The sequence below is a fragment of the Klebsiella sp. WP4-W18-ESBL-05 genome (genome assembly GCF_014169075.1).
Taxonomy (GTDB): domain Bacteria; phylum Pseudomonadota; class Gammaproteobacteria; order Enterobacterales; family Enterobacteriaceae; genus Kluyvera; species Kluyvera ascorbata_B.
On the sequence record NZ_AP022057.1, the window covers coordinates 2,851,204 to 2,908,874 of the forward strand.

54 protein-coding genes, 3 tRNA genes and 2 pseudogenes (2 of these 59 only partly in view) are annotated in these 57,671 nt (G+C 55.1%); 12 read left to right on the forward strand and 47 right to left on the reverse strand.

Annotated features, from left to right (window positions below):
• The 12 genes from flhE to tar form a co-directional block, all read right to left on the reverse strand.
• Window positions 1–90, reverse strand: partial view of a flagellar protein FlhE gene (gene flhE, locus H7R58_RS13800; RefSeq protein WP_106927811.1) — the beginning only. Its footprint begins 306 nt before the window's first position; only the first 90 of its 396 coding nucleotides appear in the window; the start codon lies at window positions 88–90; its stop codon lies off the left edge, out of view.
• On the reverse strand, window positions 90–2,171 hold the full coding sequence (gene flhA / locus H7R58_RS13805) for a flagellar biosynthesis protein FlhA (RefSeq protein WP_106927813.1): 2,082 nt from the start codon (window positions 2,169–2,171) through the stop codon (window positions 90–92). Before flhA ends, flhE begins: the two co-directional genes overlap by 1 nt.
• A complete protein-coding gene (gene flhB / locus H7R58_RS13810) occupies window positions 2,164–3,318 on the reverse strand; it encodes a flagellar biosynthesis protein FlhB (protein ID WP_106927815.1) in 1,155 nt (384 codons plus the stop codon). Before flhB ends, flhA begins: the two co-directional genes overlap by 8 nt.
• 215 nt (window positions 3,319–3,533) lie before the next feature.
• Window positions 3,534–6,185 (reverse strand): alpha-L-rhamnosidase, encoded by a 2,652-nt coding sequence (locus H7R58_RS13815; protein WP_182934399.1) that lies wholly within the window; start codon window positions 6,183–6,185, stop codon window positions 3,534–3,536.
• A gap of 25 nt (window positions 6,186–6,210) precedes the next feature.
• Complete coding sequence (locus H7R58_RS13820; RefSeq protein ID WP_182930411.1) at window positions 6,211–7,512, reverse strand: MFS transporter; 1,302 nt, start codon at window positions 7,510–7,512, stop codon at window positions 6,211–6,213.
• 102 nt (window positions 7,513–7,614) lie between these two features.
• The gene (locus tag H7R58_RS13825) at window positions 7,615–8,403 is read right to left on the reverse strand and encodes a helix-turn-helix domain-containing protein (protein ID WP_227674196.1); all 789 of its coding nucleotides are present in this window, start codon (window positions 8,401–8,403) and stop codon (window positions 7,615–7,617) included.
• Window positions 8,404–8,714: 311 nt separating this feature from the next.
• Window positions 8,715–9,359, reverse strand: a complete 645-nt coding sequence (gene cheZ / locus H7R58_RS13830) for a protein phosphatase CheZ (RefSeq protein WP_106927817.1) — start codon at window positions 9,357–9,359, stop codon at window positions 8,715–8,717.
• A gap of 10 nt (window positions 9,360–9,369) precedes the next feature.
• A complete protein-coding gene (cheY, locus tag H7R58_RS13835; protein WP_064544650.1) occupies window positions 9,370–9,759 on the reverse strand; it encodes a chemotaxis response regulator CheY in 390 nt (129 codons plus the stop codon).
• 17 nt (window positions 9,760–9,776) lie between these two features.
• Complete coding sequence (locus H7R58_RS13840) at window positions 9,777–10,826, reverse strand: protein-glutamate methylesterase/protein-glutamine glutaminase (protein ID WP_106927819.1); 1,050 nt, start codon at window positions 10,824–10,826, stop codon at window positions 9,777–9,779.
• On the reverse strand, window positions 10,823–11,689 hold the full coding sequence (gene cheR, locus H7R58_RS13845; protein ID WP_182930409.1) for a protein-glutamate O-methyltransferase CheR: 867 nt from the start codon (window positions 11,687–11,689) through the stop codon (window positions 10,823–10,825). Before cheR ends, H7R58_RS13840 begins: the two co-directional genes overlap by 4 nt.
• 23 nt (window positions 11,690–11,712) lie before the next feature.
• Complete coding sequence (locus H7R58_RS13850) at window positions 11,713–13,317, reverse strand: methyl-accepting chemotaxis protein (protein ID WP_182934400.1); 1,605 nt, start codon at window positions 13,315–13,317, stop codon at window positions 11,713–11,715.
• A 38-nt stretch (window positions 13,318–13,355) separates the two neighbouring features.
• A complete protein-coding gene (tar, locus tag H7R58_RS13855) occupies window positions 13,356–15,008 on the reverse strand; it encodes a methyl-accepting chemotaxis protein II (RefSeq protein WP_182930407.1) in 1,653 nt (550 codons plus the stop codon).
• Window positions 15,009–15,281: 273 nt separating this feature from the next.
• Between tar and H7R58_RS13860 the strand changes: the two genes are divergently transcribed.
• Complete coding sequence (locus tag H7R58_RS13860; RefSeq protein ID WP_106927827.1) at window positions 15,282–16,544, forward strand: dicarboxylate/amino acid:cation symporter; 1,263 nt, start codon at window positions 15,282–15,284, stop codon at window positions 16,542–16,544.
• Window positions 16,545–16,632: 88 nt separating this feature from the next.
• Here the strand turns inward: H7R58_RS13860 and cheW are convergent, their stop codons facing one another.
• The 8 genes and pseudogenes from cheW to H7R58_RS13900 all read right to left on the reverse strand — a co-directional run.
• Window positions 16,633–17,136 carry a chemotaxis protein CheW gene (cheW, locus tag H7R58_RS13865; RefSeq protein WP_106927829.1) on the reverse strand — a complete coding sequence of 168 codons (504 nt, stop codon included), beginning with the start codon at window positions 17,134–17,136 and terminating at the stop codon, window positions 16,633–16,635.
• A gap of 23 nt (window positions 17,137–17,159) precedes the next feature.
• Window positions 17,160–19,187 carry a chemotaxis protein CheA gene (gene cheA, locus H7R58_RS13870; protein WP_106927831.1) on the reverse strand — a complete coding sequence of 676 codons (2,028 nt, stop codon included), beginning with the start codon at window positions 19,185–19,187 and terminating at the stop codon, window positions 17,160–17,162.
• A 4-nt stretch (window positions 19,188–19,191) separates the two neighbouring features.
• On the reverse strand, window positions 19,192–20,118 hold the full coding sequence (gene motB / locus H7R58_RS13875; protein WP_106927833.1) for a flagellar motor protein MotB: 927 nt from the start codon (window positions 20,116–20,118) through the stop codon (window positions 19,192–19,194).
• The gene (motA, locus tag H7R58_RS13880) at window positions 20,115–21,008 is read right to left on the reverse strand and encodes a flagellar motor stator protein MotA (protein WP_064544632.1); all 894 of its coding nucleotides are present in this window, start codon (window positions 21,006–21,008) and stop codon (window positions 20,115–20,117) included. Before motA ends, motB begins: the two co-directional genes overlap by 4 nt.
• Before the next feature lie 122 nt (window positions 21,009–21,130).
• Window positions 21,131–21,715 (reverse strand): flagellar transcriptional regulator FlhC, encoded by a 585-nt coding sequence (gene flhC / locus H7R58_RS13885; RefSeq protein ID WP_106927835.1) that lies wholly within the window; start codon window positions 21,713–21,715, stop codon window positions 21,131–21,133.
• Window positions 21,712–22,062, reverse strand: a complete 351-nt coding sequence (gene flhD / locus H7R58_RS13890; RefSeq protein WP_197974856.1) for a flagellar transcriptional regulator FlhD — start codon at window positions 22,060–22,062, stop codon at window positions 21,712–21,714. The genes flhC and flhD overlap by 4 nt, the downstream gene beginning before the upstream one ends.
• A gap of 308 nt (window positions 22,063–22,370) precedes the next feature.
• A complete protein-coding gene (locus H7R58_RS13895; RefSeq protein ID WP_000156884.1) occupies window positions 22,371–23,393 on the reverse strand; it encodes an IS110-like element IS5708 family transposase in 1,023 nt (340 codons plus the stop codon).
• Window positions 23,394–23,473: 80 nt separating this feature from the next.
• Window positions 23,474–23,593, reverse strand: a pseudogene (locus H7R58_RS13900) (flagellar transcriptional regulator FlhD); the annotation flags it as partial.
• A 790-nt stretch (window positions 23,594–24,383) separates the two neighbouring features.
• On the opposite strand from H7R58_RS13900, the gene uspC reads away from it, so the two are divergent.
• Entirely contained in the window at window positions 24,384–24,803 is a 420-nt protein-coding gene (gene uspC / locus H7R58_RS13905; protein WP_106927839.1) for a universal stress protein UspC, read from the forward strand.
• A 94-nt stretch (window positions 24,804–24,897) separates the two neighbouring features.
• Here uspC and araH read toward each other — a convergent pair whose 3' ends face one another.
• The 4 genes from araH to H7R58_RS13925 all read right to left on the reverse strand — a co-directional run bounded on the left by araH (window position 24,898) and on the right by H7R58_RS13925 (window position 29,312).
• Window positions 24,898–25,878 carry an L-arabinose ABC transporter permease AraH gene (gene araH, locus H7R58_RS13910; protein WP_182930406.1) on the reverse strand — a complete coding sequence of 327 codons (981 nt, stop codon included), beginning with the start codon at window positions 25,876–25,878 and terminating at the stop codon, window positions 24,898–24,900.
• Window positions 25,879–25,892: 14 nt separating this feature from the next.
• Entirely contained in the window at window positions 25,893–27,407 is a 1,515-nt protein-coding gene (gene araG / locus H7R58_RS13915) for an L-arabinose ABC transporter ATP-binding protein AraG (RefSeq protein ID WP_106927843.1), read from the reverse strand.
• A gap of 63 nt (window positions 27,408–27,470) precedes the next feature.
• Window positions 27,471–28,451, reverse strand: coding sequence for an arabinose ABC transporter substrate-binding protein (locus tag H7R58_RS13920; protein WP_106927845.1), 981 nt, complete (start codon window positions 28,449–28,451; stop codon window positions 27,471–27,473).
• Between the two features lie 303 nt (window positions 28,452–28,754).
• Entirely contained in the window at window positions 28,755–29,312 is a 558-nt protein-coding gene (locus tag H7R58_RS13925; protein ID WP_106927847.1) for a DJ-1/PfpI family protein, read from the reverse strand.
• 632 nt (window positions 29,313–29,944) lie between these two features.
• On the opposite strand from H7R58_RS13925, the gene H7R58_RS13930 reads away from it, so the two are divergent.
• Window positions 29,945–30,451, forward strand: a complete 507-nt coding sequence (locus tag H7R58_RS13930; protein ID WP_106927849.1) for a non-heme ferritin-like protein — start codon at window positions 29,945–29,947, stop codon at window positions 30,449–30,451.
• Window positions 30,452–30,525: 74 nt separating this feature from the next.
• Here the strand turns inward: H7R58_RS13930 and H7R58_RS13935 are convergent, their stop codons facing one another.
• Window positions 30,526–30,777, reverse strand: coding sequence for a DUF2766 family protein (locus tag H7R58_RS13935; RefSeq protein WP_064544613.1), 252 nt, complete (start codon window positions 30,775–30,777; stop codon window positions 30,526–30,528).
• Window positions 30,778–30,857: 80 nt separating this feature from the next.
• A complete protein-coding gene (gene azuC, locus H7R58_RS13940) occupies window positions 30,858–30,947 on the reverse strand; it encodes a stress response protein AzuC (RefSeq protein WP_015963980.1) in 90 nt (29 codons plus the stop codon).
• 210 nt (window positions 30,948–31,157) lie between these two features.
• Between azuC and H7R58_RS13945 the strand changes: the two genes are divergently transcribed.
• Window positions 31,158–32,585, forward strand: coding sequence for an MFS transporter (locus tag H7R58_RS13945; protein ID WP_106927851.1), 1,428 nt, complete (start codon window positions 31,158–31,160; stop codon window positions 32,583–32,585).
• Between the two features lie 54 nt (window positions 32,586–32,639).
• Here H7R58_RS13945 and H7R58_RS13950 read toward each other — a convergent pair whose 3' ends face one another.
• Window positions 32,640–33,278, reverse strand: a complete 639-nt coding sequence (locus H7R58_RS13950) for an RpiB/LacA/LacB family sugar-phosphate isomerase (RefSeq protein ID WP_106927853.1) — start codon at window positions 33,276–33,278, stop codon at window positions 32,640–32,642.
• A gap of 289 nt (window positions 33,279–33,567) precedes the next feature.
• Here H7R58_RS13950 and H7R58_RS13955 point away from each other — a divergent pair, with 289 nt between their 5' ends.
• The 3 genes from H7R58_RS13955 (at window position 33,568) to ftnA (ending at window position 36,864) form a co-directional block, all read left to right on the forward strand.
• Complete coding sequence (locus H7R58_RS13955; protein WP_182930404.1) at window positions 33,568–35,757, forward strand: HD domain-containing phosphohydrolase; 2,190 nt, start codon at window positions 33,568–33,570, stop codon at window positions 35,755–35,757.
• Window positions 35,758–35,842: 85 nt separating this feature from the next.
• Window positions 35,843–36,178: a YecR family lipoprotein gene (gene yecR / locus H7R58_RS13960; RefSeq protein ID WP_106927915.1), complete on the forward strand. Its 336-nt coding sequence runs from the start codon at window positions 35,843–35,845 to the stop codon at window positions 36,176–36,178.
• A gap of 188 nt (window positions 36,179–36,366) precedes the next feature.
• The gene (ftnA, locus tag H7R58_RS13965; RefSeq protein ID WP_106927857.1) at window positions 36,367–36,864 is read left to right on the forward strand and encodes a non-heme ferritin; all 498 of its coding nucleotides are present in this window, start codon (window positions 36,367–36,369) and stop codon (window positions 36,862–36,864) included.
• A 34-nt stretch (window positions 36,865–36,898) separates the two neighbouring features.
• On the opposite strand, the gene H7R58_RS13970 is transcribed toward ftnA, so the two are convergent.
• Window positions 36,899–37,138: a YecH family metal-binding protein gene (locus H7R58_RS13970; RefSeq protein ID WP_106927917.1), complete on the reverse strand. Its 240-nt coding sequence runs from the start codon at window positions 37,136–37,138 to the stop codon at window positions 36,899–36,901.
• A gap of 194 nt (window positions 37,139–37,332) precedes the next feature.
• Between H7R58_RS13970 and tyrP the strand changes: the two genes are divergently transcribed.
• Window positions 37,333–38,544 (forward strand): tyrosine transporter TyrP, encoded by a 1,212-nt coding sequence (gene tyrP / locus H7R58_RS13975; protein ID WP_182930403.1) that lies wholly within the window; start codon window positions 37,333–37,335, stop codon window positions 38,542–38,544.
• A gap of 53 nt (window positions 38,545–38,597) precedes the next feature.
• Here the strand turns inward: tyrP and H7R58_RS13980 are convergent, their stop codons facing one another.
• From H7R58_RS13980 to H7R58_RS14010, 7 genes are all read right to left on the reverse strand, one after another.
• Complete coding sequence (locus H7R58_RS13980; protein WP_106927861.1) at window positions 38,598–39,266, reverse strand: YecA/YgfB family protein; 669 nt, start codon at window positions 39,264–39,266, stop codon at window positions 38,598–38,600.
• A gap of 85 nt (window positions 39,267–39,351) precedes the next feature.
• A complete protein-coding gene (locus H7R58_RS13985; protein ID WP_106927863.1) occupies window positions 39,352–40,068 on the reverse strand; it encodes an ABC transporter ATP-binding protein in 717 nt (238 codons plus the stop codon).
• Window positions 40,065–40,943: an ABC transporter ATP-binding protein gene (locus H7R58_RS13990; protein WP_106927865.1), complete on the reverse strand. Its 879-nt coding sequence runs from the start codon at window positions 40,941–40,943 to the stop codon at window positions 40,065–40,067. Before H7R58_RS13990 ends, H7R58_RS13985 begins: the two co-directional genes overlap by 4 nt.
• Complete coding sequence (livM, locus tag H7R58_RS13995; RefSeq protein ID WP_106927867.1) at window positions 40,940–42,229, reverse strand: high-affinity branched-chain amino acid ABC transporter permease LivM; 1,290 nt, start codon at window positions 42,227–42,229, stop codon at window positions 40,940–40,942. Before livM ends, H7R58_RS13990 begins: the two co-directional genes overlap by 4 nt.
• Before the next feature lie 9 nt (window positions 42,230–42,238).
• Complete coding sequence (locus tag H7R58_RS14000; RefSeq protein WP_106927869.1) at window positions 42,239–43,153, reverse strand: ABC transporter permease subunit; 915 nt, start codon at window positions 43,151–43,153, stop codon at window positions 42,239–42,241.
• A gap of 79 nt (window positions 43,154–43,232) precedes the next feature.
• A complete protein-coding gene (locus tag H7R58_RS14005) occupies window positions 43,233–44,351 on the reverse strand; it encodes a branched-chain amino acid ABC transporter substrate-binding protein (RefSeq protein ID WP_182930402.1) in 1,119 nt (372 codons plus the stop codon).
• A 388-nt stretch (window positions 44,352–44,739) separates the two neighbouring features.
• Window positions 44,740–45,444: a GNAT family N-acetyltransferase gene (locus tag H7R58_RS14010; RefSeq protein ID WP_182934401.1), complete on the reverse strand. Its 705-nt coding sequence runs from the start codon at window positions 45,442–45,444 to the stop codon at window positions 44,740–44,742.
• 293 nt (window positions 45,445–45,737) lie between these two features.
• Here H7R58_RS14010 and H7R58_RS14015 point away from each other — a divergent pair, with 293 nt between their 5' ends.
• Window positions 45,738–46,958: an ISL3-like element ISKox3 family transposase gene (locus H7R58_RS14015; protein ID WP_000343760.1), complete on the forward strand. Its 1,221-nt coding sequence runs from the start codon at window positions 45,738–45,740 to the stop codon at window positions 46,956–46,958.
• Between the two features lie 54 nt (window positions 46,959–47,012).
• Entirely contained in the window at window positions 47,013–47,888 is an 876-nt protein-coding gene (gene cho / locus H7R58_RS14020) for an excinuclease Cho (protein ID WP_182930401.1), read from the forward strand.
• Between the two features lie 114 nt (window positions 47,889–48,002).
• On the opposite strand, the pseudogene H7R58_RS14025 reads toward cho, so the two are convergent.
• Window positions 48,003–48,196 (reverse strand): annotated as a pseudogene (locus tag H7R58_RS14025) (IS110 family transposase); the annotation flags it as partial.
• Window positions 48,197–48,454: 258 nt separating this feature from the next.
• Here H7R58_RS14025 and H7R58_RS14030 point away from each other — a divergent pair.
• The gene (locus H7R58_RS14030) at window positions 48,455–49,234 is read left to right on the forward strand and encodes a hypothetical protein (RefSeq protein WP_182930400.1); all 780 of its coding nucleotides are present in this window, start codon (window positions 48,455–48,457) and stop codon (window positions 49,232–49,234) included.
• 338 nt (window positions 49,235–49,572) lie between these two features.
• On the opposite strand, the gene H7R58_RS14035 is transcribed toward H7R58_RS14030, so the two are convergent.
• From H7R58_RS14035 to uvrY, 6 genes are all read right to left on the reverse strand, one after another.
• Window positions 49,573–49,659: transfer RNA gene (locus tag H7R58_RS14035), tRNA-Leu, on the reverse strand.
• Window positions 49,660–49,671: 12 nt separating this feature from the next.
• Window positions 49,672–49,745 (reverse strand) — tRNA-Cys (locus H7R58_RS14040).
• A 40-nt stretch (window positions 49,746–49,785) separates the two neighbouring features.
• Window positions 49,786–49,861: transfer RNA gene (locus H7R58_RS14045), tRNA-Gly, on the reverse strand.
• Window positions 49,862–50,012: 151 nt separating this feature from the next.
• Window positions 50,013–50,561: a CDP-diacylglycerol--glycerol-3-phosphate 3-phosphatidyltransferase gene (pgsA, locus tag H7R58_RS14050; protein ID WP_182930399.1), complete on the reverse strand. Its 549-nt coding sequence runs from the start codon at window positions 50,559–50,561 to the stop codon at window positions 50,013–50,015.
• 55 nt (window positions 50,562–50,616) lie between these two features.
• Window positions 50,617–52,449, reverse strand: coding sequence for an excinuclease ABC subunit UvrC (gene uvrC, locus H7R58_RS14055; protein ID WP_106927881.1), 1,833 nt, complete (start codon window positions 52,447–52,449; stop codon window positions 50,617–50,619).
• The gene (gene uvrY, locus H7R58_RS14060; RefSeq protein WP_064544562.1) at window positions 52,446–53,102 is read right to left on the reverse strand and encodes a UvrY/SirA/GacA family response regulator transcription factor; all 657 of its coding nucleotides are present in this window, start codon (window positions 53,100–53,102) and stop codon (window positions 52,446–52,448) included. Before uvrY ends, uvrC begins: the two co-directional genes overlap by 4 nt.
• A gap of 457 nt (window positions 53,103–53,559) precedes the next feature.
• On the opposite strand from uvrY, the gene H7R58_RS14065 reads away from it, so the two are divergent.
• A complete protein-coding gene (locus tag H7R58_RS14065; protein ID WP_035894108.1) occupies window positions 53,560–53,784 on the forward strand; it encodes a DUF2594 family protein in 225 nt (74 codons plus the stop codon).
• A gap of 72 nt (window positions 53,785–53,856) precedes the next feature.
• Here the strand turns inward: H7R58_RS14065 and sdiA are convergent, their stop codons facing one another.
• The 5 genes from sdiA to tcyJ form a co-directional block, all read right to left on the reverse strand.
• The gene (gene sdiA, locus H7R58_RS14070; protein WP_106927883.1) at window positions 53,857–54,579 is read right to left on the reverse strand and encodes a transcriptional regulator SdiA; all 723 of its coding nucleotides are present in this window, start codon (window positions 54,577–54,579) and stop codon (window positions 53,857–53,859) included.
• A gap of 318 nt (window positions 54,580–54,897) precedes the next feature.
• Entirely contained in the window at window positions 54,898–55,650 is a 753-nt protein-coding gene (tcyN, locus tag H7R58_RS14075) for an L-cystine ABC transporter ATP-binding protein TcyN (protein WP_182930398.1), read from the reverse strand.
• Window positions 55,647–56,315, reverse strand: a complete 669-nt coding sequence (gene tcyL, locus H7R58_RS14080) for a cystine ABC transporter permease (RefSeq protein ID WP_106927887.1) — start codon at window positions 56,313–56,315, stop codon at window positions 55,647–55,649. The genes tcyN and tcyL overlap by 4 nt, the downstream gene beginning before the upstream one ends.
• Before the next feature lie 13 nt (window positions 56,316–56,328).
• Entirely contained in the window at window positions 56,329–57,315 is a 987-nt protein-coding gene (gene dcyD / locus H7R58_RS14085; protein ID WP_182930397.1) for a D-cysteine desulfhydrase, read from the reverse strand.
• An 81-nt stretch (window positions 57,316–57,396) separates the two neighbouring features.
• A protein-coding gene (gene tcyJ, locus H7R58_RS14090; protein ID WP_106927918.1) for a cystine ABC transporter substrate-binding protein crosses the window boundary here: on the reverse strand, window positions 57,397–57,671 show its 3' end. It continues 526 nt past the right edge of the window; the window shows 275 of its 801 coding nt (coding positions 527–801); the start codon falls outside the window, past its right edge; its stop codon occupies window positions 57,397–57,399.

Here is a 57,671-nt window from a genome sequence, read left to right on the forward strand (position 1 = left end):
GATGCCAATATTGCTGTCCTGCCAGGCCCCCTCGCCCGCCGCCTGCGCCAGGCCAGGCAGAACGAACAGCAACGCAAACCACCGACGCATTATTTACCTCCAATGGTCGCCGTCATGCGAATGTTGCGGTTATCGGACAGCTCCATGTTTGACAGCACCACCAGCTGTGGCAGACTGCGACGCAGGAAGCGCGACAGCAGAGGACGCAGCGCGTGGTTCACCAGCAGCACCGGCGGCGCGCCGAGCATTTCCTGACGCGCCAGAGCCTCCTGCGCCTGCGCCAGCAGACGGTCAGCCAGGCCCGGTTCCAGGCCTCCGCCGCCCTGTAGGGCTTGCAGCAGCAGTCGCTCCAGCGGCGTATCCAGCCCGATAACCTGCACCTCGTCGTTACCCGGGAACCAGCGTTGGGTGATCGCCCGGCCGAGGGCCACGCGCACCACCGACGTCAGCTCGCCCGCATCGGTCTGGATCGGCGCATGTTCAGCCAGCGTTTCCAGAATGGTACGCATATCGCGAATCGGTACTTTTTCATCCAGCAGATTTTGCAGCACTTTATGCAAGGTGGTCAGCGTCACCACCCCCGGCACCAGATCTTCAGTCAGCTTCGGCATCTCCTGGGTTACGCGCTCCAGCAGTTGCTGCGCTTCCTGACGACCAAACAGTTCCGAAGCGTGCAGGCTAATCAGATGATTCAGGTGCGTCGCCACCACGGTACTGGCTTCCACCACCGTGAAGCCCTGAATCTGCGCCTGCTCTTTCAGCGCGCTTTCAATCCAGATAGCCGCCAGGCCAAACGCCGGATCGGTGGTGACTTCGCCGGGCAGTGAACCCGCTGCGGTACCGGGGTTGATCGCCAGCCAACGGCCAGGGTAGGCCTCGCCGCTGCCAATCTCGACCCCTTTGAGTAAAATACGGTACAGCGCCGGCGACAGGTCCATATTGTCGCGAATATGCACCACTGGCGGCAGGAAGCCCATTTCTTGCGCAAATTTCTTCCGAATACTGCGGATGCGCCCGAGCAGTTCACCATCCTGCTGGAAATCAACCATCGGAATCAGCCGGTAGCCCACTTCCATGCCCAGCGTATCTTCCAGCTGCACATCGCTCCAGGTGGCCTCTACCGCCTGCGACGTATTTTCCGGCGCTTTCACCGGCTGCGGCTGATCCGGAGCCTTTATCTCACGCCCACGGATCCACCACGCCAGCCCCAGCAGCGCGGCGGTAAACAGCAGGAACACCAGGTTCGGCATACCCGGGACCAGGCCCAGCAGGCCGAGCACCCCGGCGCTCAACAGCATGACGCGCGGGTTGCTAAACAGCTGGCCGACCATCTGTTCGCCAACGTCCTGCTCGGTACTTACGCGGGTCACAATGACGCCCGCCGCGGTCGAGATCACCAGCGCCGGAATCTGCGCCACCAGGCCGTCACCAATGGTCAGCAGGGTGTAAGATTCCGCCGCTTTGCCCAGATCCAGACCGTGCTGTAACACCCCTACCAGCAGTCCGCCGATGACGTTGATCACCATAATCAGAATCCCGGCGATGGCATCGCCGCGCACAAACTTACTGGCACCGTCCATCGAACCGTAGAAGTCCGCTTCCTGGGTCACCTCTGAACGGCGCTTTTTCGCTTCCTCTTCGCCGATGATCCCGGCGTTGAGATCGGCGTCGATCGCCATCTGCTTACCCGGCATCCCGTCCAGCACAAAGCGCGCACCCACTTCGGCAATACGCCCGGCACCTTTGGTGATAACCATAAAGTTGATGATAACGAGGATGATAAACACCACGATGCCGATAGCGAAGTTACCGCCGACGAGGAAGTGGCCAAACGCTTCAACCACCTTCCCCGCCGCCGCCGCGCCGGTGTGTCCGTCCATCAAAATAATACGCGTCGAGGCCACGTTCAGCGCCAGACGCAGCAGCGTGGTAAACAGCAGAATGGTCGGGAAGGCGGCAAACTCCAGCGTGCGCTGGGTGAACATGGCCACCAGCAGCACCATAATGGACAGCGCAATGTTAAAGGTAAACAGCAGGTCGAGGACGAACGCCGGCAGCGGCAGTACCATCATCGACAAAATCAGCAGGATCAGCACCGGCCCGGCAAGCACCTGCCACTGGGTGGATTTCAGGTTGCTGGGGAGGCGCAGCATTGCGACAAGATTAGCCATCAGAGTCCTTCTCGTTCAAAAAATCCAGTGCCTCAGGCACCGCTATGTTATCCGGTTTTTTCGGCGCGGCGCCGCCCGCCAGTCGCCAGCGCTTAAGCTGCCAGACCCACGCCAGCACCTCTGCCACCGCGGCGTACAGCTGGCCGGGGATCTGCTGACCGATATCGGCATGGCGATACAGCGCGCGCGCCAGCGGCGGCGCTTCCAGCATCGGAATGCGGTTCTCCTCGCCAATTTCACGAATGCGCAGCGCCACAAGCCCCGCGCCTTTCGCCACGACTTTCGGCGCGCTCATTTTGTTTTCGTCGTACTGCAGGGCGACGGAATAGTGTGTCGGGTTATTGACGATCACGTCAGCCTTCGGTACGTCGGCCATCATCCGACGGCGTGCCGCCGCACGCTGCATCTGGCGAATACGCCCTTTAACGTGCGGGTCGCCTTCACTCTGCTTAAATTCATCGCGAATATCCTGCCGCGACATACGCAGCTTTTTCAGATGGCTGTGGATCTGCCAGAAAACGTCGAAGCCGACCATCGGGATGATGCCCATCGCCACCAGTAGCGCGCACAGGCCTACCATATTCAGGGCGTTACCTATTGCCGACAGCGGTGATTCGCTGACCAGACGCATCATCTGCGGCCAGTGCATCCACAGGAAAAAGCCCGCCACGGTCCCCATCAGCACCGCTTTCATAATCGCCTTACTCAGCTCCGCCGCCGTCTGCGCCGAAAACATGCGCTTAATGCCGGGCAGCGGGTTGAGCTTATCGAGCTTGAAGGCCAGCGATTTGGTGCTGAACACCAGGCCGCCGAGCATCATTGGCGCAACCAGCGCCACCGTTACCACCCCGACAATCAGCGGAAGCAGCGCCAGCATGGCTTCTTTGAGCAGCAGGATAATCTGGCCGAGGATCAGGTTGGGGTCATTGACGATGCTGTGATCAAAGCGCAGCCCGCCCGAAAGCAGGTTCGCCAGCCGTCGAGCCAGCGACTCGCCGCCCAGCCAGAGCACACAAACGCCCACCAGCAGCATCAGCAGCGACGTCAGCTCGCGGGAACGCGGGATCTGCCCCTCCTCACGCGCCTTTTCAAGCCGTTGGGGTGTGGGGTCTTCTGTTTTGTCGTCGTCGTCGCTTTCTTCTGCCACGGCATCACTCTCGAAAATACGGTCGCGAGTATTATCTCGATGCGGCGCATTGCCAATAGGACGAATAGCGGAATGAAAGTGAAGGAATTCGGGCGTTTATTGATGGGTATCCGCGTATATTGCCGGATAGCGGCGTAAACGCCTTATCCGGCCTACAGATATGTGTGTTTTGTGGCGTCTGCCGTTCACAGGCCGCGCACATGACCAGAACTTGATTAGCGCTGGAAAACGACCCGATAATGACCGGAACCCACCTCCGCCGCGTAGCCGCCGTCCATCGGCGTAAAGTCGATGTCGTCGGTTTCCAGCAGCGTCCTTGCGCGATCGAGAATCAGCGTCGAGCGGGTATTGGGCGGGATGTCCACCTCAAGCGCGATCGTCTGCCCGGACTGCTGCCAGCGCACGCCAATCTCACCGTATACCGATGCATAGCGCGCTTTCAGCCACGCCAGACCGCCGCCGGGGATAGGCCGCAGAACCGAGTGCTTAAAGCCCGGCGCGTGCTCTTCGGTATTTATTCCCGCCGCCGCCCGGTACAGCCACTCACCGATGGCTCCGTAGGCGTAGTGGTTAAACGAGTTCATATCCGGACTCCACATCGTGCCGTCCGGCTTCACGCCGTCCCAGTGTTCCCAAATCGTGGTCGCGCCGGCCTTCACCTGATACAACCAGGACGGGAAATCCTCCTTCAGCAGCAGCTGCCATGCGGCATCAGCCTGACCGTTCTCACTCAGCGCGTGACAAAAATACGGCGTGCCGACAAACCCCGTCACCAGGTGGCCATCCTGCTCGGCCAGCAGCTCCAGCAGCGTCTGCACCGTCCGCTCGCGATGCGCCTGCGGCACCAGCTGGAAATAGAGCGCCAGAATATGCGCAGTTTGCGTGCGCGCGGCGAGTCTGCCGTTGGCCGTGAAGAACTCGCGATGGAAGCAGTCAACAATCGCCGCATGAAGCGCGAGGTACTCGACGGCATCATCCTCAAAGCCCAGTACCTTCGCCGATTTCGACAGCAGCTGCGTAGACAGCGCATAGTAGGCCATGCAGGTCAGCTCATTCGGCGTGGCGCCAAAGTAGCTGCCCTCTTTGGCATCCAGGGCCACCCAGTCGCCAAACTGCAGCTTCCACGACCAGATATTGTCAACCGCGTTGGCGCGCATAAACTCTACCCACGCTTTCATACTGCCGTACTGGCGCGCCAGGGTCTGCGTATCGCCGTACATCAGGTACAGCGTCCACGGATTGATGACCGCCGCATCGGCCCATGCCGCCGCCGAATGGGTACGGCCGTGCGACAGGAAACGGTCGTTATCGCACTTGCCGGTCAGAATATCCGGGATCACGTGCGGCACGCCGCCTTCCGGGGTTTGATCGTGCTGCAAATCGGTTAGCCATTTGGCGAAGAAGGTATCCGTTTGCATCAGGTAGCTGGCGGTACGACAAAAGATCTGCGCATCACCGGTCCAGCCCAGGCGTTCGTCGCGCTGCGGGCAGTCGGTCGGGATATCCACAAAGTTTCCCTTCAGCCCCCAGAGAATATTGTGGTGCAGCTGGTTAAGATCGGCATTTGAGGTTTCCATGCTGCCGGTTGGCGTCATCGCTGAATGCAGCACTACGGCGGAAAAATCTGCCAGCGTCGGCGTGCCAGGCCAGCATTCAATCTGCACATAGCGGAAGCCCTGGAAGGTAAAGTGCGGATGGTAGCGCTCTTCTTCATCGCCGCGCAGCGTATAGTCGATGCGCTGTTTTGCGGTGCGCAGATTCGCCAGGTAGACATTGCCCTCCGCGTCCAGCACTTCAAAGTGGCGCAGCTTAACGCTGTCCCCTGCTGCGCCGCGAACGCGAAACGCTACCCAGCCGCTGAGGTTCTGGCCAAAATCAATGACCGTCTCTCCCTTTGGCGTGGTGAATAACGCGCGCGGCGCCAGTCGTGCAATTTCCTGCACCGGACAGGCGGTTTGCGGCTGAAGAACGTCTTTTGACACGCTCAGTAACGTTACCGCTCGCCAGCCCGACGCGGCAAAACCCGGCTCGCTCCAGCCCTGCTGCGCCAGGCGGGCGTCGTACGTTTCACCATCGTAGATTTCAGAGAACAAAATCGCCGAGTCGCTTGCCTGCCAGCATGCGTTGCTGACAATCACCCGCTGGCTGCCGTCGCGCAGCGTGACCACCAGTTGGCAAATAAACCCGGTTTGTTCGCCGTAGTAGTTGCGGTAGCGGTTAAAGCTCATGTCGCCTTTGTACCAGCCTGCGCCGACCATCGCGCCAATAACGTTCTCACCACCGCACAGCCGGTCGCTGACGTCCCAGGTCTGATACAGCAGGTGATGGTGATAGCTCGTCCAGCCGGGGGCCAGCTCGTCGCACCCCACTTTTTCGCCGTTAATCCACAGCTGATAAAGCCCTAGCGCGCTGGCGTGAACCACCGCCGAGACAATCTCCTCACTCGGCGGCAGCGCGAAAACATGGCGCAGCAGCGTCCCCCTGGAATTGTCTTTGTCCTGCGGCGTTTCGGCAGAGATAAATTCGCCCTGCCAGCGTGCGGCCGGCAGCCCGCTCACCCACGATGCCAGCGGGCTCCAGCCGCTTTCTTCACCGTGGTTATCGCTGATACGCACGCGGGCAAAATAGCGGGTTGAGTCGGCCCATTCGCGCGCCGGCAGCGTAATATTGTTTGAACGCGCGTCCTGCATCACCCCGCTGTCATACAGCAGCGCGCTAAAATCCTCGTCCTCCGCCAGCTGGAGCCGCCAGCTATGCTGCGCCACATCACGACGATCGCTGGCAATAACCCAGCCGAAAACCGGCGACGTTTCACAGCCTGACAGCGTCTTTTCGTAGTTAAGCGTGATTTTTTCTACTGCTAACATAATGATTCCCTCAATAGCTGAATGATCAGGCCTTGGCCCGTTGCGTATCGTTGACGTCGTGGCGCGCATCCGGCGTCGCCACCATTGCCGTTTCGGCGTTAAATTCATTGCGCTGCTTGCCGTGGAAGCAGAGCCAGCCAATGACCATCCCCACCACCACAATGGCCGTCAACAGGCAATAAAGGACGGTTGGCCCGGCGCTGAGCAGCACCGGCGTGACGAAAGCCAGCAGCCCACAGGTCAATCGGGCGACGCCGACGATCACCCCCTGAGCGGTAGCGCGCAGCATGGTCGGGAACGACTCCTGGGCCCACACTTTCATAATGCCTTCGAAGGCAAAACCGGTGCCGATATTGGTAAACAGCAGGCAGCAGAACCACGACAGGGGTGAGAAATTGAGCAATACCGGCACAAAATAGCCGCCGGACATCATTACCGCGCCGAAGATAAAGAACGGAATGCGTTTGTCGGTATCGACGATACGCATAAACAGCAGACCGGAAGCGACGCTGACCGGCAGGATCAGCAGCCCCCACAGCGAATTCGTGCTGACCGAAATACCCACCACGTTCACCGCAACAAAGGTGCCAAACTGCCCGCCGGTGTTGGCGGCCAGGTTGGTAAAGGTGTAAAACGCGCACAGCGAGATGAACGGCCACAGGTACTTTGCCTCCAGCAGGTCCCGCCAGCCGTTTTTCTGCGCCCGTACGGTCGCCACTCCCCGTCGCAGCTCATCGCGCGCCGCCAGCCACAGCGGCGATTCCGGAATAGACCAGCGCAGCACCAGCAGCACCAGTGCCACCAGGCCCACGTGGAGATACATGATCTGTGCGCCGACACGGCCCCAATCGCCGACGATGGCAGAGATCCCCATCGTGGCGCCGATGCCCACCAGCCACAGCAGATTCGACAGGCCAATAATTTTGCCGCGGTTCTCGTCGCTGGCCGCCTCGGAGATGGTGGCCAGCGAGACGGGCAAATCGGCGCCGGTCGCCAGCCCCACCAGCAGCGTGCCGACGGCCAGAACGGCAAAGCTAGCGCCGAAGGCCAGCGCCAGCGTGCCCAGCAAAATCATCGCCATTGTGATGATAAAGACGTTGCGCCGCCCGATACGATCGCCCAGGCGGCCGCCGCCGAAAGCGCCGGCGGCAATGCTGAGGGTTAACAGGCCGGAGAGCATTCCAATTTCCAGCGCGGTAATCCCCAGCGTCTTTTGATAAATAACCAGCGCGGTACCGTTCGAGACAATTGCCGCCGAATCAATATATGATGCCATCCCTGACACCACCCCAATATACCAGGGGTTGGGCATTTTATTTTTTGACATAACGTTTCCTTTAATTCATCGATAATGAAGGGAGAAATAAACCCTCGCGGCGCGTGCTGCGATAAAATCCCTGTGGTTCATTTTCGTTATTAGCCAGAAAAATCAGATCGTCGTCAGCACCCGTGAGTGCAGCTCTCGCTCGTGCGTTGGCGAGTAATTAAAATAATGTTTGTAGGCTTCGGTTAATCTTATGGCATTCATAAAACCGCAGCGTGCAGCTATTTCGCTAATGGTTTTATCGGTGGTCCGCAGCAGTTCCTGCGCTTTTAGCACCCGGTACAGCGTCTGGAATTTTACCGGGGTGTAGCCGGTAATTCGTTTAATAAAACGGAACATCGTCCGCCGCGCCACGCCGTTATCGTCGCTCAATGCATACCAGTCAAGCTGACGCAGACCGCTGGTTTTGAGCGCTTTAATCAGGTTAGCGCGGCCTCGCTCTTCGGCGCTTTGCGCCTCTTGCTGCTGATGGCACAGGCATAACGTATTAATGATGTTGAGAAACGCGGCCTCGCATAGCGCAAAATAGAGGGGGTCGTAGTCGCTTTCATTGCGCGCGACAATCTCCTGACTCCAGCGCTCAACGTCCCCCAGGGCCGCAGGGGATAGCGCCATCTCGCGCGGCTGCTGTAGCTGCGTTTTGATCCTCGCGAGCAGCGTATCGATATGCTGTAGATAATGAAAATGGCCGTCACGGCGAATCAGGATATTAATAACAGCAAGATGGTTAGTGGAAACATAACTGTGGGTGTCGTTAGTGGTAACAAGAAAAAAGTCACCCTGGCAAATAAATTTCACTTCGTCATTAATAATATGAAAACCGCTGCCATTACGGACAATAACCAGTTCGTCAAAATCATGCCCGTGCACGCCTTCCATAAGCTGGTTATTCATCGTAAAAAGACAAAAGGCATGGTGCTCAGAATGAAAAAATTCGCTATCTCGTAATATTCTCACATGGCCTCCGGTTTATTAAGACAATAGCGCCCGAGCCTTAATAATGAGGCAAGTAAATAAATATTGTCTTAGGCTGCATTGCAAACTATTTAAGCGCAATAATTATGACAAGTCTATATATCAGGGTGGCACTCAGGCGTAAGCCGCCGTGATGGCGGTTTCATTTTCAGAAATGTGCGGGGGTATAACAGGAGCGGCGTCTGCCGGGCCTACGGCGATATGCTTATCGGTAGGCCCGGACAGCGCGATTAGAAGCCCAGGCTATCGAGCAGATCGTCCACCTGATCCTGGCTGGCAACGACGCCGGCTTTTGAGGTGTCAACCTGCGGCCCGTTGAGCAGACTGTCGTTTTCGCGTTTTGGCCGCGCGCCCTGCTCCGGAATGTTCTCCAGCAGCACCATCAACAGCTGGCGCTCAATTTCCTGGATAACGTCCATCATGCGCTTGATAACCTGACCGGTCAGATCCTGGAAATCCTGCGCCATCATGATTTCGAGCAGCTGGGCGTTCGTAAAGCTGGTATGCTCCGGCACCTCGCCAAGATACTGGCGGGTATCACTCACCAGTTCACGCGCGTCGGACAATTCAATCGGATTTTCAAACCACGCGTCCCAGCGCTTGGTCAAGGCTTTGGCGCCTTTTTCCATTTCATCCTGATGCGGCTGCGAGGCTTCGACGCTGTTCAGCGCGCGCTCCGCAGCCTGCGCGGTCATCTGCACAACATAGTCCAGACGGTCACGCGCGTCGGGTATCGCTTCGGCCGCTTCCGCAATCGCCTGATCCAACCCCAGCTCGCGCAGGCTATCGCGCAGCATGCGGGTCAGATTGCCGATGCGGCTGATAATATCCGCGGCGGAGTGGTCATCGCCGGGCTTGATGGAAGAATGCATCATGTTCGTCACCTCACATGCCCAGTTTCTCGAAGATCTTGTTCAGCTTCTCTTCCAGCGTCGCCGCAGTGAACGGCTTCACCACGTATCCGCTGGCCCCGGCCTGCGCGGCGGCAATGATGTTCTCTTTCTTCGCTTCTGCCGTGACCATCAGCACCGGCATTGCCGCCATCCCACCGTCGGCGCGGATCGTTTTCAGCAGCTCCAGGCCATCCATGTTCGGCATGTTCCAGTCAGAGATGACAAAACCAAAGCCGCCCGCCTGCAGTTTATTCAGCGCATCCACGCCGTCTTCTGCCTCTTCAACGTTGTTAAATCCCAGTTCCTTTAACAGGTTGCGCACGATACGACGCATGGTGGAAAAGTCATCCACAACCAAAAACTTAAGCTCTTTATCCGCCATAAAATAATACTCCTGATTCAAATACGTATTGCCTGTCCGGCACTGATTTTCGCCAGCATCTGCTGGCTTACCTGGCTAAGATCGACCACTTCGCTGACGCCACCGGTATTGATGGCCTCGCGCGGCATGCCGAACACCACACAACTGGCTTCATTCTGCGCGATGGTCCAGGCTCCGGCCTGGTACATCGCATGCATCCCGGCCGCACCGTCGTTGCCCATGCCGGTGAGGATCACCCCTACGGCGTTGCGCCCCGCGTGCTTCGCGACCGAATGAAACAGCACATCAACCGACGGGCGATGGCGATTAACCGGCGGCCCGTCGTGAATTTTGATTTGATAGTTCGCCCCGCTGCGCGCCAGCTCCATATGCTTATCGCCCGGCGCAATATAGGCATGACCCGGCAGGACGCGCTCGCCGTCTTCCGCCTCTTTAACCGTGATTTGGCACAGCTTATTGAGGCGCTCGGCAAATGAACGGGTAAAGCCCGGCGGCATATGCTGCGTGATCAGCAGCGCCGGGCTGGAGAGCGGCAGCGGCTGGAGTACATGACGAATAGCTTCAGTACCGCCGGTTGACGCACCGATCGCAATCAGCTTTTCGGAGCTCAGCAGCGGGCCAGACTTGATCGCCACCGGCGCGGCCAGCGGTTTGTGGGCGCTAATGCGCGCACGCGAGGCGGCGCGCACCTTCTCAGCAATGGTTTCGCTGTAGGCCAGCATCCCCTCACGAATGCCCAGCTGCGGTTTGGTGACAAAGTCCACCGCCCCCAGCTCAAGCGCGCGCAGCGTTACCTCCGAGCCTTTACCGGTCAACGAAGACACCATGACCACCGGCATCGGCCGCAGGCGCATCAGCTTCTCGAGAAAGTCCAGGCCGTCCATGCGCGGCATTTCGACGTCCAGCGTCAGCACATCCGGATTGAATTTTTTAATCAGATCGCGCGCCACCAGCGGATCCGGCGCGGTAGCGACCATTTCCATATCGTCGTGGCTGTTAATGATTTCCGTCATGATCTGGCGCATCAGCGCCGAGTCATCAACGGATAACACCCTGATTTTACTCATGCTCTTCCCTTACTTAGCGCATAGACCGTCTGTCCACGCAGGCTGAACTCACGGGAGAGATGGCTAAAGTTCTCTGAATGACCGGCAAACAATAATCCGTCCGGTTTCAGCAGTGACACAAAACGCTTGAGGATCTCCTGCTGCGTAGTTTTATCAAAATAGATCATCACATTACGGCAGAAGATCGCATCGAACGGACCGGGAACGTTATAGTGGGTATTGAGCAAGTTCAGCGTGCTGAAATCCACGTAGTTCGCCAGCTCGTTACGCACCCGGACCAGTCCGGAGTGCGGCCCGGTCCCGCGCATGAAATAACGCTGCAGCTGCTGCTGAGAGAGCGTTTTCAGCTCGTCCATGCGATAAATGCCGCTCTGCGCTTTTTCCAGCACTTCGGTATCGATATCGCTGGCATACACTTTCCAGCGGCCCGGCGCGGTACCCAGGGTATCGGCCAGGGTAATGGCGATGGAGTACGGCTCTTCCCCGGTCGACGCCGCAGCGCTCCACACCCGGTACTCCCCCTGCCGACGCGCGGCATGTTCGGCGAGCGTCGGGAAGTGGTGCGCCTCGCGGAAGAACGCCGTCAGGTTGGTGGTCAGCGAGTTAATAAACGCCTGCCATTCCGCGCTGTCGCCGTTGGCCTCCAGTTGCCCCAGGTAATGACCAAAATCATCCAGGTTCAGCGTCCGCAGACGCCGCACCAGACGGTTGTAAACCATGTCACGCTTGTGATCGGCCAGCACGATCCCGGCGCGCTGGTAGATCAGTTGACATATCCGACGAAACTGCGCGTCGGTGAGCGTCAGGCGCTGCGTCAGCTGGCTCAGTAATTGCGATTGCCCATTTGGCAGAGATACAGTCATAGCGCCTTCTTACATCACATCATTCAGGAAACAGCGGGTATCGCGGCCGGCGTAACGTTTTCACGCGCCACCGCCGCCTTCACTTCTTCAAGTTCAAATACGGAAACCACGGTCGTTAAGCGATCGGCCTGCCCGGCCAGCTGTTCGGTGGCCGCGGCCCCCTCTTCCACCAGCGCGGCGTTTTGCTGCGTCACCTGATCCATCTGGCTGACCGCCTGCGCCACCTGTTCAATGCCGCGGCGTTGTTCATCCGAGGCGGAAGCAATTTCGCCCATGATGTCGTTCACTCGGGTCACCGACTGCACGATCTCACTCATCGTACTGGCCGAGGTTTCCACCAGCGTGGAACCTTCCTGTACGCGGGCAACCGACTCTTCGATCAGCACTTTAATTTCTTTCGCCGCCTGGGCGCTGCGGCTGGCGAGGTTGCGCACCTCCCCGGCTACCACGGCAAAACCGCGACCCTGCTCACCGGCACGCGCAGCCTCCACGGCGGCGTTCAGCGCCAGAATATTGGTCTGGAAGGCAATACCGTCAATAACGCTAATAATGTCGCTGATTTTCTTCGAGCTGGTGGCAATGTTATGCATCGTCTGCGCCACATGATTTGCCTGTTCTCCGCCGCGCTTGGCGGTATCTGCCGCGCCGTGCGCGAGGTGAGACGCCTGGCGGGCGTTGTCGGCGTTCTGGCTTACCGTTGCGGTCAGCTGTTCCATGCTGGCCGCCGTTTCCGCCAGCGAGGCCGCCTGCTGTTCAGTCCGCGCAGACAGATCGTTGTTGCCTGCGGCAATTTCCGAGATCCCGGTGTGCATGGCGTAGCTGCCCTGACGCACTTCCCTGACGGTGTCACGCAGCGAGTGCTGCATGGCCTTCAGCCCGGCAAAGATGGCGCTGATTTCGTTCTTGCCGTAGACCGCAATCGGACGCGCCAGGTTGCCTTTCGCAATGCTTTCAAAGTGGTGGCTGATAATCGCCAGCGGTCGCACCACCATATGGCGAACCCACCACAGCGCACCCACGGTAATGAGTACGGAAATGACGACCATCGCCATAAACATCATCGTCGAGCGCGTGTAATCGCTCTGACTTTCACGTTCGGCGGCAGCAACGTAGCCGTCAATGTTCTTACGCCAGTTCTGGTACTCACCGTCAAACTGATCCTGGGTTTTTTGCACCGGTGCGGCGACAAACTCCGCCAGCTGGTTGTTCTCAAGCCAGGCGACCTGATGCGCCAGCATCTCGTGCCAGTTGGTAAACGCCGTTGCGGTTGCCGCCTGCAGCGTTTTGTCGTGCTCACTCATCAACGGCAGCGCCATAAACCCCTTAAACAGCGCATCGCCCTGCGAGAGATTCTGTTTGACGTCGTCGATCATGCTGCGCACTTCACCAGGCGGATAGCTCAGCGCCGTCAGGGTGCCCGCTTTGTTCAGCATGGTGCTGGCCTGCAGCATCGCAGCGCGCGATTCCGTCAGTGTGTTCAGCTGCTGGCTGCTTTGTTCAACCTGATAAATGTTGTTTTGTCCGTCGCGAAAGGCCCAGAAAGAGAGTCCGTTACTGCCAATCTGCAAAATGCCGCAGATAATTAAAATCAGAAACAACGTGGTAGAGATTCGAATACGATAAAGCATCACCACACTCCTAAAGGCGGCCTGGACCGCGGATAAAATTAAAAGGTTTCCCAGTTGCTTTCGGCGACCGACGCCTGGCGTTTGTTAGCGACCAACGCGCGCGCCGCCGGTGCCGACGCTGGCGCGCTGCTGTGCGCGGCAGCGTTTAAACGAAAGGCGGCGACGGCCTGATTCAGGCGCTCAGCCTGCTCTTCCAGCGCCGCGGCGGCCGAGGCGGACTCTTCCACCAACGAGGCGTTTTGCTGCGTGACGCTGTCCATCTCGGCAACCGCGATCGCCACCTGGTCGATACCGCGGCTCTGCTCGTCAGAGGCCGAGGCGATTTCGCCCATGATGTCGGTCACGCGCGTCACCGCATTAACGATATCAGTCATCGTTTCCCCAGCGGTTTCCACCTGCGCGGAGCCGGTTTCGACGCGGGAGACCGAGTCTTCAATCAGCGCTTTGATCTCTTTTGCCGCCTGTGCGCTGCGGCTGGCGAGGTTACGTACCTCACCGGCCACCACCGCAAAACCGCGTCCCTGTTCGCCCGCACGCGCCGCTTCGACGGCAGCGTTCAGCGCCAGAATGTTGGTCTGGAAAGCAATGCCGTCAATGACGCCGGTAATGTCGGAAATTTTTTGCGAGCTGGCGGCAATCTCGTGCATGGTGTTGACCACGCCGTTGACGACGCTGCCGCCGTGCAGAGCGGTCTCGGAAGCGCTCTGTGCCAGATGGGATGCCTGACGGGCATTTTCGGCGTTCTGTTTCACCGTAGCCGTCAGCTGTTCCATGCTGGCCGCCGTTTCTTCCAGCGCAGCCGACTGTTGCTCGGTGCGAGAAGACAGGTCGTTATTGCCCGCCGCAATTTCGCTGGTGCCGTGATAGATAGCCACCGCCCCTTCACGCACATGGGTCACCGTATCAATCAGCGAGCTCTGCATATGCGTCACGGTGTCAGCCAGTTCGGTAATTTCGTTGCGCCCGCGCAGGCTCAGACGCGGCGTCAGATCCCCGGCGGCAATCTGCCGGATGTGCCCCATTACCGCAGCCAGCGGCTTAAGTAAAATGGCGCGAATACCAAACCAGGCGCCGACCACCACAATCACCAGCACCACGGCCAGAATCGCCAGCTGCCAGCGAGCTATCTGGTAGTCGCTGCTGCTGGTGGTAAAGGCGCGCTGGTAGAGCGCTTCGCTTTGCGAAGCGTACTGGTTCATCGCTTCGCCCATCGCGTTCTGCATCCCCTGCGTCGGCTGGGCAAAATAGGCGTCCATATTGCCGGCCTCCAGGAAGCCCACCAGCTCCTGTAACGCAGCAAAATAACGTTGATATGCGGCGCTCACCTGGGCGCTGGCATCGTGCATTTCTGCCTGCGCCGGCAGCGCGCTGAAGCGGGCAAAATGGCTGTCCGCCTGCGCAAGCGTGGTGCGCGCATTCTTCAGCAGTTCAGTTTTGGCGCTGCTCTGCTGATTAGTGGCGTCCATCATCATCCGCGCCGAGGACCGGCTCAGGTTGATGCGGGTTTGCAGCAGCAGATCCCACGCTTTGGTGAGTTCAGCCTGTTGCGTACGAAGAGTGTTAGATTGCGCAAAGCTTTGTTGGTTTTGCTGGAGCGAGGAGAACAGAAATCCTCCGGAGACCAACTGCAAAAGTGCGAAGACGACCAGCACCAACATCAGCAGCGTGACAACGCGGATACGGTTTAACATACAACACCTTCTCTATGACTTGTTATTCGGTGTTATCGGCATCCCAAATAGAAACTTTATGCGCGCGCGGGGTAAAAATCGTCCGCCCTCACGGGCACGAAAGCGCAGCGCCGGCGAGTCACTGAATCACAACGCTTTTTATAAAATATAAAAAAAAGTTGTAAATCCCCCCGCTTTCATACAATTTATGTAGTGAATGAATTGATGACATTACATAACTAAAAAATCATTTTTCATCGCAGGGCATATTCGTAATCTGACGGGGTATTTTTTGTGGCAAACGCAAACAAACTCACGGTTTTTATCGTGATTTTTATGCTGGCGGGGATTCTCACCGGCGCAATGATCCATTCTTATGCATCAACTCAGACTATCGAAGTCTGGTCCAGCAACATCACTCTCCTGACTGACATTTTCCTCCGACTCATTAAAATGGTGATTGCACCGCTGGTGTTCAGCACCCTGACGGTCGGCATCATGAAGCTTGGCGAAACGTCTACCATTGGCCGCGTCGGCGGTAAGGCCATGGTCTGGTTTATCAGCTCATCGGTGCTGTCGATTCTGGTGGGGCTGTTTATCGTCACCCTACAGCATCCGGGCGCGGGCCTGAATCTGGCGATACCGAAAGATACGGTCGACACCGGTCTGGCCGTCAGCGGTATGAGCCTGAAAGGCTTCTTGTCGCATACCATCCCGACCAGCATCGTCGGCGCGATGGCCGATAACGAGATTTTGCAGATCGTGGTGTTCTCGATGTTCTTCGGCATCGGCGGCGCGTCGCTCGGTCAGAAGTTCAACGCACCGTTGGTTGCCGCGCTGGACGTGGTCTCCCACATTATGCTGAAGGTGACCGGTTACGTGATGTACGTTGCGCCGCTGGCCATTTTTGCCGCCATCTCGTCGGTCATTGCAACCGAAGGGCTGGGCATTTTGCTTAACTATGCCTCGTTTATCGGCGGCTACTATGTGGCTATCGTGCTGACCTGCTGCGTACTGGTGGCTATCGGCTATATGGTGTTGAAAAAAGAAGTCTTCCGCCTGCTCAGCATGCTCAAAGATCCGGTACTGGTGGCCTTTACCACCAGCAGCTCAGAAGCCGCCTACCCGAAAACGCTCGAACAGCTGACCAAATTTGGCTGCTCACGCAATATCGTGTCCTTCGTGCTGCCGATCGGCTATTCCTTTAACCTGGTGGGCTCGATGGTCTACTGTTCCTTCGCCTCAATGTTTATTGCTCAGGCGTATAACATCCACCTCAGCTTCTCTGAGATTGCGGTACTGATGTTGACGCTGATGCTGGCATCGAAAGGAATTGCCGGGGTACCGCGCTCGGCGCTGGTCGTGCTGGCAGCCACCATCCCAAGCTTCAATATTCCGGTCGCGGGCATCCTGCTGCTGATGGGGATTGACCATTTCCTCGATATGGGACGTTCGGCGATTAACGTGCTTGGCAACGGCGTCGCGACGGCCATGCTGTCGCAGAATGAAGGCCTGCTGGCGCAGGAAGAGCCGCAAGTGGTACAGCAGAACGGGTAAATAAAAGCCAGACCTCTGGGTCTGGCTGGACAATCGCCGTGTAGCAAGCAACGGGCCTGTCGTCACAATACGACGGGCCCGTCTCTCATCAGGCGGCGTGAATCGTTGCGCTGTCCAGCAGCGCCATCTCTTCACTGTTGAGCAGTTTCTCAATATTGACCAGAATCAGCATGCGATCGCCCAGCGCGCCCAGCCCGGTTAGATATTCGGTAGAGAGGGTCACGGCAAACTCCGGCGCCGGACGAATCTGCTCCGCCGCCAGCGACAGCACGTCAGAAACGCCGTCGACCACAATACCCACCACGCGCTGGCCGAGATTCAGCACGATCACGACCGTGTTATCGTTATATTCCACGTCTTCCTGGCTGAACTTCACCCGCAGGTCAACAATCGGCACAATCACGCCGCGCAGGTTGGTGACCCCTTTTATAAACGCGGGCGTGTTAGCAATGCGCGTGACCTGATCGTAACCGCGAATCTCCTGCACCTTCAGAATATCGATGCCGTACTCTTCGTTACCCAGCGTAAATACCAGGAATTCCTGCCCTGTCGGTTCACCCGCCAGCTTTGTTACATTCGTCATACCGGTCATGTTTTCTACCTTTTCTCTGCGTTTCAGGCGGCTGTGTTCGCCAGACGTTTATCACGATTCAGTCCCTGCAGTGCCGAGACGTCAACAATCAGCGCGACGCTACCGTCGCCAAGAATGGTCGCCGCCGAGATGCCCGGCACTTTGCGATAGTTGCTTTCCAGGTTTTTCACCACCACCTGGTGCTGACCAATCAGCTGATCGACCAGCAGCGCATAGCGGCGGCCCGCGCTTTGCAGGATGACCACAATCCCCTGCGTGGCTTCGGTTTTCGCTCCCTGCACATCGAAGGCTTTCCACAGTTCAACCAGCGGCAGGTATTCACCGCGCACTTCCAGCACGCGCTCACCGCCCGCCAGCGGGTGCAGATCCTCTTCGCGCGGCTGCAGCGACTCCATCACCGCATTGAGCGGCAGGATAAACACCTCTTCGTTGACCTTCACCGACATGCCATCGAGGATCGCCAGCGTCAGCGGCAGCAAAATGCGGATGGTGGTGCCTGCGCCCTGTTTAGACTTAATTTCAACGTGGCCGCCCATCTCCTGGATATTTCGCTTCACCACGTCCATGCCAACGCCGCGCCCGGAGACGTCGGTTACCTGCTCAGCGGTTGAGAAGCCCGGCGCGAAAATCAGCATGCCGACTTCTTCATCGGTCATGCTCTCGCTGACCGCCATCCCCTGCGACAGCGCCTTGGCCAGAATACGTTCGCGGTTCAGCCCCGCGCCGTCGTCGGTGACTTCGATGCAAATATTACCGCCCTGATGTTCGGCGGAAAGAATCAGGTTGCCCACGGCGGATTTTCCCGCCGCCAGCCGCGTTTCCGGCAGTTCAATACCGTGGTCGAGGCTGTTACGAACCAGGTGGGTTAACGGATCGATAATGCGTTCAATCAGACTCTTATCGAGTTCGGTAGAGCTGCCCATCAGCGTCAGCTCTACCTGCTTGCCGAGTTTGCCGGCCAGATCGCGCACCAGCCGCGGGAAGCGGCTGAACACATACTCCATCGGCATCATGCGGATAGACATCACCGACTCTTGCAGATCGCGCGCGTTGCGCTGAAGCTGCCCCATGCTGGTGATCAGATCACCGTGTGAAACCGGATCGAGCGCGTTGGAACGCTGGGCCAGCATCGACTGGGTAATGACCAGCTCACCCACCAGGTTAATCAGCTGATCGACCTTTTCAACCGCCACGCGAATGCTGGTTGACTCGCTGCTGCGCGCAGCCGGTTTTTCACGCTCAACGCGCGGTGCGGCGGCGGAAACCAGCGCCACGGGCGCAGCGGCCACTCGCGCAGGCGCCACCGCGTCTACCGCCGGCGGCGTCGCGGGCACGACCGCTTCGGGCGTCGAGACGGTGCTGAAGGCTATTTGATCGGCTTCAATGACGAAGCACAGCACCGCGACGATATCGTCCGGATCTACGCTGCTGTCGAGCACCGCGGTCAGAGAGTCGGCCGTTTTTTGCACCTGGCTTAGGGTCGCCAGGTTCCCCAACTCCTCTTCCAGCATATCCGGCTCACCGGCCTTCAGACGGGAAAGCGTAATCTGCGTTTTCCCCGCGGCATCGGCGGCCTCAATCACGGCCTCTTCTTCCTGCACGTGATTGTCGACCACGCTCAAATGGGCGCTGCCGGCCACCGGCGGAACGCTTTCGCCTTTTGCCTCAAGCGCCAGCTGACGCAGCGCATTGCAGATGTATTCGAAGCTGGCTGCATCCGGATCGGTGGAGCTTTTATAGGCGTCGAGCTGTTCCTGCATAATATCTTTGGTTTCCAAAAACAGGTTGATAATATCGGTGCTGAGCTTCATTTCCCCGCGACGGGCGTCATCCAGCAGGTTCTCCATCAGGTGAGTGGTTTCCTGAAGAACGGAAAAGCCAAAGGTCCCCGCGCCACCCTTGATGGAGTGCGCTGCGCGGAAAATGGCATTCAGCTGTTCAGCGTCAGGGTCATCCACCACCAGATCCAGCAGATGCTGTTCCATGTCGGCCAACAGCTCGTCGGCCTCATCAAAAAATGTTTGATAAAAATCGCTGATATCCATGCTCACGCTATCACCTCGAGTCGGGTTGTGGCGTCGTCGTACCGGCCGCCGGTGACGAGTTTGTCGGCGGCTGTAAAACGCTTAAGGGTTCATTCTGGCTCTCGGCATTCTCATGGAGAATGGCCTGCTCAGCCTGGTTATTAAGCACCAGCAGGCTGATGCGACGGTTAATCGCATCGTTGCCGCCGTGCTCTGATAGGCGCATCGAGTTAGACATCCCGATGACGCGTAAGACTTTGCCGTCATCCAGCCCGCCGGCAACCAGCTCGCGACGCGACGCGTTGGCGCGATCCGCCGACAGCTCCCAGTTGCTGTAGCCCCGTTCGCCGGTGGCATACGGATAATCATCCGTATGCCCGGAGAGGCTGACTTTATTGGGAATTTCATTCAGTACTGGCGCAATCGCCCGCAGGATATCGCGCATATACGGTTCTACCTCTGCGCTGCCGGTTTTAAACATCGGCCGGTTCTGGCTGTCGATAATCTGAATTCGCAGCCCCTCCTGCACGAGATCGATCTTCAGATGCGGGCGCAGCGCGCGCAGCTTCGGATCGGCTTCAATAAGCTGGTCCAGCTCGCCGCGTATGCGCTTCAGCCGGTTGGTTTCCATGCGTTTTTTCAGATCATCAATCGTTGGCTGCTTGTGCACCTCGCCCTGCTGCTGGGTGACATCATCACCGCCGCCGGGAATCGGGCTGTCGCTGCTGGCCATCCGCTGACCGCCGGTGATGGCGGTTGCCAGCGGCGTACGGAAGTATTCGGCTATCTGAATCAGCTCTTTCGGGCTGGAGATGGAAATCAGCCACATCACCAGAAAAAACGCCATCATCGCCGTCATAAAATCGGCATAGGCAATTTTCCACGAGCCGTGGGCGCTGCCGTGAGATTTATGTTTGCGCCGTTTGACGACGACAATCGGATGCGATTGGTTCTTCATGCGTCCTCGGTGGTCGTTTGCTGTTGCCCCGCCGGGTTGCGCACCGCGCGGACGTGTTCTTCAAGCTCAATAAACGACGGACGTTCGCTGGTGTAGAGCGTTTTACGACCGAACTCAACGGCGATCGGCGGTGCATAGCCGTTCAGATTCGACAGCAGCGTAATTTTCACGCACTGCATCATTTTGGTGGTTTCCGCGCTCTTCTGGCGCAGCACGCTGGCCAGCGGCGAGACAAAACCGTAGGCCAACAGGATCCCGAGGAAGGTACCGACCATCGCGTGGGCAATCAGCGCCCCCAGCTCCGCCGCCGGACGGTCGGCAGAACCTAATGCGTGCACTACCCCCATAACCGCCGCCACGATGCCGAATGCCGGCAGTGAGTCGCCCACCAGCGCCAGGCTGTTGGCCGGCACTTCGCTTTCGCTTTCGTGGGTTTCAATCTCTTCATCCATCAGCGCTTCAATTTCGAAGGTGTTCATGTTGCCGCTGATGATCAGGCGCAGATAATCGACGATAAACTCCAGCATCACCGTGTCGGCGAGAATGCGCGGATAGCTGGCAAAAATTTCGCTCTCTTTCGGGTTTTCAATATCACGCTCGAGCGAGAACATCCCCTGCTGACGCGACTTCGCCATCAGGCGATACAGCAGCGCCAGCAAATCCATATACATCGTTTTGGTGTATTTCGAGCGACGGAACAGCAAAGGCAGCGCTTTCAACGTGCCTTTGATAGCCTTGCCGTTGTTGCCCACGATAAAAGCGCCAACCCCCGCCCCGCCGATAATAACCAGCTCGGCCGGTTGATACAGTGCTCCAAGGTGTCCGCCGGTCATCATGTAGCCGCCGAAAACTGTCCCCAAAACAACCAGGTAACCTATTAAGATAAGCACGCTATCATCCTTCCACTGTTGACTAAGAGAGGAGACAGATGAGCAATGTCACCCACGCACGGGTAAAAAAAAGCAGCGGCCCTAAGGCCGCTGCTGGAGTGTTTTGTCCACACCGTGTGAGGTTAAACAGCTTGCCCTATCTGTTCATCCAGCAGTTGTGGATTACTATCGGCAAGATCCTCGGAAAGTTTACGTCTTTTTACGGCACGAGATGGCGGCTGGCACAAGCTGCATACAAAGCTGCCAACGGGCTGATGAGCGTGGGTAATGAAGTTACCGCCGCAGGAATGGCAGCTGGAGAGTTCGAGCATGCCGCTTTCCACGAAGCGAACTAACGTCCACGCGCGCGTCAGGGCCAGCAGCGGCCCGGCATCCTGTTGCGGGCACTGCTCAAGATACAGACGGTAGGCTTTGATCACGGCGTCAACGCCAGAACATTGCCCACTTTTGAGTAAGAACTGCCAGGCATTGCAGAACATGGAAGAGTGGATATTTTGCTCCCATGTCATAAACCAGTCCGTGGAAAACGGTAGCATTCCCTTCGGTGGCGGGCTGCCGCGAAGTTCTTTATAGAGCTTAATCAGCCGACCACGGCTGAGCTGAGTTTCGCTTTCCAGCATCTGCAAACGAGCGCCCAGAGTAATCAGCTCCATCGCAAGCTGAATATCGCGGGCTTCCTGAACAATGCTTTTTTCGCTCATCGTCAGGCCCTTTTCTTACGGGCAGGTTCGCCTGAGTTACTGGCCTGATTCAGCAGTCGGGTGGACAGCAGAATACCGGTATGGATTTGCTGTAAATCGTCAACGCGTGATTCTTGCGTCAGGCGGGTGATGGTCTGGGAATCATCAAAACGGAACTGGCAGACCAATTGATTTGTTTCGGCCAGCTTCACCATCTGGGGGAGCGTCAGTTCCCCGAGGACTTTCGCCATATCCTCGTTAATACCGAGGCGGAACATGGCTGAAGCCTTATCCTGACCGATCAAACGCTGTGCAAGGAGCAAATAAGACAAGTTGATGTCATAGATGTGCTTTAGCAACTCGGATGTATGCATTTTCCCCATCCCGAATAACCAATTAGTACTTTATGCGGACAATCCGCATACTATAAGGGCTTCCCCGAACAGTCAACGCCGGTTTTTAATTTCTGTCTGTTCATCAATGAAAGGCAAGGGATAAGACTGCGCTACTATAAACGGTCATGCTGAATCGCTAGTGATTCGGACCCTGATGAAAGACGCTCGTGAGATCCTCCTTCGTTAATCGGATAGTGATATCCAGTAGGATATGCAGATACTTCTCACGGGGGTCTAACCCTTTACCATCAACAATTTACAGTTCAGTTACTACTCAGTTAAATTTTTCATGTTGTTGAATACAGTCTGAAGTCATCGCCGTAATGTAATGATGCCCAGCACAACCTCGCATTCTTGGCGGCGATTGCAACGACAGCACGCCAGTATCCCCGCCTACCAATCAACGAGCAGACCCAACGGCTAAACGGGTCCGTTCTATTCTCTGCCCCTACCATTACAGAACGGGCTCCCTGGACCAGTAGGGTTCGCAGATAGGCATCACCCGCTTTTGTTATCCTGCCAAGCTTTGATTTTCCGCCACTACTGTATTGTGATGGCGTTAGCCCCAACCAGGCTGCCAGTTGGCGCCCGTTCTTAAAATCATGGGCATTGCCAATACTGGCGACCAGCGCACTCGCTGTGGTGGGCCCAACACCTTTCAGTTCCATTAACTGCTGGCTGCGATGATCTGTTTTGGCCACACGAGATAATACCCTGTCATATTCGGCGATTTTCTCTTCAATATTAGTGACATGTGTCAATAGATCATCAATGCACAGCCTGACCTGTACTGGCAGAGTTTCCTTCTGGTCAGAAACAACATGACGCAGAGCATCAGTGCTTTGTGGGGCAATAACCCCGAATTCAGATATCAGGCCCCGAAGACGGTTATACGTTGCTGTTCTTTCCTGGATAAATCCCTGTCTTGTCCGATGTAAGCATTGCATTGCCTGCTGGCTTTCGTCTTTGACTGGTACAAAGCGCATATGCGGCCGCTGCACTGCCTCACAAATAGCTATTGCATCAGCTGCATCATTTTTCCCGGTCTTACCCGCCATGCGATAGGGTGAGACAAATTTCGGAGCCATCAACCGGACATCATGGCCATACTGCCTGAATAATCTTGCCCAATAGTGGGCACCCGAGCAGGCTTCCATTCCAATGACACAGGGAGGTAAACCTGCGATGAGTTCAGAAAGTGCTGCACGCGACACCTTGGGTTTAACCAGAACAGCTTTACCATTTTGGTCAATGCAGTGAACAGCAAACACATTTTTAGCAAGATCGATACCGACAGTGGTGATGGTCATAACGAATCCCTCTGGGTCAATGTTTATCCTATGATTGCACGAAAGTTAATCAGGCGCATATCTAGGGGAAGTCCCTTCCATTCGTTAATACCGAGGCGGAACATGGCTGAAGCCTTATCCTGACCGATCAAACGCTGTGCAAGGAGCAAATAAGACAAGTTGATGTCATAGATGTGCTTTAGCAACTCGGATGTATGCATTTTCCCCATCCCGAATAACCAATTAGTACTTTATGCGGACAATCCGCATACCCCGTGATGTCGTCGGGCAAGGCCCGATAAAAAAAAATCGGTCGAAATGCATAGCCGATTAGGTGAATCTTCTGTCTCGTTGCCGGGTAACGTTCTGACCGCATGGCCCGACACATCTAAACATTTCTTACAATTTACTAAGATTTTTCCTAATTTGACGCAACTTTACTCGCCAGATGTGACACATACAATGTTACTTCACTGTTAATGTGAAATTTATGTGATCTGCATCACAAAATCAAAGCCTATTTTTATTCTCTATCCATCAGTCATTGTTGTATCTTGAACAATAATTAACCAATCAAAACGCTGTTTTATTCCTGATTGATGGATATTCATTCACCCCAACTATTAAACAACCGCAGGGGACGGGCAACTTTACGCGAGCCAATGACGAAAGAATTATCACAGATCATAGTTTCATTCGATATACAAAATTCATCGTAAATTCAATAAATTGAAACAATGAATCATTTGCAGCATATTCATTTGCATGTAATTTACCTTTAGTTAACATTGTTTCAGCAAAAATAAAATATTAAATAACCATATTGATTACATAAAACATCACGTGACGCGGATAGAAACTGCGTAGCTTTTAATCAATAATTAGCATAAAGAATGCTAATGTATTTGGTTAATATATCGTCATAAGTATTCGCTATATCACTTGCGAGGGTCAGGCAAAAAGAGTAAGAGATTAAGAAGAGAGTGCGTATTATTCGAGCAAGGAGGTCTGATGGCTTACTCACATCTTTTGGTTGCCGTGGCGCCAACCCCGGAAAGCCACGCCCTGCTTCGCAAAGCGGTGGATATCGCCCGGCCGACCCAGGCCCGCGTGAGTCTGATAACCCTGGCCACCGACCCGGAAATGTATAATCAGCTAGCTGCGCCGATGCTGGAAAGCCTGCGCGAGCTGATGCAGGAAGAGACCCAGCATTTTTTGCGCAGTCTTGCCGAGGCCGTTGATTACCCTATCTGGAAAGCGCAAATTGCATCGGGTGAGCTTGGTGAGCACATTAGCGCATTCAGCAAAAAGCACCAGGTTGACCTGGTTATCTGCGGGAACCATAACCAAAGTTTCTTTTCACGCGCCACCTGCGCGGCAAAAAGCATCGTGGGTAACAGCGGCGTAGATGTCTTATTGGTGACACTGTAACAAATCAAACTTCTCGCCGCCGACGGGGTACAACAGCGCCGCATGCAGGGACATCACCGGCATCTGTCATACCCCATCGTGACGGGAGTGAACGCTATACGGTCCGCTTAGCCTTCTGCTTGTAACGGTCGAAAATCACCGCTGCCAGCAGAATCAGACCACGCACCACGTACTGTGAGAACGGCGAAATGTTCAGCAGGTTCATCGCATTCTCCACGGTGCCCAGAATTAAAATCCCGGCCACCACGTAAGAGATTTTACCAATCCCCCCTTTCAGCGATACGCCGCCCAGCACGCAGGCGGAAATGACGATCAGCTCATAGCCTATTGAGGTCATCGGCTGGCCGCTGGTCATGCGTGAGGCCAGAATAATCCCCGCCGCCGCCGACACCAGCCCGGAGAGCACAAAGATAATAATCTTGGTGCGTACCACCGGAACCCCGGCCAGCCGCGCCGCTTCTTCGTTACCGCCGATGGCCAGCGTGTTGCGACCAAAGGTGGTTTTATTAAGCAGCAGACCAAAAATCACCAGACAGCCCACCGTCAGCCAGATAGGTGCCGGTAGCCCGAGCCAGTTGGCGTAGCCGAGCGTGAAGAAACGTTCGTCTTCAATCCCCACCGCTTTGCCGTCGGAAATAATATAGGCCAGCCCACGCACAATTTGCATCGTCGCGAGCGTGGTGATCAGCGCGTTAATTTTCAGCTTCGCAATCACGAAACCGTTCACCAATCCACTCACGGCCCCCAGCAGCAGCCCGGCAAAGACGCCGATCCACAGGCTTTCGGTCATGTTAATGACCACCGCTGTCGTCACCCCGGCGCAGGCAATCACCGACGCGACCGACAGATCAAAATCCCCCGAAGCAAGGCAGAACAGCATGCCGCAGGCCACCATCCCGGACATGGAAATCGCCAGCCCCAGGCCCTTCATGTTGATAAAGGTGGCAAAATTCGGCACAAAAATCGCACAGCAGACGAAAAGTGCCGCAAAGACCACCAGCATGCCGTACTGATCCCAGATGCGGCTAAAGCTTAGCGACGCGCGTTGGGCGCCCGGCGTTGTAACAGATGACATCATAATCTCCTTACTCAGGCGACCGCCTGACTGACTTTAGGCATAGCCAGGCTTAACGCCTGTTGTTCATTGGCGCTCTCATGCAACAGTTCGCCGGCGATCTCCCCTTCGCGCATCACCACGATCCGATCGGCAACGCCCAGCACTTCCGGCAGATCGCTGGAAGCAAACAGCACCGCCACGCCAGAAGCCGCCAGCGCGTAAATCACGTTGTAGATTTCGTGTTTCGCACCAACATCAATGCCGCGCGTCGGCTCGTCGAGCAGGATCACTTTCATCTCCTCCGACAGCCAGCGCCCGAGGATAGCCTTCTGCTGATTGCCCCCGGAAAGGTTCATAATCAGCTGCTCGGCCCCAGGCGTTTTGATATTGAGCGACTGGATGTGGTGGTCGGCGTTGGTGGCCTCCCAGTCATTGTTGATAAGGCACCCAGCGTGGATGTGCTTGCGGCGGGCGCTGATGTTGATATTGTCGCGCACCGAATGCACCGGGATGATCCCTTCCGCTTTGCGGTCTTCCGGGCACAGCATCATACCCGCACGAATCGCCTGCGCCGGTTTATCAATGGTTATCCGCTGGCCGTCGATGTAAATCTCGCCGCCGGTGATCCTGGAACCGCCGAATATCCCCTTCATCAACTCGCTGCGCCCGGCCCCCACCAGCCCAAACAGGCCAACGATCTCGCCGCTGCGGACCGTAAGCGAAATCGGCGTACGCACGCCCGGCGCTTTCACCTGTTCAAGACGCAGCCGCTCTGCCCCGTGCGGGCGAGGCTGCCAACCGTAGATGTCGCCAATATTGCGCCCGACCATCGCTTGTACCAGCCGGTCATGGCTGACCGCCATCATGTCGTCAAACGTGCAGACATAGCGGCCGTCCTTAAACACCGTAATAGCGTCGCTCAGCGCAAAGATCTCTTCCATGCGGTGCGAGACATAGATGATGACTCGCCCCTCTTTACGCAGTTCGCGGATCACCCGAAACAGGTTGTCTATTTCGCGGGCGGAAAGCGAACTGGTCGGTTCGTCAAAGGCAATCACCTTGGCGTTACGCGCCAGCGCCTTAGCAATTTCCACCATCTGCCACTGGCCGATAGACAGATACTTAAGCGGGGTGTCCGGGTCAATATCCAGCCCCAGATGTTCGAGCTGGAGACGCGCTTCATAGTTCAGCAGCTTGCGGTTAACCATCCCGCCGCGGCTCGGCAGCTGACCCAGATAAATATTTTCCGCCACGGTCATTTCCGGGACGAGATGCAGTTCCTGGTAAATAATCGCGATACCCGCGTTCAACGCCGCGGTAGTATCGACAAATGAAATCTCTTCGCCGCGCAGCGCCAGCGTGCCCGCCGTCGGGGCATAGTTACCGCTGAGTATTTTCAACAGCGTCGACTTTCCGGCGCCGTTCTCCCCCATCAGCGCGTGCACCTGCCCGCTATAGCAGTCGAAACTGATATCGGACAGGGCCTTAACGCCGGGGAACGTTTTGCTGATACCGCGAAAGGAGAGATAAGGGGTAGACTGTTGCATCGCAACCTCCACATTGACACGATCCCTCTCCCCCCGCGCACGCGGGAGGAGAACCATCAGGACTTAGAGGCCTTTTTTCGCCAGCTCTTCTTTGAAGTTATCGCGAGTAATCAGCACCACGTCGGTCACCGCCGTGAATTTCGGCGGCTCAGCACCTTTCTGTACCCAGTTATACAGCAGCTCACTGGTTTTATAGCCGTGGATATCCGGGCTTGGCAGCAGGGAGCCGAAGAAACCGGTAGCCTGCGCTTTCGACAGTTCGTTGACGGCATCTACGCCGTTAATCCCGATACCGATAACGTTAGCCGCTTTAAAGCCCTGACCTTCCGTGGCGCGAACGCCGCCCAGCACGGTGTTATCGTTCATGCCGATAACCAGCCACTGTTTCACTTCCGGGTGCTGCACCAGCAGCGAGTTACCGGCGTCGAACGCACCGGGGATATCGTTAGATTTGGTCGGGACCTGATAGATCTGTTTTTCCGGGAAACCGGCGGCCTTCAGCGCATCCATTGAGCCCGTCGTGCGGCGACGTGCGGTATCCAGTTCGTTGGCCGTAATGGCCATCACGCCGGTGGTTTTGATATCCCAACCGCGCTTTTGCATCTCTTTATACAGCTCCTGGCCCTGACGAGCACCGATTTCACTCGCCGCCATCATGACCAGCGGGACCTCTTCCATCGGCTTGCCTTTGGCGTTGACGAACTGATCGTCGACGGTGATCACTTTCATATCATAGCCGCGCGCTTTGGCAACAATAGCGGGCCCCAGCTTCGGGTCTGGTGTACATATAACAAAGCCTTTCGCGCCGCTGGCCGCCAGGCTGTCAATCGCATTAAGGGTTTTCTCACCGTCAGGTACGGCAATTTTAATGACGTCAAAGCCGAGGTCTTTGCCCGCTTTATCGGCAAATTTCCATTCCGTCTGGAACCACGGTTCTTCCGGCTGTTTGACGAGAAAGCCGAGCTTAAGATTCTCGGCCATAGCTGATTGTGACATAACGGCTGCCAGCCCGATGGCCGCCAGCGCGTGGGTAAATTTGTGCATGGTTAACTCCAGCCTTAATGTTCTTTTATGTAGGGAAAAATCAGACCAACGATTTAAATCGGACATAAAACAAAGTATTAGCTGTGTCATTAACAGCATTAACGTTGTTGAAACATTAATAGCCAGGAATTAATCTTCCATAAGAGAGCGCCATCACACCGCTGAATTACAGTGATGTGATGCATAGATTCAGCAGATAAATACATATCTGCTGCGCGAATTGTCTGACAATTCGCGCAGGGAAATAGCTATTTTATCTATATTGATAGCGTGAAAATCCCTTCCGCCACAGGGCAGGATGAATTACCAGCGATAATAGATGTGATCGGCGTGATCGCGTACCGGCGCTTCATCGCCCAGCAGGCGTGCCGCTACGGTAAAGGCGAAATCAAACACATGGCCAAAGCCTTTACCGCTGATTAGGTTGCCATCTTCAACAACCGGTGCATCAACGTATTCACCGTTTTTGACGTCCTGCCACAGGTCGCCAGAGCACACGTAGCGGCGGCCTTTCAGCAAATCGTTTCCGGCGAGCACGCGCGCGGCGGCTGAGCAGATCGGGCAAATGAATTTGCCTGCGGCATCGTGGTTCGCCACAAACCGGACAACGTCTTTGCTTGCTGCCAGATTCACGCTTCCCTGCGGCCCCCCCGGTAGCACAACCGCGTCGTACAGCGTATCAAGACGCTCTGCCAGCGTGGCGTCAGCCACCATCGGAATATCGTGATAGCTCACCACAGCCCGCGACTCTGCGCACGACACCAGCTCAACGCCAATATGTAAGCGACGCAGAATATCGATAGTGACAATCGCTTCCCCTTCCTCAAACCCTGGGGCCAGCAGTACGGCAACCTGTTTCATTATAACTCCTGTGAATTTAAATTAACGCATCCCCCCGAACGAGAAATAAAGAGGGATTATGCACATATGTCATGCCGGCGAACATAATCCCCTCGTCGGTCATTATCAAAAATGATCTAAAACAAATTTACCCACATTCTAATATCTGAGGTCCAGGTACATATCATGATATATAAATGGGGAATATTACTTGCCATACACCATTCATAACAAATATTGCGTATCGCGCCTATGTGTACGTTCGGCACGGGCGGATAAATGAGATATTCATCACACTTTTATTCATTATCAATGCAACAAACATCTTCGCGTTCAACCCCGTCTTAACGACTCAAGAGAGAAGCCTTATACTTCATATTATTCATGGTGTTACGACGGAATTTCTTGATAATTATCCTCCACTTTAATATAGGTTGTAACGAAACGTAAAAAGCGAGTCATAAGAGTTTTCTTATACGCAAACTCAGAGTATTATTTTTGTGAACTAAAGAAGGTTTATATCTTGCGTTCATGATTGAAGACGACAGGTAATATGTCGTCACATTCAAACGCGTAAATAGCGCATGGTTAGCGGCTATTTAGAACTATGCGATGTCACGCGTATCGTTCCTACCAGTAATAAGGATATTTATATGGCAGCTCCAGGAATGGTTAAAAAGCTTAATGCTCAGATGAATCTCGAATTCCATGCATCTAATCATTATTTGCGTTTGAGCGAGTGGTGTTCAGAACATCGACTAAATGGCACTGCGACGTTCTTACGTTCGCGCGCGCAGTCCAGCGTCACGCAAATGATGCGCGTGTTTGATTTTATCAAGAAAGCCGGCGCTTACCCGGTGGTGAAAGCCTTCGAAATTCGCCAGGCTAAATGTGCAACCCTCGAAGATCTTTTCCTGACAACAATTGAAGACCACGATCAGCGTAGCTCAACGCTGTCGGAACTTACTGAACAGGCAAAAGTGCTTCAAGACGATAACACCCTGAGCTTCCTCAATACGCTGGAAGAAGAACAGCAACAGGATGGTATCTTGCTGAAGACCATTCTGGATGAGGTGCGCAGCGCGCGTGAAGCGGGCCTGTGCATCCAGCAAACCGACCGCCACCTGCTGAACATCGTGAATAAACGGCAGCCATCATAATGCAACAAGGGCGGCTATGGCCGCCCTTGTTGTTTCTGTTTTCAGGACGCGTGCCTGAACCCATCAGACAGGCATTAATGCGTCGCATCCTGCGGTGTAAACTTCAGCTCAATCAGCGCGATCGCTTTTTGAATCGCCCGTAGCGTCACGGGGTCAGCCCCTGCCGGATGCGTCGTGAAATCAATGGCCTTCAGCTGAGTCGCCATTTTCTCGCGCACTTCTACCGGGGCAATCACATCAATCACGTCGAGGATCTGTTTGATGACCAGCTGGCAGGCGACGACGTCGGAAACCAGCTCATCGTTAGGGGTCAGGTTCTGAGACATTTTTTGCTCCTTTTTTGCGGAGCGTAATAGTACCCTACTTTTGCGAAAGATAAAAAAACCTGCCGCAGCAGGTTTTTTTATCAGAACATAGCGCCTGGCGGTACGTCTTTGAAAGTCTTGCAATAGTTTTCAAACATGCTTTTGAGGATTTTACGCATACGCTGTTTCATGTGAATGCTCCGGTTTTTGTTATGCAGATGTTATTGTCTTTACGTACATAATATGACCGCCGTCACAAAAATCAACCATTTTGCGATTTATATCACATAAGATTGGTGCATCGCGTTAAATTTATATAAATTTTGTTATTAAAATCTGTTACTTACAACGTCTACAAAATTTGTAAATTTTACGCATTTTTTTGATAGGGTAACACAACAATGAATGAGCCTCTCCAGGCCCAGGCAACACGCGGGGTATCCCCTGCCGCGCTGCTGGTAGCCGGTGCGTTCTTTATGGAGTTTCTTGATGGGACGGTGATTGCCACTGCCCTGCCGGATATGGCGAAAACCTTTGGCGTTGAAGCCGTCGATTTGAATATCGGTATCAGCGCCTATCTGATCACCCTTGCGGTACTGATTCCCGCCAGCGGCTGGATAGCCGACCGCTTCGGGGCCCGTACTATCTTCAGCCTGGCGCTGGCTATTTTCACCGTCTCCTCGGTATTTTGCGGCCTCGCCACCAGCGCCCACAGTTTCGTGGCAATGCGTATTCTACAAGGCGTTGGCGGCGCGTTAATGGTCCCCGTTGGCCGACTGGCGGTACTGCGCACCACGCCAAAGCATCTGCTGATCTCGGCGATTGCCACGCTCACCTGGCCCGCGCTGATTGCGCCCATTATCGGGCCGCCGCTGGGCGGATTTATTACCCAGGTCGCCGACTGGCGCTGGATCTTCTTTATTAACGTTCCGCTCGGCATTATTGCGATTATTCTGGCGCTGCGCATTATTCCCAACGTTCGCGACGATGAGCGTCGACCATTCGATCTGCCGGGCTTCCTGGCCACCTCGGTATCGATGGTGAGCCTGGTGTATGCGATGGAGATGCTTGGCGCCGAAAAAATGCAGGGCTGGACGGTCATCGCGCTGCTTATCGTCGGTGGGGCCACCTTCTGCTATGCGCTGCGCCATTTTCGCCGTAGCCCGGCGCCGATGATCCGCATGGATGCGCTGCAGGTCCCCACCTTTCGCGTCACGATGTACGGCGGTTCGCTGTTCCGCGCATCCATTAGCGCCGTACCGTTTCTGCTGCCGCTACTCTTCCAGGTTGGGTTCGGTATGGACCCGTTCCACTCCGGCCTGCTGGTGCTGGCGGTGTTTGTGGGCAACCTGACGATCAAACCCGCCACTACGCCGCTGATACGCTGGCTGGGCTTTCGCCGCCTGCTGCTGCTCAACGGTTCGCTGAACGTGCTGGCGCTGCTTGCCTGTGCTTTCCTGACGCCGCAGACGCCGGTCTGGGTCATTATGCTGGTGCTCTATCTCGGCGGCGTGTTCCGCTCGATCCAGTTTACCGGCGTCAGCACGCTGGCATTTGCCGACGTCCCGTCCTCCCAGATGAGCTACGCCAATACGTTGTTCAGCACCGCCAGTCAGTTAGCCATTGGCCTTGGTATTACGCTCGGGGCGATTGGCATCCGCATCGGCGAGAAGTTAAGCGCGACGCTGGCGCTGAGCGAGGTACCGGGCATCAGCTTCCGCCTCGCCTTTGTCTTTATTGCGCTGATTTGCCTGGTTGGCATGTTCGATACATTGCACCTGACGCGGGACGCCGGCAGCGCGGTATCGCAGAAAAGGAAGCCCTCTTAAGCGAAAAAACCCACGCCTTGGCGTGGGTTTTTGGTCAAACAGAAAGATTCAGGCTTACGCCAGGATCTCACGAACAAAGGCTTCGATTTCTTTGTTCTGGCAGTTTTCGAAGAAGCATTCCTGGAAACGCTGACCGGAAACGGCGGTTTTCACCAGCGCCGGGTCGATAGCGCGCAGGGTGTCGAGGTAGTTTTCTTTAACGACCGCTGCTTTCACCTGGTTCAGGATGCCTGCGTTACGAACCTGCGGCTCTTTACGCTCCGGCGGGTAGCCTTCGCCGTTACGGCCGGTGAACGCTTTTTCAAACATGTAGCGTACGTTCAGCTCTGCGCCCCAGCCAAAGCCTTTCGCGAAGGCCAGAGACAGCGCGTTACCGTTGTTGATCTGGGCAAACAGGAAGGCATCTGCCGGATCCAGGCAGTAGCCGCAGACAACGCCCGGGTGAATGTTCAGGGACATCAGCGCGCCCTGGCCGGTGCCACAACCGGTTACTACGAAATCTACCGCTTTCGAGTTCAGCAGGATGCTGGCCATGATACCCAGGTGAATGTAGGTCAGGTGGTGATCGTTTTCATCACACATGCCCACGTTGTATACCGGGAAGCCTTTTTCATCGGCAACGGCTTTTAACTCATGATGAATGGTCGCGTTTTTGCTGGCCTGGCTGTTTTCCATCATCAGTGCAATTTTCATTCTTTCCTCTCCTGAAAGCTACGCGGGAGCGCCCGCAGTCGTTCGATTACGTTGGGGTAACCTTACTACTAGACAAACACACTTTCAAATTTTATGAAAAATGGTTTTATTTTTTATTGAGACGGTCACACTTTTGCGCGTTCAGGCGGATAAAAATCATTACATAACCCCGATTTTATTTACTGTCATCAGGCCATTTGGTCGACTAAACTGGTGGTGGGGTTATGAGAACCCCGGTGCTAGATCAGCTATTAAATGGATAGAATAGTCACTGCAAAGGAACTGACTTGTGACACAGAACTGCCGAATTTTTCGACACGGGCTGGGTCTCCTTGTTCTACTGACCCTGTTACTCGTTTGCACACTGCGGGCGTTTGCCGTCCCGCCGCAGAAGGTCAAACCCGCGGCGCCCGTTCCCGTGTGGGTGCTGGATGCCGACAGCTTTGAATTCTGGCGCGATAGACACGGGCAGTACCGCGGTTTTTACCCCGAACTGCTGCATGCCATCAATGCGCGCTATGGCTACAATCTCACCCTGCGCCCTGTCGATGGCCAAACGTTCGAAAAGCGTTTTGCACACCATGACTATGGCCTCTATGCCAGCGTGCTGCAAACCAAACCGAACGCTGAAAATAAGACGCTCTCCGTGCCGCTGTTTGATACTGAAGTCGTCGCGGTGAGCATCACCCGTCAGGCTAAGAACCCTAACGATCTCAATAACACACGCGTTATCTTCCGCCGCCACGATCGCACCCAGGCGCTGGTGAAAAAAGCCTACCCCACGCTTGAACTACAGCAAATCATAGAGGTTGATACCAGCAAAGAGGCGCTGCAGATCCTGCGCAGCGGCGGCGCCGACTTCTATATCAACGAAGACCGGGAAATGGGCGGCCCGCACTACTACTTCACCCTTTCCCGCCCCTTCCCTGCACTGCGCTTCAGCGCCGCTTTCGGCATCAGTCCGGAACAAAGCTACATGCGCGGCAACGTGAATCAGTTGCTCAATGAATGGCGACAAAACGGCAGGCTACAGGCATTGGAAGAGCAAAGCCAACTGATGTTTTTGCGACAGCACCTTACGCTGACGCCTGCCGAGCAAAGCTGGCTTAGAGAGAACCGGCTGACGATTCCGCTGCCGAAAAATGAAAATTTTGCGCCAATTATCTGGAAAGACGAGCGGGGCTATCACGGCAGTGCCATTAACATGGTGAATGATCTACGCGACCTGTTAAACATTGACGTCGACGTGCAGTTTCTCGATAACTATATGGTTCGCATGCAGAATGAAGACTGGCCAATTCACCTTGCCGATATTTTTGATATTCGCAACGGCAGTCAGATGGAGGGGCTGATTGGTCCGTTGGTCAACTGGTACAACGCGTACTACAACAAGGTCGGGATGCCGTTTATCCTCGATGAGGAGCAGGTACGCCATCAGCGGGTTGGTGTTATCCGTGGTTCCTTCGCCGCTTATTACCTGCGCCAGCGTTTTGGTACCGACGTGACGCTTGTCGCCCGCGCTAGCATCGACGAGCTGCTGGATACCATTGATAATCATCAAATCGATTTTATCCTCGGCGACTTGAGTTCGCTGGAGCAGGCGCTACGCGGCAGCGATCTGTTCCGCGGTGCGCTGAAGGTGGCCGGACTCACCCACTCCGGCTATCAGATCGGGACCTGGGTCAACATCGAACATCCGCTGAACGCGCTGCTGTCGCAGGTACACCTGATTTCCAGCTATCGCCATCAACTGACGCCATCGTCCACACCCCCGGCCACCCCGGGTGCGCTAAGCAAAAATGCATTACAAATCGTGAGCGCTGGCCTGCTGGTGCTGGTGGTGTTTATTCTCAGCCTGATGCTGATGATGTGGCGTCATATGAACAAACATCGCGCCGTCAACCGCAGCATTGTCGAAGCAATGGAGAAAATTAACCACGTTCATGATGATGAAACCGGCTGCCATATTCGCCGCGTTGCCGCTTACTGCAGCCTGCTGGCTCGTGGGCTTAAGCTCCCGTATAAACGGGTTCGCGATATCGAAAATTTCGCGTCGCTGCACGATATCGGCAAAATCGCCGTTCCCGAACATATTTTGCATAAGCAGGGTAAACTGACGGAGGACGAGTTCAGAGAAATCCAGCAGCATTCGGTTAAGGGCTGGCGCATCGTTCAGGGCCTGGCGCTGGGCTCGGTGGCGGAAAATCTGATCCGCCACCATCACGAAAAGTGGGACGGCAGCGGTTATCCGGACGGGCTGGCCGGTGAGGCCATTCCGATTGAAGCCCGAATTCTGGCCATTGCTGACGTTTACGATGCGCTGCGGCAAAAGCGGGTTTATAAGCCGAGCTTTTCCCACGAGCGGGCCTACGAAATTATCGTCAGCAGCGCCGGAAGTCATTTTGACCCTTCGCTGGTCAAGCTGTTTTGCCAGCTGCATCTGCAGTTCCAGGCTATTTATGAGTCACAAACGGATTAACACCTGGATCTGGCGACTATTCAAAGGATTGGCTGCCGTCTCGACGGCTACAATCAGGCTACGACAGATTGCGCAGAGCGAAATGATGAAAAGCCTCATTCTTATCCCCGCCCTGCTGACACTTTCCGCGTGCACGGTTCCCCGCGCGGCAAGCGTCAGCGAAGTTGATGCCACCAGCGGTATCGTTCGTCTGACCTACGGGCAGGCAGTACTGCAAAATGCCCGTACCGACGGCTATCTGGCACAGTCCGAGGCGAACAAAGCCTGTCAACAAATGGGCTATGCAACCGCCTTTTCCTACGGCCAGCCGATTACCACCTGTTCAACCATCAGCGGCTCGCTGTGCCTTAACGAGCATATCACCTTGCAGTACCAGTGCCGGGGGATTGCCAATATCCCCGCCGCAACGGCCTATTATTAATTGCCCAGCGCCGGTCCTGCCGGCGTCATTATATTCCCCGGTGAACACCCATTATATTTATGCCAATGAGTTTTATTCCCATTCGTATTATTAAATAAATATTTTTATATTTACTTTTTGCAAATAACTTAATAACAACTTATAGTTCCGCTGTAATTAACTATTAACGAATTTGGGGGAGCGACACGATGCTGAAAGCACCAATGATCGAGAAATTAAATGAACAGATGAATCTCGAACTTTATTCTTCGCTGCTGTATCAGCAGATGAGCGCCTGGTGCAGTTTTAACAGCTTTGAAGGTGCCGCCGCCTTTTTGCGCCGCCACGCCCAGGAAGAGATGACGCACATGCAGCGCCTGTTCGACTACCTGACCGATACCGGCAGCCTGCCACGCATCAACACCGTCTCCTCGCCGTTTGCTGAATATGCCTCACTGGACGAACTGTTCCGCGTCACCTACGAGCACGAGCAGCTTATCACCAGCAAAATCAACGAACTGGCACATGCCGCAATGACCAACCAGGATTATCCGACCTTTAATTTCCTGCAGTGGTATGTGGCTGAGCAGCACGAAGAAGAGAAGCTGTTCAAATCCGTTATTGATAAGCTGACGCTGGCGGGTAAAAGCGGTGAAGGGCTGTACTTTATCGATAAAGAGCTGGCAACGCTCGATACCCAGAATTAATTACCGCGCAGCGGCGTATAAACGCCGCTGCCCATTAATGGCGGCAAATTTTACTTTCTGCGGTAGTAAAACCAGATTCCAGTGGAATAAACTTGCCCTTCTTATGCAGAAAAGCCACCAGTTCCCCCGCGCTCATATTTTCCGCCGAGCAGGTATGAAATCGTGCCTGAGTACCAAAGCGCTCATGAATAGCCGCTTCCAGACTTTCCAGACTGTATTGTTCGCCTGATGCCATCATCATATTCAGGACTTCGTGACCGTGAATAGAATTCATTTTTCCTCCCAATAAAAACACCAGGATAAACTGCATTTGTATTGCATGTTTTGCGCTAGCGCAGCTTTCCCGCGCCTTCATTTTTCGTAAACTTAAATGTACAGTGGTTGTATTTGATATTTGACGAAACTGCGGGTTTAACATACTCTGCGCGGCATCTTTGGTTATGAATACGTTGTAAAGCAGAGGAAAGCGTGAAGAACCGTACCCTGGGGAGTATTTTAATCGTAGCCGGCACCACGATCGGCGCGGGCATGCTAGCCATGCCGCTGGCATCGGCGGGCGTCGGTTTTGGCGTCACGATGGTGCTGCTGCTGGGGCTGTGGGCGTTGATGTGCTATACCGCCCTGCTGCTGCTGGAAGTGTATCAGCATGTCCCGGCCGACACCGGGCTGGGTACGCTGGCACTGCGCTACCTGGGGCGATACGGGCAATGGATAACCGGCTTTAGCATGATGTTCCTGATGTACGCGCTGACGGCAGCGTATATCAGCGGCGCGGGCGAACTGCTGGCCTCCAGCCTCAGTCAGTGGTTCAACGTTGAGATACCGCCGGCCATCGGCGTGCTACTGTTCACCGCCATTGGTGGCATGGTTATCTGCGTCGGCACTTCATTGGTCGATCTGTTTAACCGCTTCCTGTTCAGCGCCAAAATTATCTTCCTGATCGTCATGCTGGCGCTGCTGCTACCGCATATTCACCAGATTAACCTGATGACGCTGCCGCTGGCTCAAGGGCTGGCGCTGTCGGCGATCCCGGTTATCTTTACCTCGTTTGGCTTCCACGGCAGCGTACCCAGTATTGTCAGCTACATGAACGGTGATGTACGTAAACTGCGCGGCATCTTTATCGTCGGCAGCGCGATCCCGCTGGTGGCCTATGTGTTCTGGCAGCTTGCCACGCTTGGCAGCATCGACTCACCGGTATTCAGCGCACTGATGTCGCAGCATAGCGGGTTGAACGGGTTGCTGCTGGCCATTCGTGAAGTGGTGGCTTCACCGCACGTTGAGCTGGCGGTACATCTGTTTGCCGACCTGGCGCTGGCAACCTCATTCCTCGGCGTCGCGCTGGGTCTGTTTGATTATCTGGCGGATCTGTTCCAGCGTAAAAATACCGTCCGTGGACGCCTGCAAACCGGCGGCATTACCTTCCTGCCGCCGCTGGCCTTTGCGCTGTTCTACCCGCGCGGTTTCGTGATGGCACTGGGCTATGCGGGCGTCGCGCTGGCGGTACTGGCGCTGATTATCCCCTCGCTGCTGACGCTGAAAAGCCGCCAGCAGCACCCGCAGGGCGGCTACCGCGTAGCGGGCGGCAAGCCGATGCTGTGGCTGGTATTTGCCTGCGGAATTGCGGTGATATTGATTCAGGCGGGGATTGCCACCGGCCTGCTGCCGTCGGTGGGTTAACTCCCGACAAGCCGGTCTTCATGCCAGAAAAAGGGGCCAATTGGCCCCTTTCCTTATTTTGCTAAACAGCACTGCTTGTATTTCTTACCGCTGCCGCACGGGCACGGGTCGTTGCGACCCACCTTGTTTTCATTTTTGATCGGCTGCTTTACCGGCGCTTCCTTTGGGTTGTCCATCCAGTAATCGAACAGCGCCAGCGCCGCCGGGCGGATTTTATCGACGCTTTCCAGATACTGGTCAGCGCTAAAGCCCTCCAGCGCGGTGCTTTTTTCTTCGTCGCCGTGCAGCGCGATGCAGTCCAGCGCCGCCTGCTGTTCCTGCGGTAATCCGCTCCAGTCGCTCAGACGCACGCCACGCAGGTAGCCATAGCACCACTCTTCAACGATGGTCAGCTCCTGGCCTTCTTCGTCACGCGTGCCGAACAGCGGTTCAAACTGATCGGGATAGTCGTTTAAGCGATCGGCAATATCGCTCATGTGCTGCAACGTAAGATTGACGAAACGGTCGCGCTCGCGGTCGGTTGCCCAGTGCGGTACATGATCGGCCCCGCCCCAGACGGCGAACATCCACTCGGCGGGTTCAATCTCCAGCGGTGAGGAGAGGATGGCGGTCAGCATACCGTCCAGTTCAGACACGTCGATAATTGACGCGTCGGAGGCATACTTCGCAATGGTCTCGTCCAGCCATTCCAGTTCGCTTTCGGTTAAAGGTCCCGTTTTCATACTCAATCTCTATCGTGGTTAATGAGGAAGCTCAGTTCAGGCGCAATGATGCAGCAGTTTAGCGTTGAACTCCAGCCCGGCGTTGCTACACGCCGCCCAGATAGGCCTTGCGCACCTCCTGATTTCCCAGCAGTTCCTCACCGCTGCCGCTCAGGCGGATCTGCCCGTTCACCATCACATAGCCGCGATCGGACAGCTTCAGCGCATGATGGGCATTCTGCTCCACCAGGAAAATCGTCATGCCATTGCGCGCCAGTTCACGCAGCGTCTGGAAAATCTGCTTCACCACGATCGGTGCCAGTCCCAGGCTCGGCTCATCGAGCAGCAGCAGCTTGGGGCGGCTCATCAGCGCGCGGGCAATCGCCAGCATCTGCTGTTCGCCGCCGGACATGGTCATCGCCCGCTGTTTGCGCCGCTCTTTAAGACGTGGAAACAGATCGAACATGCTTTGCAGATCCTGCGCCGCATACTGATTGCCGATCGGGATGGTGCCCATCAGCAGGTTTTCCTCAACGCTCATATCCGGGAAAATACGCCTGCCCTCCGGTGCTTGGGCAATGCCCGCCGACGCCACATAATGGGTGGTGCGATGGCTGATATCATCGCCGCAAAACAGAATCTGCCCGCTGCGCACGCGTGGCTGGCCGAATATCGACATCAGCAGCGTCGATTTCCCCGCGCCATTGGCGCCGATCAGCGATACGGTTTCGCCTTTATTCACCTGGAGCGAAACCTGCTTTAACGCCTGGATAACGCCGTAGAACACATCAACATCACGAAATTCCAGCATTGGCTCGCTCATAGGCTCACCTCGTCTTCGCTGGCACCAAGATAAGCGGCAATGACTTTTTCATCATGCTGAATTTGCTCCGGCTTGCCCTGAGCAATGACGTCTCCGTGGTCCAGTACGATAATATTGTCGGAAATCTCCATCACCATCCCCATATCGTGTTCAATCAATAGCACGGTGATTGCATGGTGCTCGCGCAGGAAGCGGATAATTTTACTCAGCGCCCGCGTTTCTACCGGATTCAGCCCGGCGGCGGGTTCATCCAGGCAGATCATCTCCGGGCCGGTGCACATAGCGCGAGCAATTTCCAGACGCCGCTGTTGGCCGTAGGACATCTCCCCCGCCAGGCGGTTGGCGCACTCTACCAAATCCACCACCTCCAGCCAGTAAAAGGCGCGGTCCAGCGCGTCACTTTCCGCCCGGCGGTAGGCTGGCGTATTCAGAATGCCGCTCAACAGATTACGGTTAACCTGCATATGCTGCGCCACCAGCAGGTTCTCCACCACCGACATTTCGCGGAACAAGCGGATGTTCTGGAAGGTTCGCGCCAGCCCTGCCCGGTTAACCAGGTGGGTGCCGCCAAACATTTTATAGAACAGCCGCTGACCAAACTGCGCCGGATTCACCCAATCACCCGGCTGGAATTTCTGCCCGAGAATCTGAATCACATTGGTCGTTTTGTCGCGCGTATTGAACAGAATATTGCCACCAGAGGCCTTGTAGAAACCGGTCAGGCAGTTGAATACCGTGGTCTTTCCCGCACCGTTGGGGCCGATTAGCGCGGTTATCGACCCCCGCTGTACCTCCAGATTGACATCATTAAGGGCCTTAATGCCGCCAAAATGCATCATCAGATGCTCAACGCTTAAAATCATATCCTGGCTCATGGCGCCACCCCTTTGCGCACCGCAAAACCGCTGCGGTTGATACGAATCAGGCCGCGCGGCCGCCAGATCATCATCACCACCATCAGCACGCCAAACAGCAGCACGCGGTACTCGGCGAAGCTGCGCAGCAGTTCCGGCGTGACGGTCAAGACAAAGGCCGCCAGCACCACGCCGATGGTTGAGCCCATCCCGCCCAGCACCACGATGGCGAGTATCAGCGCCGACTCAAAGAAGGTGAAGGAGGTCGGGTTCACAAACCCCTGATAGGTTGCAAAAAACACCCCGGCAATCCCGGCGGTGGATGCGCCGAGCGTAAAGGCTGACAGCTTCACCAGGACGTGGTTGAGCCCCATTGAGCGGCAGGCGATTTCGTCCTCACGCAGCGCTTCCCATGCGCGGCCTATCGGCATCCGCGTCAGTCGATGCTTAATGTAGAGCACCAGCAGAACCACCAGCACCAGCACCGCGTAGATGAAAATAAACTTCAGATTTGGGTTGTAGGTTAAATGGAAGAACTCGTGGAACGGTATGCCTCCTTCTTTCGCCCGTCGACCAAATTCAAGACCGAAGAAGGTGGGCGGCGGCGCGGAAATACCGTTGGGCCCGCCGGTAAAGCTCAGCCAGTTATTGAGGATCAGACGAATAATTTCACCGAAGCCCAACGTGACGATCGCCAGGTAGTCGCCATGCATTCGCAGCACCGGAAAGCCGAGCAGCGCCCCGGCGGCCGCAGCCATCAACGCCGCCAGCGGCAGCATCGACCAGAAACCGAGGCCCAGATACTGATACCCTAGCGCCAGGCCGTACGCACCGATGGCGTAAAACGCCACGTAGCCCAGGTCCAGCAGCCCGGCAAGGCCCACCACGATATTCAGCCCCAATCCCAGCAGCACATAGATTAGGCCGAGGATCGCCACCGTCAGCACATATTTGGTGGCCACAAACGGGAAGCAGACCGCCAGCGCCAGCACCAGCGGAATCACCCACCGCAGCTGGCTTTTATAGCCCGGAGCGCGGACATAGACGCCCGCGCTATCGCCTTCAAACCGCGAGGCAAACCGTCTGCCGACGCGGGTGGTCGCCAATGCGCTCAGCGCAAAGCGGCCGACCATTACGGCAGCAACAATCCAGACCAACCGCTGGCCTTCAAAGTTAAAGCTGTAGCCATCGAGCACAACGCCGACGATGGGACCAAAAATAATCAGCGCCACCAGCCCTGAAAATATCGCATCCAGAATGCAGCGCTTGAGTGAAAACGCATCGTGTGAAGCCGTTGAATGGGTCATCGTCCGCTCCTACACCTTGGCCACAATCGGGCGGCCAAGCAGCCCCTGCGGACGGAAAATCAGGATAACCACCAGCAGCCCGAACGAGAACACGTCTTTATAGTCTGAGTTGACCATCCCCGAGAACTGCGCTTCAGCCACGCCCAGCAACAGCCCGCCGAGCATCGCGCCTGGCAATGAACCAATACCGCCCAGCACCGCCGCGGTGAAGGCTTTGATGCCGATAATAAACCCGGCATAGAAATCAAACGTACCGTAGTTCATGGTAATTAATACCCCGGCAAGCCCTGCCATCGCCGCGCCAATAACGAACACCAGCGAGATGATGCGATCGGTATTGATCCCCAGAATGGAGGCCATTTTACGATCCTGCTGTACCGCACGGCACATTCGCCCAAGACGGGTGTGGCCGATTATCCAGGTCAGCAGCAGCATCCCGGCAAACGAGGCCAGCAGGATAAAGATTTTGGTGTAGGTTATCTGCACAAATCCTTCACCCAGATGCAGGCGCAGTACGCCGTCCAGCATCGTCGGCACGCCCTGCTGACGCGGCCCCTGGCTGATTTGCGCGTAGTTCTGCAAAATGAGCGACATGCCGATCGCCGAAATTAGCGGCGCCAGGCGTGTGGAGTTACGCAGGGGCTTATAGGCGATACGCTCAATCGTCCAGCCGTATACCCCCGTCACCACGATGGTAAACACCAGCGTGCCGAGGATCAGCAGAGGAAAAGAGTGCAGGCCAAAGAAGGACAGCAGCGCCAGTCCAATGGCGCAGAGATAGGCGGAGATCATATACACTTCGCCGTGGGCGAAGTTAATCATGCCGATAATACCGTAAACCATGGTGTAACCAATGGCGATAAGCCCGTAGACCGATCCTAGCGTCAAGCCATTGACTAACTGTTGTAAAAAGAATGTCTCCATCTTCGCGCGCTCGTGTTATTGGCCATGTTATAAAGCGCCGGTATGCTGCCATACCGGCGCTGAGCGTGACTCCATCCGGTTACTCAACTTCCTTATACTTGCCTTTGTCATCCCATTGATAAACGACATAGTCGGAGACTTTCAGATCGCCTTTGCTGTCCCAGGCTTTTTTACCCATCACGGTTTCCACCGGATTGGCCTTCAGCCAGGCGCTGGCTTTCGCCGAGTCGGGTCCTGCGGCTTTAAACGCCGCTGCGATAGCCTGAATAGAAGCATAGGAATAGAGGGTATAGCCTTCCGGCTCGAACTTATTGGCACGGAATTTCTCAATCACCGCTTTACCGTCCGGGATCAGGCGCGGATCTTTGCCGAAGGTCATGTAGATGCCATTGGTGTACTGTGGTCCGCCGGCAGCGGTCACCATCTCTTCGTTCACAATGCAGTCACCGGAGAAGAATTTCGCCTGCACGCCCTGCTCACGCATCTGGCGTACCAGCGGTCCGGCTTCCGGATGACAGCCGCCGAAGAACACCACGTCCGGCTTCTGCGCACCAATTTTGGTCACCAGCGCGTTGAAGTCTTTCTCGCCGCGCGACAGGCCTTCATACATCACCTCTTTCACGCCGCGTTTGGCCAGCGCTGCGCGGGTGGCATCCGCCAGGCCCTGACCGTAGGTATCTTTATCGTGAATGATAACCACCCGTTTCGCCTTCAGCTTATCAATGATGAAGTTGCTGGCAACGTCACCCTGCTGGTCATCGCGGCCGCACATACGGAACATGTCATTCATACCGCGTTCGGTAATAAGCGGGTTGGTTGACCCCGGGGTAATCGCCAGCACCCCGGCATCGTTATAGACCTCGGAAGCCGGCATAGTAGAAGATGAACAGAAGTGGCCGACAACGGCCTGAACTTTATCCTGATCGACCAGACGGTTCGCTACCGCTACGGCCTGTTTAGGTTCACAAGCGTCATCGCCCTGCACCAGCTTAATCTTTTCGCCGTTAATCCCACCGGCGGCGTTAATATCTTCCGCCGCTTGAGTCGCACCGTGCCAATATTGATCGCCATAGGTCGCGTTAGGCCCGGTAAAAGGCCCGGCAACGCCAATAACGATATCGGCCTGGGCGGAAAACGCCGTCACCAGACACCCTGCCAACACAATCGAAAGCGGACTTTTTATTAATTTCAGCGACATTATTATCTACCTTAGCAAAAGAGGTTTATGCATTACGGTGTGAAGCCGAACCACCGGCGCATTGCGCCGGACAAACGACATCCTGACAATATCCTGCTGATAACGGCGAGGTTTCCTTACGCTTCTCAGGCCAAATCATTAAGCAAAATGGTTGCCAACTTTGCACAACCCGCGCTCGGATTTTGACAATTCTGAATATAGAGCGCCGTTGCAGGGCCTCTGCACCGGCGAAGTGAAATTACGGGAGGGATCACATCTGCTTAACAATAAAGTACATAAATATTGCAATAGTCACGGTTTGCGCATTTTTGTTGCAAATTGTGCAACTTATGTTAACTAATGGTGCAACGGCCTGCCGCTGAGGGTCTGACGCTAACGTAACGTCAGATCACGCGTTGTCCCTGAACGTTTCCAGACGCTGAATTTGCCGCCCATGCGCATCAAAGTTAGTTTCAGCCAGCCAGGCACAGATGACCGCTTCGCAGCGCGCCCATTCACCGTCGATGATAGACAGATAGTCGCTATCGCGGATGCGACCTTTACGGATCATCCGCTGACGCAGGCGCCCTTCCCAGCTAAACCCCAGGCGCTCGGCGGCGCGGCGGGATTCGAGATTCATCGAATCACATTTCCACTCCAGCCGTCTGTAGCCCTGTTCAAACGCATTTTTCAGCAGCAGCCACACGGCTTCGGTTCCCAGCGGCGTTTGTTTCATCAACCGCGACCACGTCACGTGGCCAATTTCTACCGACCCCATCTGGCGATCGATGGCCATAAAACTGACCAGTCCGACTGCCCGCTCGGTGCGTCGGTCGATCACCGCATAAGGCACCAGCGCAGCGTCATCAACTTTGACCTGCACCCACCGTTCGGTGGCGACAAGAGAGTCGGGGCGCGAACTGGCAAGCCACGTCCAGTCGCTCTCTTCGCCCTGCGCGTAGGCCTCGTACAGATCGGCGGCGTGACGCGCTGCATTGAGGGGTTCCAGCCAACAAAAGCGGCCGTACAGCGGCGCACGCGCCAGCGCCCCGGCCCCCTGCCAGTCGGGGATACGATCGTTTACCCACTGGCCAAACTCATTGATTTCCGGCATAAACATTTCCTGTCAAAACGGTAAACTAAGGGTTATAGCAGAAAGACCACGAATGTTACACATTTGTAAATTTCACTGTGCGCAATAAGAATAATATCGTCCATAACATCATGAATACCCGGCGCGATATTCTGTATCCGGCCTGACACTCCCCGCCCCAACGATTGACGTGTTCCCCTGGCCATTCTGGAGCCCTCTGGATTTTGTCGTTATACTGTTTAAATAAGGGTCTTCCCTTGTTGTGGTGGCTGAAGGCATGATAATGGTGTATTTAATCGCCAGAGGTCACCGCCATGGACGAAAAGTCCCTCTACGCTCATATTCTCAACCTGTCCGATCCGTGGCAGGTAAAGTCCCTTTCTCTCGATGAAAATGCCGGTTCTGTTACTGTCACTATTGAGATCGCTGAAAACACCCGGCTAGCCTGTCCGACCTGCGGTAAATCCTGTTCTGTTCACGATCACCGTCATCGTAAATGGCGCCATCTTGATACCTGCCAGTTCACCACTATTGTTGAAGCCGATGTTCCACGAATTATGTGTCCGGAGCATGGCTGCCTGACGTTGCCTGTTCCGTGGGCTGGCCCCGGAAGCCGGTATACGTTGCTATTCGAATCGTTCGTTCTCTCATGGCTGAAAATCAGCACCGTTGATGCTGTCAGGAAGCAACTTAAGCTCAGTTGGAATGCGGTTGACGGCATTATGACCCGGGCAGTTAAGCGAGGTCTTGCCCGGATAAAAAAGCCATTATCCGCCCGTCATATGAATGTGGATGAGGTCGCCTTTAAAAAAGGACATCGTTACATAACGGTGATCTCCGATCGCGATGGTCGGGCGCTGGCCTTAACGGATGATCGCGGCACAGAGAGTCTTGCCGGCTATCTTCGCACGCTCACTGATGGGCAGTTGCTGGCTATCAAAACGCTCTCAATGGACATGAACGCGGGCTATATAAGAGCAGCGCGTATCCACTTACCCAGTGCGGTTGAGAAAATCGCCTTTGACCGCTTCCATGTGGCGAAGCAACTGGGCGAGGTAGTTGATAAAACCCGTCAGAATGAACATCCGCACCTCCCTGTTGAAAGCCGACACCAGGCAAAAGGAACCCGCTTCCTGTGGCAGTACAGCGATAAGTGGATGACCGAATCCCGGCAGGAAAAGCTGATGTGGCTGCGTGCACAGATGAAGCTGACGAGCCAGTGCTGGGCGCTGAAAGAGCTGGCAAAGGATATCTGGAACAGGCCATGGAGCGAGGAAAGACGGAGTGACTGGCAGAGATGGTTGGCGCTGGCGGCTAACAGTGACGTTCCCATGATGAAAAATGCCGCGAAAACGATAGGAAAAAGGCTGTACGGGATCCTGAATGCGATGCGACACAGTGTCTCAAACGGAAATGCGGAGGCACTTAACAGCAAGATCAGGCTGCTGAGGATAAAAGCCAGGGGATACCGAAACCGGGAGCGCTTTAAACTGGGGGTGATGTTCCACTACGGAAAGCTGAATATGGCGTTCTGAGCCTTCCCACCATGATCGGGGAAGACCCTTAAATAAACAGATACCGGAGGCCACTTGCCCTCACGCCCAACGTACCGCCCACAATTTTCCCCCGCCGCAATATACGCGTACCCCGAGCACCTGCGCCCGTTTATTTCGGCGATCCCACCCTTGCCCGGCGTGTATGTCTTTCATGGCGAAAGTGAAACGTTGCCGCTCTATATTGGGAAAAGCATCAACCTGCGCAGCCGGGTGCTGTCACACCTGCGTACGCCCGATGAAGCCGCCATGCTCTATCAGGCGAAAAGAATAAGCTGGACGCGCACCGCGGGGGAAATCGGCGCACTGCTGCTGGAAGCTAAAATGATTAAAGCACAGCAGCCGCTGTTCAATAAGCGCCTGCGCCGCAGCCACCAGCTGTGCGCGTTGCATATGCAGAACAGAAAGCCTGAGGTAGTGTACGCAAAAGAAATCGACTTTTCTCATCACGCTGGCTTATACGGGCTGTTCGCCAATCGTCGCACTGCGCTGGAAGCGTTGCGGTCTATTGCCGACGCGCACCGGCTCTGTTACGGATTGCTCGGCCTCGAACCGCTGAATAAAGGGCGCGGCTGTTTTCGCTCGGCGCTTCACCGCTGCGCCGGTGCCTGCTGCGGTAAAGAGACCCTCGACGCACACCACCACAGGTTGCTTTGTGCACTTGAGCAGCTTCAGCTCATCTGCTGGCCGTGGCGTGGGGCGATCGCATTGCCAGAGGAGAGCGATGATCTCATTCAGTATCATATTATCCGCAACTGGATGTGGCTGGGCTCGGTTGGTTCGCTTGCCGAAGCTGCAACCCTATCGCGCCAGCAGGCCGGTTTCGATCACGATGGCTATAAGATTTTGTGTAAACCGCTGATGTCAGGCAGTGCAGCCGTTATCGATCTGAGTGGGGAAAGCGATGGCTGAGGCGCAGTGAACACAAGGGACAAAAACAAAAAAACCACCCGTAGGTGGTTTCACGACACTGCTTATTGCTTTGATTATTCTTTACTTTCCCATGGTACCCGGAGTGTGTAGTGATCAACTAAAACTCGCCACCGATTTAAAGTTTTTGCTGTATCGGTTTTCCGATTCGTTTGGGGATAACCCACCGTTATAGTCATCCGGCCTTTGCGGGCGGTAATATACGACGATATAGTCAGTGATCGTATGATCAGCTTCGCTAAAGCTTATAGAACCTGTCACGGGCACCCATCGTTTTTCAGACTTCGGAAGATGCAAATGGAGTACAGGAAGCTCACTCACTGGATGCAATGTAAAACTATGCGGCCCAGTGGCAATCGTTTTATAATCCCAAACACCTAAATATGGCACTGAATGGCTAAACACGATGCAGCATATTCAGCGAATGTCCCTATTCTACTTATCACCTCCATTAAAATTGGGGGGATTACCCTAACTGTCCTGTTAATTGACGTTTCTGCGAAACGCGAAGAAATACAAGCCCTGGCGTTTTCCGAGCATGAGAGTAAATGATGAGCAAAGCAGTTAAATCCCTAGCGCTGGCGCTGGGCAATTCAAACAAAGAAGAAGCTACTAACGCATTTCGTCAGGCATTCAGCTATGCAGAGCGTGAAGGTGTACGCCTGAGTTCTCTGCATGTTATCCGGGAAGAAACCGCGCCTATTAGGGCAGATCGAGAACGCGAGTTAGTTGACAAGTACAATGCTCTTCTGGTCGAAGCCCGCCGTATCCGCGAACGTGCAACCTCATTGCAGGATGAGAAGATAGTCCTGAATGAGTCATACCAAAATGCACTTTCTGAACTCAGCCAATGTCAGATTGAGCTGTCGGAGGCGCAAAAAGAGATCGCCCGGCTGCAAACTATAGTCCTCGCTCTGAGTGCCGATACAACGACACCCGCAGCCACCAGCACGCAGAGTGATTCAGCATCAATGATCCGTGATCGCCTGAATGCCAAGAAGGCAAAGGTTGTCGATTTATCTAAACATCCCATGACGCTTAAAACGCGTGAGATTTTCGACGCACTACTTACAGAGCTACAAGATTCAGCTCGAGGCTATTTCGATTACCGGGAACCAAAGGAAAACACCCCTTATGGGGAAATTCACTATTACTGGTCACCAGGGGATACCTATCACATCTGGTGCAAATACACCGGGGAAGGCTTCAAGATTTCGACAGCAACATTTGGCCCACGCGGAGGAGAGAAAGGGACAGACCAATATTTTGTGAAAGATGCTGATGCGCTTTTAGACTGGTTAATGAATCGATGGGAAGTAATGCTCTAAGTCACGTCATAGTGCCATTCTTATAATACTAATGCCCATAATTCACTCTTCGTCAATACTTGCCTTTAGCATTTCGAAAGGGGGTAACAACTTTTATTCAGATTCAGAATCTTCAAACGCATCTAAACAACATGACTCGAAATCAGACCAGAACTGTACGCCCTGTTCTCTGTGTTTGAGGGGAATGAAGTGAGATCGCATTAACGTGCGTGGGAAAACAATTCATTGCACTCAGTGAGTACAGGATATGTACAGAGCGTGAATTTCAGGCACAAAAAAACCACCCGTAGGTGGTTTCACGACACTGCTTATTGCTTTGATTATTCTTTACTTTCCCATGGTACCCGGAGTGGGACTTGAACCCACACAGCGCGAACGCCGAGGGATTTTAAATCCCTTGTGTCTACCGATTCCACCATCCGGGCTCGGGAAGAAAGTGGAGGCGCGTTCCGGAGTCGAACCGGACTAGACGGATTTGCAATCCGCTACATAACCGCTTTGCTAACGCGCCTTTAAATCTTAAACACCCGCTATTGCCGATGCTTTTAATTTGGAGCGGGAAACGAGACTCGAACTCGCGACCCCGACCTTGGCAAGGTCGTGCTCTACCAACTGAGCTATTCCCGCATTATCAAGTTGATTCGTTAACCACTTGATTTTGCTATCGTCTGGCAATCAGTGCTGCCGTTCGATGCGTTGCATTCTACTTATCTGACGCGGTGAGTCAACGGTATTTTTCGCAACTTTGTATCGTTTGCTGAAAATTGCGTCGAAACGATCACTCTTGAAGCAAATCACCGCGCGCCGCGTTCAAATATTGCAGCATAGACCACAGCGTCAGCACGGCCGCCACCAGGAATAATGCAATACCCGCCCACTCAACCCAGATATTCGGACGCCACAGCATCCACACCAGCGCGGTCATCTGCGCGGTGGTCTTCACTTTACCAATCCAGGAGACGGCAACGCTGCTGCGTTTACCCAGCTCAGCCATCCACTCGCGCAGCGCGGAAATAATAATTTCACGGGCGATCATCGTTGCCGCCGGTAACGTAACCCACCAGGTGTGGTAGTGCTCGGCTACCAGCACCATGGCGATGGCGACCATGACTTTATCGGCGACCGGATCGAGGAAAGCGCCAAAGCGGGTGCTCTGGTTCCAGCGACGGGCAAGGTAGCCATCAAACCAGTCGGTCACGGCGGCGACAAAGAAGATCAGCGCGCACGCGAACGGCGCCCAGACAAAAGGAAGGTAGAACGCCAGCACGAAAAATGGAATCAGGATGACGCGGAACAACGTAAGCAATGTAGGGATATTATATTGCATGGCGCGGTAACTATCTGTTGTTAGTAAATATTAGCCCTATGTTGCTACAGAGCCCCTAATGTTTCAACGAGTAGAAGATCTTTTCTGCTAAGCCAAGCGAGATTCCGGGCACTTTGGCAATTTCTTCGACGCTGGCCTGCTGTAAACCCTGCAGGCCGCCCATGTATTTGAGCAGCATCTGGCGCCGCTTCGGCCCTACGCCTTCGATGGTCTCCAGCGAACTGGTGCTCTTGACCTTCGCGCGCTTTTTACGGTGGCCTGAAATGGCGTGATCGTGCGACTCATCACGAATATGCTGAATAACGTGCAGCGCCGGCGAGTCCGGAGGCAGACTAAACCCCTCGCCCTCCGGTTCAAAGAACAGCGTCTCGAGCCCCGCTTTGCGGTCGCTGCCTTTTGCCACCCCCAGCAGCAGCGGATGATGTTTATCCCACGGCACATCAAGTTCGGCAAACACGGCTTTCGCCTGCCCCAACTGCCCTTTCCCACCGTCAATCAGGATAACGTCAGGAATTTTACTCTCATCAATCGCTTTACCATAGCGGCGACGCAGCACCTGGTTCATGGCCGCATAGTCATCGCCCGGGGTAATGCCGGTAATATTATAGCGGCGATACTCGGCGCGCAGCGGGCCGTTGGCATCGAACACCACGCAGGACGCCACCGTCTGCTCGCCCATCGTATGGCTGATATCAAAACACTCCATCCGCTTAATCGCCGGCAGCTTCAGCTCGGCGGCCAGCGCCTGCAGGCGCTGATGGACGGTGGACTGTTGGGAAAGTTTAGTCGACAGCGCGGTCACCGCATTGGTACGCGCCAGCTTTAAATAGCGCGCGCGATCGCCGCGCGGTTTTGTCTGCACCTGAATGCGTCGCCCGGCCAGCTCTGATAAAGAATCGGCGAGTAGCGTTTTGTCCTGCAGCGTAAAGTCGAGCAGGATCTCACCCGGCAGCGTGCGCACCTGGCTGCCCTGGAAATAAAATTGACCGACGAAGGTTTCCACCACCTCGCCCAGTTCAGTATCGTTCGGCACCTTCGGGAAGTAGCTGCGGCTGCCGAGCACTTTGCCCTGGCGAATAAACAGCACGTGCACGCAGGCCATACCGGCTTCAAAGGCCACGCCGATCACGTCCAGATCGTCACCGTTGTTGGAGACAAACTGTTTCTCGGTAACCCGGCGCACCGCCTGAATCTGGTCGCGAATACGCGCCGCTTCTTCAAAGGCCAACGCCTGGCTGGCTTTTTCCATACGCGCAATCAGCTGCGTCAGCACCTGATCATCTTTACCGGCAAGGAATAGCCGCACGTATTCCACCTGCTGCGCATACTCTTCTTCGCTCACCAACCCCTTCACGCACGGCCCGAGGCAGCGGCCGATTTGGTATTGCAGGCAGGGGCGCGAGCGGTTGCGGTACACGCTGTTTTCACACTGGCGGATGGGGAAAATCTTTTGCAGCAGCGCCAGGGTCTCCCGCACCGCATAGCCGTTCGGGAATGGCCCGAAGTATTCGCCTTTCGCATGCTTAGCGCCGCGATGGGTCGCCAGGCGCGGGTGGGTATCGCCGCTGAGAAAAATAAAAGGATACGATTTATCATCACGCAGCAGTACGTTATAGCGCGGCTGATAGAGCTTGATGTAGTTGTGTTCGAGCAGCAGCGCTTCCGTTTCCGTGTGGGTCACGGTGACGTCAATTTGCGCAATTTGCGCGACCAGCGCTTCCGTTTTGCGCGAAGCAACCTGAGCACGAAAATAGCTGGAAAGGCGTTTTTTGAGATCCTTGGCTTTGCCAACATAAATAACCGTGCCGCCGGCATCATACATACGATAAACGCCGGGTTGGCTGGTTACGGTTTTCAGAAAGGCTTTTGAATCAAAAACATCACTCACTGACTTGCTAACGACTCCGCATTGCACAGGCCATGGCGAATTGCCAGGTGCGTCAACTCAACGTCACCGTGTATGTTCAGCTTGCTAAACATACGATAACGGTAGCTGTTGACCGTCTTGGGACTCAGATTCAACTGTTCTGAAATCTCATTCACCTTCTGACCTTTTGTGATCATCAGCATAATCTGCAATTCACGTTCAGACAAACTGGAGAACGGCGATTCCGTTTTTTCTGGCTCGATCTGGCTTAAGGCCATCTGCTGAGCGATATCGGACGCAATATAACGCTGGCCGGAGAACACGGAGCGGATAGCATTAACCACTTCCTGCGGCGCGGCGCCTTTGCTGAGATAGCCTGCAGCCCCAGCCTGCATCACTTTCGCCGGTAGCGGATTTTCCGTGTGTACGGTCAGCATAATGACTTTGGTATCGACCGCAGACCGCGCAATTTTGCGCGTAGCCTCGAGGCCGCCGATGCCGGGCATGTTCATGTCCATCAGCACAACGTCGACAGGGTTAGCACGGCACCACTTCACCGCATCTTCCCCGCAGTTTGCCTCGCCGGTCACTCTAATACCTTTTATATCTTCCAGAATGCGTCGTATCCCTGCGCGCACCAGTTCGTGGTCATCAACAAGAAGGACGTTGATCAAAGGAATAATCTCCAGAATAGGGATAACGCTACTACTGCTTAATTCCCCCATACTACCGGGTTTTATATCATCTGTGAAAGTCTAAAAATGCCAGAGCTTCGATTTCGATCTCGTTTTTGGAAATATTCATGTACAGATGCTGGAAAGCTCTTAAAAACAGTAAGATGCCAAAGGCCGTTATCAGTATGCAGGCGGTGATTATCGGCGTAAACAGGCGCTTTATCGTATATTTGCTAAATAGCCCCTATAATATGTAACAACTATTAACGATGCAGGAACCGTATTTAAACAATTTGCGGCTAAGCCACTGCCCATGCAGTCGAAAATAATAATTAATATCAGCTCTGAGCAGCGCGCAAAAAACAGGCACTCCTTTTTTTCTCTCCGCTTGTGGTATACTGCGCCGCTTTCATCATCCGCATCGCGCATAATGCGCAGAAATTGTACGAGGCAATAAATGAGCACACCTGATTTTTCCACCGCTGAAAATAATCAAAATCTGGCCCAGGAACTCTCCTGCCTGAAGGCCATGCTGACCCTGATGCTGCAAGCGATGGGGCAGGCTGACGCCGGTCGTGTGATTATTAAGATGGAAAAGCAAATTGCGCAGTTAGAAGATGAAGCTCAGGCTGCCGTATTTTCCAGTACCGTTAAGCAAATTAAACAAGCTTATCGCCAGTAATTAAAAACCGGCCGTCGGCATCGCTGCTGACGGTCGGTTTGCCGTCTGGCACGCAGAACGTGTGAATACAAGTCAGATCAAACCAATCGCCGCCGCATAGCAGGCAATCTGCGTTTTATTAGGCGCATTGAATTTCTTCTGCATATTCTTTTGATGGAAATTCACCGTATTCTCTGAAATAGACAGAATCATCGAAATTTCCGCCGATGTTTTTCCTTCCGCAGTCCATTTCAGAATTTCTAATTCCCGCTTACTGAATTTCATCTCGCGCGGCATCACCATTTCGTCTTCGACGCGTAATAATGCCAGCAGGCTCATTTCCAGCAGAATCTGTAAGCGCAGCGCCATTTCATCCTCATCCTGAGCAACGCGCAGCACGCGTGAACGCGACACCGATAAGAAACCGTGCGCATGATTCGGCAACATCAGGCACTGCGTGGCCCCCGTTTGCAAACCATGCTCGCGCGCAGCGTGCCACAGCTCCTGGGCGTCGCTAAAGAGTTCATCATCCCAGCGCAAATGGCCCAGTGAGAAATTATCCGGTTTCAGCACCGGATCGATAGCCATATAGTTTGCCGACTTATAGTGCGACATCCAGGCATCTGGATAGGTGGTATACACCGAAATGCGGGGCCGGGTAAACGGCACCGGGTGACGAACGCACAGGGCGAAGAAATCATATTCCAGATATTCGGTTTGCTGCTGAAGTAACGTGTATATCTGCGCGCTTGCTGTCGCCGCCTGGAAAAGATGCAGCACTTCCCGCCGCCAACTGAAAAAATCATCGTCTCTCATAACAAACGAGAAACCCCCTGATCAACAATCATTTTTATGAATACTGAAACCTAACACATAAATCTTATTTATATGTATAAAATATCACGCTATCGCAAAATAATCTTAAATTGCCGCATTTTTGCAACGTAACACGCGATATAGCTGCAATCAGGCCCTTTACGCGCGCCCGTAATGAAATAATGTCCACCTATTAATAAGGCGAACTTAAGTAAAATTTTTCATTGAAAAGAGGATGCCCGCACGTGGTCATCCTTTGCGATATAAATTAAGTAGCCGCCGCCGCGCGCCGGTTGGGCTACCCGGCGCGCATTAGCGCTATTGCATGAGGAATTTTTCGAGGAACTGACGCGTACGCGCCTGCTGCGGATTGGCAAACAGGGCTTTTGCCTCCGCTTGCTCGACGATTCTCCCCTGATCCATAAAAATAGCCCGATCGGCCACATCACGCGCGAAGCTCATCTCATGGGTAACGATAACCATCGTCCGCTTTTCCTGCGCCAGCGCGCGAATGGTATTCAATACCTCGCCGACCAGTTCCGGGTCCAGCGCGGAGGTGGGCTCATCGAAGAGAATGACGTCCGGACGCATCGCCAGCGCGCGGGCTATGGCTACGCGCTGCTGCTGGCCGCCGGAAAGACGTCGCGGATAGCTCGCTTCCTTGCCTGTCAGCCCGACCTTCGCTAACAGCTCGCGAGCGCGGGCGATCGCACCGGGTTTATCCTCGCCTTTCACAATCACCGGCCCTTCAATAATGTTTTCCAGCACGGTGCGGTGTGGAAACAGGTTAAAGCTCTGAAACACAAAACCAACGTGCTGTCGCAGGCGGCGAATCAGCCCCTTCTGCTGGCTCATTGGCCGCGCGGTATCAATGGTTATCTCCCCCACGCGAATGGTGCCACTCTCCGGCTGCTCCAACAGGTTAATACTGCGCAGCAGCGTGGTTTTACCAGAGCCGCTCGGCCCGATAATCGCCACCACTTCGCCCTCTTTCACTTCAAGGTCAATGCCGTGCAGCACCGTCTGTCCGTGGAATTTTTTCACCAGGTTTTTGACTTCTATCGCGCTCATTTCGGATCTCGCTCCTGGCGGTTAAGCTGGTTTTCAAAATAGTTTTGCAGCATCGACAGCACCGTCGCCATCACCCAGTAAATCAGCGATGCGGCCAGGTACATGGTGAACACTTCCAGCGTGCGCGAAGTAATCAGCTGCGCCTGGCGGAACAGTTCCGGCACCTGAATGGTGGCGGCCAGCGAGGTATCCTTCACCAGGCTGATAAAGCTGTTCGACAGCGGTGGCAGCGCGACCCGCGCCGCCTGCGGCAGAATCGCCCGACGCAAGGTCTGCCACGGGGTCATGCCAATACTGGCGGCCGCTTCCCACTGCCCTTTGTCGATCGATGAAATCGCCGCTCGCAGCGTTTCGGCGGCATAGGCCGCGGTGTTAAGCGACAGGCCAATCATCGCCGACGGAATGGGGTCCAGCTCGATGCCAAACTGCGGCAGGCCGTAGTAAATCATAAACAGCTGGGCAATCAGCGGCGTGCCGCGAAAGATAGAGATGTAGCAGCGCGCCAGCCAGCGCACCGGCGCAATCGGCGACAGGCGCATCAGCGCGAGAATAAAGCCCAGCACCAGCCCGAAGAACATCCCGCCAATACTAAGCTGGAGGGTAAAGACCGCACCTTTGAGCAAATACGGTGCGGAATCAATCACTAATTGAATACTTTCTTGCATGAGCGCGTTCTATTTAGATGTGAGGATGATAGGCGAACAGCGCAGGCGCGCCGCCGGTGTGAACAAACAAAATGGGGCCTTCATCCTTAAAGCGTTTCTGGCTGATGCCATCAATAAGTCCGGCCATCGCCTTGCCGGTGTACACCGGGTCGAGCAGAATACCTTCCAGACGCGCCAGCAGCTTAACCGCCTCCATGCCGTCATCGTTAGGGATGCCGTAACCCGGCGCGAAGTAATCGTCCCACAGCGTAATGTTGGCCTTCGCCGTCAACTCAAGGTTACGGGCAATCTCCTGCTGAAGCGTCACCACTTTCGGCAACTGATCGGCAACCTTGCGCGAGACGGTTACGCCTATCAGTTCGGCTTCCGGCATGACCTGCTCCAGACCAACGGCGAGGCCCGCATGGGTACCCGCGCTGCCGGAGGCGACCACGACGGATGAAATCGACACCGCGCCTTCGCACTGCTGGGCGATTTCCAGCGCGCTCTCCACGTAACCCAGCGCGCCCAGCGCGTTTGATCCGCCTACCGGGATCACGTACGGACGAAAGCCCTGCGCCTCAAGGCGCGTCGCCAGCTCGGCAAGCTGGGCGTTCGGATCGTTCAGCGCATCGCACATTTCGACCTGAGTATTGAATAAATCCAGCAGCAGGCGGTTGCCGTTGCTGAGGTAGTTTTCCGCCGTGGTGCCCATCGGGTTTTCCAGCAGCGCCACACAGTGCAGGCCCAGTTTGGCCGCCACGGCCGCCGTCTGGCGCACGTGGTTAGACTGAATCGCGCCGGCGGTCACCAGCGTATCGGCCCCCTCGCGCAGCGCATCGGCGGCGAGAAACTCAAGCTTGCGCAGCTTGTTGCCGCCCATTGCCAGCGGCGTGACATCGTCGCGCTTAATAAAGATATCGCGCCCGATGTAGTCAGAAAAGCGCGGCAGGTATTCCAGCGGCGTCGGCGCGCCAATAAATTCCAGGCGCGGAAAGCGGGTTAAATTTTGCAGTGACATAACATCTCCTTGGTCTCGTTTTTATTATGCGCCCAAAATAAAAAAAGGCGCCCTTTCAGCGCCTTTTTTCGATCGGAGCGATTACTGCGTCACGTCTGCGCCGAACCATTTTTCGGACAGCGCCTTCAGGCTACCGTCTTTATGCATGGCATCAATCGCACTATCAACCGCCTTCAGCAGGTCTTCGTTGCCTTTACGCAGCGCCACGCCCGATTCCTGGCGGGAGAACGCATCACCGGCAACGGCCAGCGTGTCGTTGGTTTTCTTCACCAGGTCCAGCGCGGCCAGACGGTCAACCAGGATAGCATTGATGCGGCCTACGCGCAGGTCCTGATACTTTGTCGGGTCATCATCAT

Excerpts from the sequence above, each read along its gene's own strand:
- flhA (WP_106927813.1), bottom strand. The coding sequence starts at position 2,171 with ATGGCTAATCTTGTCGCAATGCTGCGCCTCCCCAGCAACCTGAAATCC.
- H7R58_RS13815 (WP_182934399.1), bottom strand. The coding sequence starts at position 6,185 with ATGTTAGCAGTAGAAAAAATCACGCTTAACTACGAAAAGACGCTGTCA.
- H7R58_RS13820 (WP_182930411.1), bottom strand. The coding sequence starts at position 7,512 with ATGTCAAAAAATAAAATGCCCAACCCCTGGTATATTGGGGTGGTGTCA.
- H7R58_RS13825 (WP_227674196.1), bottom strand. The coding sequence starts at position 8,403 with ATGAATAACCAGCTTATGGAAGGCGTGCACGGGCATGATTTTGACGAA.
- cheZ (WP_106927817.1), bottom strand. The coding sequence starts at position 9,359 with ATGATGCATTCTTCCATCAAGCCCGGCGATGACCACTCCGCCGCGGAT.
- cheY (WP_064544650.1), bottom strand. The coding sequence starts at position 9,759 with ATGGCGGATAAAGAGCTTAAGTTTTTGGTTGTGGATGACTTTTCCACC.
- H7R58_RS13840 (WP_106927819.1), bottom strand. The coding sequence starts at position 10,826 with ATGAGTAAAATCAGGGTGTTATCCGTTGATGACTCGGCGCTGATGCGC.
- cheR (WP_182930409.1), bottom strand. The coding sequence starts at position 11,689 with ATGACTGTATCTCTGCCAAATGGGCAATCGCAATTACTGAGCCAGCTG.
- H7R58_RS13850 (WP_182934400.1), bottom strand. The coding sequence starts at position 13,317 with ATGCTTTATCGTATTCGAATCTCTACCACGTTGTTTCTGATTTTAATT.
- tar (WP_182930407.1), bottom strand. The coding sequence starts at position 15,008 with ATGTTAAACCGTATCCGCGTTGTCACGCTGCTGATGTTGGTGCTGGTC.
- cheW (WP_106927829.1), bottom strand. The coding sequence starts at position 17,136 with ATGACCGGTATGACGAATGTAACAAAGCTGGCGGGTGAACCGACAGGG.
- motB (WP_106927833.1), bottom strand. The coding sequence starts at position 20,118 with ATGAAGAACCAATCGCATCCGATTGTCGTCGTCAAACGGCGCAAACAT.
- flhD (WP_197974856.1), bottom strand. The coding sequence starts at position 22,062 with ATGCATACATCCGAGTTGCTAAAGCACATCTATGACATCAACTTGTCT.
- H7R58_RS13895 (WP_000156884.1), bottom strand. The coding sequence starts at position 23,393 with ATGACCATCACCACTGTCGGTATCGATCTTGCTAAAAATGTGTTTGCT.
- uspC (WP_106927839.1), top strand. The coding sequence starts at position 24,384 with ATGGCTTACTCACATCTTTTGGTTGCCGTGGCGCCAACCCCGGAAAGC.
- araH (WP_182930406.1), bottom strand. The coding sequence starts at position 25,878 with ATGTCATCTGTTACAACGCCGGGCGCCCAACGCGCGTCGCTAAGCTTT.
- araG (WP_106927843.1), bottom strand. The coding sequence starts at position 27,407 with ATGCAACAGTCTACCCCTTATCTCTCCTTTCGCGGTATCAGCAAAACG.
- H7R58_RS13920 (WP_106927845.1), bottom strand. The coding sequence starts at position 28,451 with ATGCACAAATTTACCCACGCGCTGGCGGCCATCGGGCTGGCAGCCGTT.
- H7R58_RS13925 (WP_106927847.1), bottom strand. The coding sequence starts at position 29,312 with ATGAAACAGGTTGCCGTACTGCTGGCCCCAGGGTTTGAGGAAGGGGAA.
- H7R58_RS13930 (WP_106927849.1), top strand. The coding sequence starts at position 29,945 with ATGGCAGCTCCAGGAATGGTTAAAAAGCTTAATGCTCAGATGAATCTC.
- H7R58_RS13935 (WP_064544613.1), bottom strand. The coding sequence starts at position 30,777 with ATGTCTCAGAACCTGACCCCTAACGATGAGCTGGTTTCCGACGTCGTC.
- azuC (WP_015963980.1), bottom strand. The coding sequence starts at position 30,947 with ATGAAACAGCGTATGCGTAAAATCCTCAAAAGCATGTTTGAAAACTAT.
- H7R58_RS13945 (WP_106927851.1), top strand. The coding sequence starts at position 31,158 with ATGAATGAGCCTCTCCAGGCCCAGGCAACACGCGGGGTATCCCCTGCC.
- H7R58_RS13950 (WP_106927853.1), bottom strand. The coding sequence starts at position 33,278 with ATGAAAATTGCACTGATGATGGAAAACAGCCAGGCCAGCAAAAACGCG.
- yecR (WP_106927915.1), top strand. The coding sequence starts at position 35,843 with ATGAAAAGCCTCATTCTTATCCCCGCCCTGCTGACACTTTCCGCGTGC.
- ftnA (WP_106927857.1), top strand. The coding sequence starts at position 36,367 with ATGCTGAAAGCACCAATGATCGAGAAATTAAATGAACAGATGAATCTC.
- H7R58_RS13970 (WP_106927917.1), bottom strand. The coding sequence starts at position 37,138 with ATGAATTCTATTCACGGTCACGAAGTCCTGAATATGATGATGGCATCA.
- H7R58_RS13980 (WP_106927861.1), bottom strand. The coding sequence starts at position 39,266 with ATGAAAACGGGACCTTTAACCGAAAGCGAACTGGAATGGCTGGACGAG.
- H7R58_RS13985 (WP_106927863.1), bottom strand. The coding sequence starts at position 40,068 with ATGAGCGAGCCAATGCTGGAATTTCGTGATGTTGATGTGTTCTACGGC.
- H7R58_RS13990 (WP_106927865.1), bottom strand. The coding sequence starts at position 40,943 with ATGAGCCAGGATATGATTTTAAGCGTTGAGCATCTGATGATGCATTTT.
- livM (WP_106927867.1), bottom strand. The coding sequence starts at position 42,229 with ATGACCCATTCAACGGCTTCACACGATGCGTTTTCACTCAAGCGCTGC.
- H7R58_RS14000 (WP_106927869.1), bottom strand. The coding sequence starts at position 43,153 with ATGGAGACATTCTTTTTACAACAGTTAGTCAATGGCTTGACGCTAGGA.
- H7R58_RS14005 (WP_182930402.1), bottom strand. The coding sequence starts at position 44,351 with ATGTCGCTGAAATTAATAAAAAGTCCGCTTTCGATTGTGTTGGCAGGG.
- H7R58_RS14010 (WP_182934401.1), bottom strand. The coding sequence starts at position 45,444 with ATGCCGGAAATCAATGAGTTTGGCCAGTGGGTAAACGATCGTATCCCC.
- H7R58_RS14015 (WP_000343760.1), top strand. The coding sequence starts at position 45,738 with ATGGACGAAAAGTCCCTCTACGCTCATATTCTCAACCTGTCCGATCCG.
- H7R58_RS14030 (WP_182930400.1), top strand. The coding sequence starts at position 48,455 with ATGATGAGCAAAGCAGTTAAATCCCTAGCGCTGGCGCTGGGCAATTCA.
- pgsA (WP_182930399.1), bottom strand. The coding sequence starts at position 50,561 with ATGCAATATAATATCCCTACATTGCTTACGTTGTTCCGCGTCATCCTG.
- H7R58_RS14065 (WP_035894108.1), top strand. The coding sequence starts at position 53,560 with ATGAGCACACCTGATTTTTCCACCGCTGAAAATAATCAAAATCTGGCC.
- sdiA (WP_106927883.1), bottom strand. The coding sequence starts at position 54,579 with ATGAGAGACGATGATTTTTTCAGTTGGCGGCGGGAAGTGCTGCATCTT.
- tcyN (WP_182930398.1), bottom strand. The coding sequence starts at position 55,650 with ATGAGCGCGATAGAAGTCAAAAACCTGGTGAAAAAATTCCACGGACAG.
- tcyL (WP_106927887.1), bottom strand. The coding sequence starts at position 56,315 with ATGCAAGAAAGTATTCAATTAGTGATTGATTCCGCACCGTATTTGCTC.
- dcyD (WP_182930397.1), bottom strand. The coding sequence starts at position 57,315 with ATGTCACTGCAAAATTTAACCCGCTTTCCGCGCCTGGAATTTATTGGC.